Here is a 57,671-nt window from a genome sequence, read left to right on the forward strand (position 1 = left end):
TGGGGCCCCGGGCAACGACGGAGCCGGCGTTTAGGGCCCCCAGCACGGCACAGCGGGCCACCGGGGCCCCGGGCGGCGGCGAGGTAGTAAAAGACATAGGTGAAAAGCGGGACGCCGCGCTAGCGCAGGGTGGCCCCTTCGCCGGCCCCGCGCTCCGAAGCGTCGATTTTGCGCAGCGTGTAAATGGCCCGCACCGAGTCGATGCCCGGCAGGCCGTTGGTTTGGAAATCGATGCGGTAGCCCTGGCCCGGGGCCGCCACGAAGTGGCGGTACTCCTCGGCCGGCTCGCGCACCACGTACAGCTCGCCGGGGGCGGGCACCTTCAGGCGGGCGTAGGTGCTGCGGCCGTCGCCGGCCGGGCGCCGCTCGGGGCCCGCCAGCAGGCTGGGGCCCGAGAGGCGCACCTTCTGGCCATCGGCGCCGGGCAGCGCCGGGTTGCCGAGGCCATCCACAAAGATGCCGCGGCGCTGGGCCAGCTCCTCCAGCGTGAGGGTGCGCAGCAGCGGCAGCTGTTGCTTGTCCATCACCAGTTGCTGGGTGGCCTGCCCGGTGCCCGGGGCCCTATAAAACACCAGCACCGGCTCGGCCAGCCGCACGCGGCTCACGAAGACCTGCGGCTCGCCCGGGGCAGGGCGGCCGGCCCGGGCGCGGCCCCCCGTTTGGGCCGCGCTGGCAGCAGGGAGTGCGAGCACGCCCAAAGCGAAGAGTAGCAACGATTTCATGCAGCAAGGAACTGACGCGGTGAGCCGCCAAAGGTAGGCACCGCCCCGCATTACCGAAACCCGCGGCCCGCTCCCCGCCCCCGGGGCCCCGGGGGCCGCCCGTCACGAGCGTTTGCACCGCCGGGGCCCCGGGGCGAATATTTTGAGGTTAACAAATCGTGAACTGCTGATAGGATAAAACCAATAAAGCGTACTTTTGCGCATTTTTTGCTGATTAATTGGTAATTTTGCGGCCCCAAAAACGCTGCTTGCCTACTATTCTTCTACACCAGTTCTCCATTTTTTTACCAATTTCTGTTTCCATGAAACAACCCTACCTAGCAAAACTGTGGGTTTTGCTTTTATTTGCGCTGCTGGGCTTTAGTGCTGAGGCCCAGGCACAAACCGGCTCGGTGAGCGGGCGCGTGCTCGATGAAAAGAATACCGGAATTCCCGGCGCTACCGTGTTGGTGGCAGGCACTTCGCTGGGGGTTTCCAGCGACGTGGACGGCAATTTCCGCATTGCCAACATTCCGGCTGGGCCGCAAACGATTGTACTCACCTTCGTGGGTTACAACGAAGTGCGCCGCCCCGTGACTATCGTAGCCGGCCAGAATGTAGCCGTTAGCGCGGCCCTCACCGTGAACGCCACCGAGCTGGGCGAGGCCGTGGTAATTGGCTACGGTACCCAGCGCAAGCAGGACGTGACCGGCGCCATCACAACGGTGAACGCCAAGGACTTCGTGCAAGGCCAGGTCACCAACCCCGAGCAATTGATCCAGGGCAAAGTGGCCGGCGTGCAAATCACGACCGACGGCGGGGCCCCGGGCGCCGGCACCACCATCCGCATCCGCGGGGGCTCGTCGCTGAACGCCAACAACAACCCGCTCATCGTGATTGACGGCGTGCCGGTGGACACCCCCTCGGGCACGGGCAACTACAACGTGGCCGGCGTGTCGAACCCGCTGAGCTTGATCAACCCCAACGACATCGAAACCTACACGGTGCTGAAGGACGCCTCGGCTACGGCCATCTACGGCTCGCGGGCGTCGAACGGCGTAATCCTCATCACCACCAAAAAAGGCAGCACGGGCGACAAACTGACCGTCAACTTGGTGTCGAACACGTCGCTGGCGGCCCGCTACAATTCGGTGCCGGTGCTGACGGCCGACGAGTTCCGGGCCACGGTGCAAGCCGTAGCGCCCCAGCAAGTGGGCCTGCTCGGCACGGGCAACACCGACTGGCAGAAGCAGGTGTTCCGCACCGCCATGAGCTACGACAACAACGTGAGCCTGACCGGCGCTGTGGGCAAGCTGCCCTTCCGCGCCTCCATCGGCAACCTGGAGCAGCAAGGCATCCTCATCACCAACCGCCTCATCCGCAACTCGGGCTCGCTGAGCCTAAACCCCGTGCTGCTCGACAACCACTTGCGCATCAACGCCAACGTGAAGGGCACCTGGGTGGACAACAACTTCGCCGACGCCGGCGCCATCGGCTCGGCCCTGGCCTTCGACCCCACGCAGAACGTGTTCAGCGACAACGCGGCCTACGCCAACTACTTCCAGTACCTGCAAGGCAACGGCACGCCCCAGCAGAACGTGCCCACCAACCCGGTGGCCACCCTCCAGCTCCAGCGCAACCGCAGCACCGTGAAGCGCAGCATCGGCAACGTGCAGCTCGACTACAAGCTGCACTTCCTGCCCGACCTGCACGCCAACGTGAACCTGGGCTACGACGTGACCCGCACCACCGGCACCAACCTGGTCGATGCCCGCTCGGCCGGCGCGTACTTCAACAACCCGCTCGACCCCGCCAACACCACGGCTCGCGGCGGCTCGTACAACTACTACTCGCAGCAGCGCAACAACAAGCTGCTCGAAGCCTACCTGAACTACACCAAGCAGCTCAGCGAAACCAGCCGCCTGGAGCTGCTGGCCGGCTACTCGTACCAGGACTTCGTGACCACGGCCCCGGCCTACGCCAACTACCTGGGCGACGCCACCACGGTGCGCACACTGGCCCCCAACAACCCCTTCCGCACCCAGTACACCATCCTCTCGTACTACGGCCGGGCCAACCTGACGCTCAACAACCGCTACATCTTCACCGGTACGCTGCGTAACGACGCCTCGTCGCGCTTCTCGCCCGACAACCGCAATGCCTTGTTCCCGGCCGCCTCGTTCGCCTGGCGCATCAAGGAAGAGAACTTCCTGAAGGACAACAAGGCCTTCTCGGACCTGAAATTCCGCGTGGGCTACGGCATCACCGGCCAGCAAGACGTGGTGGCCGCCGCCGGCAGCGACTACCCCTACATCCAGCGCTTCCAGCTGAACGTGCCCACCGCCCAGTACCCCCTCGGCGGCGTGTACTACACCCCCTACTCGCCCCTGGGCTACAACAGCAACCTGAAGTGGGAGCAAACCAGCACCTATAACGCCGGCCTGGACTTTGGCTTCTTCGACAACCGCCTCACGCTGAGCGCCGACGCGTACTACCGCAAAACCACCGACCTGCTGGCCGTCATCCCCATCCCGGCCCTGGTGAACTTCACCAACCGCCTAGTGTCGAACGTGGGCTCGCTGGAGAACAAAGGCATCGAGCTGAACCTGAACGGCATCGCCATCCAGAGCGAGAAGCTGAACTGGAGCGTGAACGCCAACGCCACCTACAACGTGAACCGCATCCTCTCGCTGGGGCCCCAGGCCGCCGACTTCCAGGGCATTGAGAACACGACCATTGCCGGCGGCACGGGCACCAACATCGGCAACTACCGCGTGGGCTCGCCCTCGTCGGCCTTCTACGTGTACCAGCAAGTGTACAGCGCCAACGGCAAGCCCGTGGACGGCGTGTACGTGGACACCAACGGCGACGGCAAAATCGACTCCAACGACCGCCGCATCTTCCAGCAGTCGGCCCCGAAAGTGCTGCTCGGCTTCGGCTCGAACCTGAGCTACGACCGCCTGAGCCTGGCCTTCTCGCTGCGCGCCAACCTGGGCAACTACGTGTACAACAACGTGGCCTCGAACCTGGGCAACTACCAGGGCCTCGTGGGCTCGACGAACTTCGTGTCGAACGTGGTGCGCGATGCCAACAACACCGGATTCCTCAACTCCAACCAGGAGCGCTACTCCTCGGATTACTACATCCAGAACGCTTCTTTCCTGCGTATGGACAACGTCACCCTCGGCTACAACGCCGGCAAAGTGCTGGGCGGCAAAGGCAGCCTGCGCCTGAGTGCCGCCGTGCAGAACGTGTTCGTGGCTACTAAATACACCGGCCTCGACCCCGAGATTCCGAACGGCGTGGACAACAACGTGTACCCGCGCCCCCGCACCTACACGTTCGGCCTGAACCTGAGCATTTAATTTCCTCCCCTCGCACTATATGAAGAATATTATTTTTCGGAACGCGGCCGTTCTGGGGGTCACCTCGTCGCTGCTGCTCGTGGCCTCGTCGTGCAACAAAGACCTCGACCGCTCCCCCACCTACGACCTGAGCACGGACGCCGTGTACAAGGACGCGGCCGGCTACCGCACGGTGGCCGCTAAGGCCTACAGCGGCTTCGCCGTGACGGGCCCCAGCGGCCCCGACGCCTCGACCGGGGACGTGCTGGGCATCGACCAGGGCTCGTCGGACTACATCCGCCAGCTGTGGAGCGCCCAGGAACTGACGACCGACGAGGCCGTCATCCAGTGGGGTGACCCCGGCGTGCAGGACTGGCACAACATGAACTGGACGTCGAGCGGCGTGTTCATTCAGGGCCTCTACAGCCGCATTCTCTACGAAATCACGGTCTGCAACAGCTTCCTGGCCGAGGCCACCGACGACAAGCTCAGCGCCCGCGGCATCAGCGGCGCCGACCTGGCCGACATCAAGGCCTACCGGGCCGAGGTGCGCTTCCTGCGGGCCCTGGCGTACTACCACGCCATGGACCTGTACGGCAACCCGCCCTTCGCTACCGAAACCGACCCGATTGGGGGCACCACGCCGCCCCGGCAAACCACCCGCGCCGAGCTGTTTACCTACATCGAGTCGGAGCTGAAGGCCATCGACGCCGACCTGCTGGCCCCCAGCCAGAACGCCAACCAGTACGGCCGCGCCAACAAGGCCGCCGCCTGGACGCTGCTCGCCAAGCTGTACCTGAACGCCCAGGTGTACACGGGCACGGCCCGCTACGCCGACTGCCTGACCTACGCCGCCAAGGTGATTGACACCGGCGGGTACTCGCTGCAAACCACCGCCACGAACAAGGCCACGGCCTACGCACGCAACTTCCTCACCGACAACAACACGTCGCCGGAAATCATCTTCCCGATCGTGTACGACGGCAAGCGCACCCAGAGCTACGGCGGCACCACCTTCCTGACGCACGCGGCCGTGGCGGGCACGGCCGACGCCAACTGGAACCCCACGAAGTACGGCATCGGCGCAGGCTGGGGCGGCACCCGCACCACGCCCCGCTTGTTCCAGCAGTTCGCCGACACGGCCGCCGACACCCGGGGCCGGTTCGTGACCGGGGGCCAAACGTTGGAGGTGGCTTCGCAAACCAACTTTTACAACGGCTACGTGCCCATCAAGTTCAAGAACGTGAACTCGGCCGGGGCCGCCGGCACCGACGCCACGTTTGTGGACACCGACTACCCGATGTTCCGCCTGGCCGACGTGTACCTGATGTACGCCGAAGCCGCCGTGCGCTCCAACACCAATGTATCGCAGGCCCTCACCTACGTGAACCTGATCCGCAGCCGCGCCTACCGCAACACGACGGCCGGCAACATCACCGCCAGCGCCCTCACCACGGACTTCATCCTGAATGAGCGCTCGCGCGAGTTGTACTGGGAAGGCACCCGCCGCACCGACCTCATCCGCTACGGCCGCTTCACCACCGCGGCCTACCTCTGGCCCTGGAAAGGGGGCGTGGCCGCCGGCACCAGCGTGCCCGACACCCGCAACTTGTTCCCGATTCCGTCGTCGGACATCAGCGTGAACCCCAACCTGGTGCAGAACCCCGGGTACTAACCGCTGCTTGCTTCCCCGGCCAACGCTTGGGGCCCCCGGGGCCCCGGCGGGCCGGGGAAACATTTCTTATCATTCCCACTCCCCCATGAATACTTCCATGAAAAACTGGCTTACCCAAGCAGCTGGCATCTGCACCGTGGCGGCGGTGGCCCTCACGGGCTGCAAGAAAGACGAGGTGCAGGCGACCATCACGCCCACCAACGCGCCCACCCTGGCCGCCAGCACCACCGCGGTGGTACTGGCGCAGGCCAACGCCGCGAGCACCGCCGTGACCTACACCTGGACGCCCGTGACGGGCTTCACCTGGACCAACACCGACGCGCCGTACAACCCGGCCATCACCTACCAGTTGCAGATTGACAAGAAAGGCGGTGCCTTTACGGCCCCTGCTACGATTGACGCCGGCACCAGCCCCACCAACGTGACGGTGGAAGCCCTGAATACGGCCCTCACCACGCTGGGCATCGCGCCCGGCACCGCCACCCCCGTAGACGTGCGCCTGAACGCCCGCTACGCCTCCAACACGCCCCAGGCCTCGCCAGTGGTACCGCTCACCGTGACCTCCTACAAGGCCTGCGTGGCGCCCAACTCGGATTCGTGGGGCGTGGTGGGCGACGCCGCCGATGGCTGGCCCGACGCCACGACCAACACCGACGTGCCCCTGACCTATAACTGCGACACCAAGACGTACGACATCACCCGGGCCTTCAAAGTAGGCGCCTTCAAGATCCGCCTCAACAAGGCTTGGACGGTGGACTACGGCAGCAGCTCTAGCACTGGGGGCCCCCTGGTGAAGGGCGGCGGCAACATCAGCATCGCGACGGCCGGCACTTACACGGTCAAGTTCGACATCGCCAACCTGAAATACACCATCACCAAGTAATTCCCGCTTAGTGTTGCTGCTGTAAAAAAAGGCCACTCCCCGGAGCGGCCTTTTTTTATGGTGGGGGCCCTATTTTGCAGCTTTGGCGGCCGCTTGCGTCAAATTCCTTACTTTCGCTGCCCCACTTTTTCATTTTTCGCATGATTCTTATTGCCGACGGTGGCTCCACCAAGTGCAGCTGGTGCCAGCTCGACGACGCCAACCAGCGCGTCTACTTCAACACGGAGGGCTACAACCCCGATTTCATCGACACGCCGGGCATCGTCCGCTCGCTCGACCAGAACCTGCCCGACACGCTGCCCCGCGGCGAGGTGCGCGAAATCCACTTCTACGGCGCCGGCGTATCGTCGCCGGCCAAGGCCGCCATCATCAGCAACGCCCTCAAGCAGCTCTTCCCGAACGCCCAAACGATAGAAGTGACCGAGGACCTGCTGGCCGCGGCCCGCGCCCTACTGGGCCGGGGCCCCGGCTTCGCCGCCATCCTGGGCACGGGCACCAATTCGTGCTTGTACGACGGCAAGAAGATCACCTACAACGTGGACTCGCTGGGCTACTTCCTAGGCGACGAAGGGTCAGGCTCGTTCATCGGCAAGCGCCTGCTGCGCGACTACCTGCGCGGCCTGCTGCCCGACGGCTTGCAGGACGCCTTCCGCGAAACCTACCAGCTGGGCGAGCGCAACGACATCCTCGACCGCCTCTACAACCAGCCGCTGCCCAACCGCTTCCTGGCCAGCTTCGCCAAGTTCACCTACGACCACAACAACGTGAGCTACTGCCGCGAAATCGTGCGCCAAGGCTTCGAGGCGTTCTTCCAGAACATCGTGCTGCACTACCCGCGCTACCAGGACTACTCGTTCAACTGCATCGGCTCGGTGGGCTACAACTTCCGCGATGCCCTCACGCAAGTGGCCAACAGCCACGGCATGCAGGTGGGCAAAATCATTCGCTCCCCCATCGACGACTTGGTGGAGTACCACGTCACCAAAGACTAACCGTTTGGGGCCCCGGGGCCCTCCGCACAAAAAAAGGCGACCCGCAGGGGTCGCCTTTTTTTGTGCGGGCTGTACCACCAAGCTGTGCTTGGTCTTGCCCCAGGGGCCCCAGGGCAGCATAGGCAAGACCAAGCACAGCTTGGTGGTACAGCCATTTAGTGCTGCACCAGCAGGCGGGCAGTTTGCTGCTGGCCGCCGGCTTGCAGGCGCACCAGGTACACGCCGTTGGCGAGGTTGGCGGTGGGCACGGCCAGGTCGTGGGAACCCGCGGCCTGACGGCCGGCGGTGGGCACGGTGGCCACCAGGGCCCCCAGCACGTTGCTGATGGTGACGCTCACGCTGGCGGCGGCGGGCAGTTCGTAGTGCAGCGTGGCCGCACCGGCGGCGGGGCTCGGGAAGGCGGCCAGGCGGAACGCGGCCGTGGTTTGCGGCCGGGTGGCCAGCACGGTGCCGGTACTGGAATTAACGGGCTTCGAGGTGTAGACGGCGTACTCGCCGGGCTGGAGCGTGAGGGGCGCGTTCACGTCCGTCACGGCGCGGGTGGCGCCGGTGAGGTAGTTGTACCAGGTGCCGGCGCTCTGGAAGGCGGGCACCACGGTTTGGGTCACCACGTCGAAGTTGCCCACCACGGTCACGCTCAGGTTGGCGTCGGAGAGGTGCACGAGCTTCGTGGCGCCGGTCATCTGCTGGTCGTAAGCGGTGGGGTTGGCGAACACGGGCTGGGTTTTCTTGAGCGCAATCAGGCTGCGGTACACGTTGAACAGGGCCCGGCGTTCGGGCACGTTCTCGTAGTCCCAGCGGATGGGCTTGTTGGCCGTGCGGCAGCCGTCGGATACAGTGCCGTCGGGGCAGCGGTTGATGGTGAAGTCGTAGCCCACTTCGCCAAACTGCCACACCAGTTTGGGCCCCGGCACGGTGAAGAAGAACGCCGCCGCCTCGCCGTTGCGGGCCATGGAGGTGGCAAAATCCTTGGTGCTGTACGTGCCCGAAGCGTTGCCGTAGGCCGCGTTTTTGAAGGCCAGGCGCTCCTCGTCGTGGCTCTCCATGTAGGTAATCAGGTTGGGGTTGTTGAAGCCGCGGGTTTTGTAGTAGCCGCGGCTCAGGTCGGAGGTGGCCACGTAGCCCATGGTGGCCTCGTTGTAGTTGTAGTTCATGTTGCCCCAAATCATGAAACCGTAGTCGGTCAGCGCTTTGGCTTCGCTGTCCACCGGAAAATGCTCCAGGATAGGGTACAGGGTGGGGTCGGTGGCTACCAGCGTTTGGTAGTAGTCCTTCCAGATGTCGATGCGCGACTGGTCGTAGTCGGCGTAGGTGGCCTCGGTGGTAGCCTTGTTGGTGAAGCCCCCGGCCAGGTCGAACCGGTAGCCGTCGATGTGGTACTCCTGGAGCCAGAACTGCATCACCTTCTTGCTGAAGTACTTGGTGTAGGGGCTCTCGTGGTTCAGGTCGTTGTACACGCTATAAGGGTGCGGGGCCCCCACGTTGAACCAGGGGTTGTTAGCAGCGGGGTTGTCGCCGTTGGCGTAGAGCTGGAACATGGGGCTCTGGCCGGTGGAGTGGTTCAGCACCATGTCGAGCACCACGGCAATGCCGCGGCGGTGGCACTCGTCAATGAATTGCTTGAGGGCCGTTTTGGTGCCGTAGTACTTGTCGGGCGCGAAGTAGAAATCGGGGCTGTAGCCCCAGTTCTCGTTGTCGTCGAACTCGTTGACGGGCATCAGCTCGATGGCGTTCACGCCCAGGCGCTGCAGGTAGCCCAGCGTGTCGCGCAAGGTTTGGTAATTGTGGGCCCCCACGAAGTCGCGCACCAGCAGCTCATACGTCACCATATTGGTGCGGGCCGGGCGCTGGAAGTTGGTGGTTTGCCAGGCGTAGGCCGCCTGGTTGCTTTGCAGCACCGACACGATACCCGTGGTTTTGCCGGTCGGGTACGCCTTCAAATTGGGGTACGTGGCGGCCGGGATGCCCCCGTCGGAGTTTGGGTCCAGAATCTTCTCGCAGTACGGGTCGGCCACGCGCAGCTGGCCATCCACCAGAAACTGGTAGGCGTACTCCTGGCCCGCCGTGAGGCCGTCAATCTGCACCCACCAGCGACCGGTGGCGGCCACCGTGGCGGGCGTGGTACTCAGGTTATCGGCCGTTTGGTTCATGAAGCCCGCCGTGGTCGGCTGCCAGTTATTGAACTCCCCCACCACGTACACAAACTGCTTGCCCGGCGCGCTCAGGCTCAGGATGGCCGACGTGCCGCCGTTGATGTAGGTAATGCCGTCGGGCCGGGCCCCGGCGGGCAGCGCGGCGGTGGCCGGGGCGGCCGGGCGCACCACCAGTGTCTGGGTATCCTCCACGGTTTGGCCGCCGGCGGTGGCCGTCAGGCGCAGCACGTTATTCCCCGTTTGGGTGATGGTCACAGTAGTGCTCAAGGCCGTGGCGTTGGCCTGCTGGGCCACCTGCGTGCCGTTGAGGTAAAGCGTGAGCGTGGCGGCGGCCGAGGCCGTGCCGGCCACGGCCACCTGCTGGTTCAGGGCCACAAACTGCGGGTTGCCGGCGGTGGCGGGCACCGGCTGCGTGATGCGCACGGCCAGGGCGGCCACCTGCGCGTCCACAAAAATGTCGGCCCCGCCGGGGCCCCGGCCCACCTTCGCGCCGTCGCCGCTGCGGAACACCATGCCCAGCTTCAGGAGTTGGTCGGTGGCGGCGAGGCCGTAGAACGCCCGCGGCGTAAAGGTGATGGTGTACTTGTCGTTGCCGAGCGCCGTCATCAGCGCGGCCGGGTCGGGCTGGTTGAAATTGACCCGGGGGCCCCCTTTCCAGTCGCCCTGGTTGGCGCTCTTGTCGGTCACGGCCCCGGTCCAGATGTACACCGGCCCGCCCGAGCCCGCCAGGCCGGCGTTGCCTTGGGCAGCGTCGAAGGTTAGGGTAATGGGCGTATCGGCGGTGAAAAACGTGGGCTGCACCGTGACGACCTGCGCCTGCGCGGCCAGCGCCGCGAGGCTCAGCAGCAGGCCCGCAAAGAGTCGAAGTATTTTCATGGGGGTTGAATTAAGAAAGTCGAAGGCGATTATTTCGCTATTGGCAACGATTGCATAGGTAGGCAAAGATAGGGCACACACAGAACGATGAGGTGAATTTTTTGCCTTTTGCGGGGGCGTGGCCGGGCTTTTTGGCGTGGTGGGGGCCCCGGGTTTTGGCGCTCGGCGGCAGTTTGTCCGTATAGCCGTTGGGGCCCCAGCCGGCCGGGCGCAACCCGTTCGGCCCCCGGGCCTCGTATTTTTACCGATTCACCCCTTTGCGGGGCGCACCCGACCTTTCCCCGGGGCCGCTGCCCGCACCCAATTTCTGCCCCGAATACCATGAACGTAGGAGATAGAGTACGCCTGCTTACCGGCACCGAAGAAGGCATCGTGACCCGCCTGCTCGACAGCGAGCTGGTGGAAGTGGCCATCGACAACGATTTCACCATCCCCGTGCTGCGCCGCGAAGTGGTGGTGGTGGCCGCCGACGAAAGCAAGAGCTTCAACCGCGCCGCCCCCACCTACGGCCCCGGCCAGCAGCCCGGCCGCAACGCCAACGCCAGCAAGAAAGACCGCAGCAGCATTCCCAAGCCCACGGCGGCCAACGCCGCCAAGGCCACCCCCACGCTGGCCGAGGCCCTGGCCGCCGTGGCCAGTAGCGGCCCCGCCGCGGCCAAGGCCCCCGGCGGCAAGGTGCCATCGGCCGGCGCGGCCCCGGCCGCCAAGGGCCTGTTCCTGGCCCTGGTCAACCAGTCGCCTGAGCTGCTGGGCGTCACGCTCATCAACAACACCGAGGCCGACGTGCTGTACACCTACGGCGAGGAAACCCCGGCCCGCCCCTACCGGGCCCTGGCCGCCGGCCAGCTGGGCCCCAAGGCCAGCACCCGGCCCCTGGCGTTCCTGCACCTGAAGGACTTTGAAACCTGGCCCGCCGCCGTAGTGCAGCTCCTGCCCCACCGCCACAACGGCGACGCGGCCTATGAGCTGATCAACAAGCGTCAGGGCTTCAAAGCCAGCACGTTCTACGCCAGCCGCCGCCCGGCCCCGGTCATCGGCGCCGATGCCTACCTGTTCCAGCTCGACGAGCGAGCCGCCGCGGCCATCGCCCCCGAAAAGCTGGCCCAGGAAACCCCCGCCGCTTCCGAAGCCGCTAAGGCCCCGGCTGGCATCGACGCGGCGGCCCTGCGCGCCCAGCTCACCGGCGACGCGCCCGCCAAGCCGGCCGCCGTAGTAGCCGCCGCGGCCCCCAAGCCCGCCGCGCCCGTGGTGGCCCCGCCCCACGAATTCGACCTGCACTTCGAGGCCCTGCGCCCCGACAACACCGAGGAGCTGAGCAACACGGCCATCCTACGCATTCAGCTCGACGCCTTTGAAGACGCGCTGGTGAGGGCCCTGGCCACCAACATGCACGAAATCGTGTTCATCCACGGCATGGGCAACGGCACGCTGCGCAAGGAAATCCACCGCCAGCTAAGCCGCAACAAGGACATCAAGTTCTTCGAGGACTCGCGCAAAGAGAAGTTCGGCTACGGCGCCACGCTGGTGCGGCTGAAGTAAAGAAGCCCACTTTATTAGTAGAGCGGTTGCGGCTAGCCCCGTCGGGGCGGCCCGGCGGTAGGTAAAAGCCCCAACCATTTAGCAAAGCCCCAGGGGGATGGCCCAATCGCTAGGGCCCCCCCCCTGGGGCTTTGTTCATTTTTGTTATCAAAATATCTACCGACGGGCCGTCCCGCTAGGGTTAGCCGCAACAAGCTGGGGCGGGGGCCCTACCTTTGCCCGCAAGCAGTGCGCCACTCCACCGCGGCGGGGCAACCCGGCGAGGAAAGTCCGGGCAACGCAGGGCACCCTGCTTCCTAACGGGAAGGACCGGCCAATCGGGCCGGGACAGCCAGTGCCACAGAAAATAACCGCCTACGCGAGTGGGTAAGGGTGAAAAGGTGCGGTAAGAGCGCACCAGCGGGCGGGTAACCGACCCGGCTGGGTAAACCTCAGGGGTTGAAAGACCAAATAAGCGGACACGCGCGCTGGCTTCGGCCGGCGGGCAACGGGCGGCCCGCTCGGGTCCGCGGGTAGGTCGATGGAGCCTTTCCGCGAGGACTGGCCTAGATAAATGGTGGAGACGGGGCCCCCGGGCCCCGGACAGAACCCGGCTTACCGGCGCATTGCCTAGTTTTGGCGGCCGCTCCTGCTTTGGCAGGGGCGGCCGTTTTTTTATTTAAGACACTCTTAAGACCCAGCACGTACGCAAAATCCGTACATACCCGTTCTGGTTGCTTTCCCTTCCCCCGCTCCCCGCCTGCTCATGCCCCGCATCCTCATCATCGACGACGAAAAAGCCATCCGCAACACGCTGAAGGAGATTCTGGAGTTTGAAAACTACACCGTGGACCAGGCCGAGGACGGCCCCGCCGGGCTCGACCTGCTCATCCAGCACAAGTACGACCTGGTGCTCTGCGACATCAAGATGCCCAAAATGGACGGCCTGGAGGTGCTCAGCCGCGCCCAGGGCCTGTCGCCCGACACGGCCTTCATCATGGTATCGGCCCACGGCAACATCGAAACCGCCGTGGAAGCCACCAAAAAAGGCGCCTACGACTTCCTGCCCAAGCCGCCCGACCTCAACCGCCTGCTCATCACGGTACGCAACGCCCTGGACCGCACCAAGCTGGTGACGGAAACCAAGACCCTGAAAAAGAAGCTCTCCGTCACCAAAGGCTCGGCCATGATTGGCTCGTCGGCGGCGCTGGGGGCCGTTCGCAAGGCCATCGAAAAAGTGGCCCCCACCGACGCCCGCGTGCTCATCACGGGCCCCAACGGGGCGGGCAAGGAGATGGTGGCCCGCCAACTGCACGAGCTAAGCTCCCGCGCCCAGGGCCCCCTGGTGGAAGTGAACTGCGCCGCCATCCCGTCCGAGCTCATTGAGAGCGAGCTGTTTGGCCACGAAAAAGGCTCGTTCACCTCGGCCGTGAAGCAGCGCATCGGCAAGTTTGAGCAGGCCGACGGCGGCACGCTGTTTCTGGACGAAATTGGCGACATGAGCCTCTCGGCCCAGGCCAAGGTGCTACGCGCGCTGCAGGAAAGCAAAATCACCCGCGTAGGCGGCGAAAAAGAGATTTCGGTGAACGTGCGCGTGCTGGCCGCCACCAACAAAGACCTGATGCAGGAAATCGCCGACAAGAATTTCCGCGAAGACCTCTACCACCGCCTCTCCGTCATTCTCATCCAGGTGCCGGCCCTGAACGACCGCCGCGACGACATCCCCGACCTCATCCAGAAATTCCTGGCCGACATCGCCGCCGACTACGGCAACAAGCCCAAAAAAATCGACGCCGGGGCCCTAAAATACCTGCAAGCGCTGGACTGGCGCGGCAACATCCGCGAGCTGCGCAACGTGGTCGAGCGCCTCGTCATCATGAGCGACGACACCGTGACGGAAGCCGACGCCAAGGCCTTCGCTGGCAAGTAGCCCCCTTGGGGGCCCCACCGCTCCTAATCTCTTTACCCAAACTGCCCCGGCCCACCCGCCGGGGCTTTTTGCTGACCGCGGGCGGCGCTGGCGTGGGGCCCCGGGCGCTTGGTTTTTGCCACAAAATATTTTGGCATTGGCGCATTTTGGGGCCCCTGGGCCAACCTGAACCATAAAAACCCGGTTACAATAGCAGGCGGATGCTGTTCTCGTCCGTTTCACCTCACCATATTCCCTCCAAACCCCATGGGTATTACCCTCGAACTAGCCCAAGCCGCCGTCCAGGCCGCCCACCAGAAATCGCTCGAACTGGGCGTTAAGATGAACATTGCCGTGGTTGATGCCGGGGCCAACCTCGTGGCCTTCGCCCGCATGGACGATGCCTGGCTCGGCTCGCTCGACATCTCCATCAAGAAGGCCAAGACGGCCCGCTTCTTCGACATGCCCACCGGCGACTTGGGCAAGATTTCGCAGCCCGGCGGTCCGTTGTTCAACATCGAGCACTCCAATACCGGCCTCATCACCTTCCCCGGCGGCATCCCCATCGCCGATAGCACGGGCCGCATCGTGGGCGCCATCGGCGTATCCGGCGACTCGGTGGAGAACGACCACATCGTGGCCGAAGCCGGCCGCGTGGCCGTGGCCAACCGCTAGCCGCAGGGCCCCCGCGCCCAGCACTTTTTCCCACCCAACCCCCAGCAACATGGCCAGCAACAGAGGCGTCGTTTATTTGGGCCCCGGCAAAGTCGAGGTGCAAAGCATTGATTTTCCAGAGCTAAAAAATCCCAAGGGTCGTAAAATAACCCACGGCGTTATTCTCAAAGTAGTATCCACCAACATTTGCGGCTCCGACCAGCACATGGTGCGTGGCCGCACCACGGCCCCCGCGGGCCTGGTGCTGGGCCACGAAATCACGGGCGAAGTGGTGGAAGCCGGCGAGGACGTAGAATTCCTGAAAAAGGGCGACCTCGTGTCGGTGCCCTTCAACGTGGCCTGCGGCCGCTGCCGCACCTGCAAGGAGCAGCAAACAGGCATCTGCCTGACCGTGAACGAGGGCCGCGCCGGTGGCGCCTACGGCTACGTGGACATGGGCGGCTGGGTAGGCGGCCAAGCCGAGTACGTGATGGTGCCCTACGCCGATTTTAACCTGCTGAAATTCCCGAACAAGGACCAGGCGATGGAGAAAATCCGCGACTTGACCATGCTGAGCGACATTTTCCCCACCGGTTTCCACGGCGCCGTAAAGGCCGGCGTGGGCCCCGGCACCACGGTGTACGTGGCCGGCGCGGGCCCGGTGGGCCTGGCGGCCGCCGCCTCGGCGCAGCTGCTGGGTGCGGCCGTGGTAATTGTGGGCGACATGAACAAGGCGCGCCTGGCGCACGCCCGCTCCTTTGGCTGCGAAACGGTGGACCTGAACGAGGACGCCAACCTGGCCGACCAGATTGCCAACATCCTGGGCGTGCCCGAGGTGGACTGCGCCATCGACTGCGTGGGCTTTGAGGCCAGCGGCCACGGCACCCAGGCCAAAACCGAGGTGCCCGCCGCCGTGCTCAACTCGCTCATGGAAATTGCCCGTGCGGGCGGCTCCATCGGCATCCCCGGCCTGTACGTCACCGCCGACCCCGGCGCGGAGGACAAAGCCGCCAAAACCGGCAACCTGAGCATCCGCTTCGGCCTGGGCTGGGCCAAGAGCCACTCCTTCCACACCGGCCAAACGCCCGTAATGAGCTACAACCGCCAGCTCATGCAGGCCATTCTGTACGACAAGGTGCAGATTGCCAAGGCTGTGAACGTGGAAATCATCAGCCTCGACGAGGCCCCCAAGGGCTACGCCGAGTTCGACAGCGGCGTGGCGAAGAAGTTCGTCATCAACCCGCACAACCTGATTCCGGACGTGAAAAAGGCCAAAGCCGCCAAGGAACCGGTGGCCGCCTAGCAGCGCCTGAAACCAATGCAGCAGCCGGTCTACCCAAGGGGTAGGCCGGCTGTTTTCGTTTGAGCTTTTCCGGTGGGTTTGGGGCCCCTGGCTTTCTCCTATAAGTAAAAAAGCGGAACATTACGCGCGAATTTTATTCTGGGGCCACACTACTGGCCTGGGGCCCTAACGCGCTATTCTACAATTTCAAATTACCCCGTTCGTCCCAAGCTACCGGGGCTGCGGCTGGATTTGCGAAAGCGCAGGTGGCCATTGCCTTGCAACGCTCACCGTGCCAAAGCGCTCTACCAACCAGCCCCAATGGTGGGGTTCGCTTTCGAATCTTTATGCGTTTTCTGGCCCAATTCTGTCTAATTGGTCTTTTTTGCGGCGTCGCCCTCAGCGGAGCCGCCCAGTCGGGCCCCGGCGTGCGCGTGGTGGATGCCCGCACCCACCAGCCCGTGCCCTACGCTTCGGTGGGGGTGCCCGGCCGGCCCCTGGGCACCGTGGCCGATGCGCAGGGCAGCTTCCAGCCGGCCCAAATGGGCGCGGCGCCTGCCGATACGCTAGTGGTGTCGTGCGTGGGCTACCAGTCGCGCCGCCTACCCCTGGCCGCGCTGCGCCAGCTGCCCGAGGTGCTGCTGGCCCCGCAGGCGCAGGCGCTGAGCGAAGTGGTGGTGAAAGCCGCCACCTGGAAGCGCCGCCGCGTGGGCCGCGAGGCCACTGGCGGCGGCGTTGTCTGCAATTTTCACACGCGAGCCGATACCCTCCCCTCGGCCAGGCTGGGCCGCGAAGGCGGGGCTATTCTGCGCGTGCACCCCCACAGCTTTATCGAAGACGCGCATGTGTTCATCAGCCAGTCGCGGTTTCAGGGCGTGCGGTTTCGGCTCAATGTGCGGACTGTGGATGCCGATAATCACCCGGCCGCCAGCCTGCTCACGCAGGATGTGCAGTTCGCCGTACCCGACTCGGCGCGGGGCTGGCAGCACATCGATTTGCGCCCCTACAACGTGAACGTGGGTGCCGAAACGCGGGTGGCCGTAACGCTGGAATGGCTGGCCGGCCAGCCCACGCCGGGCAAGCCTACTACCTGGCGCGGCTGGCCCAGCGTTCTGGTTCCGGCCGCCTTCTCAGCTACTCACCGCCTGGTGTTCCGGCACAAGTCAGAAGACGCCTGGCAGGTGCAGCCGATGAGTCTGAGCTTATATATCACCACCGCCAGCCCCGACTGAAATGTAGGGCCCCGGGCTACCGGCGTACCCTCGCCGCGCCCAACGGCCCCACCCGCGACGCAGGCAAACCGGCCGGGCGTGGGGCCCTATTGGCGGGGCAGCGGGCGTATTTGCGCAAGCTGCTGCAGGCCCCTTTTGCATTGCACCAATGCCGTACACGCACTTCAACCGCAAGCATAGCTTAGAAACCTTTCGGGGAGATGATTTTCTCGACCGGGTGGTAAGTGAACGTGCACTGGTTGGCTTTTTGAGCAACGCGAAATGGGTGAAACTGCTTCACACCTTGGTAGCACACCACAGCCTTATTAAAGAGTGTCAAGTCAAGCTGATATGGGAGGAGGAGCCTACCGGCCGTTTGCTCCGCATAGATGCGGATACGGAGTACCGGTTCGATTACTACGACCAGGCAATGGAGGCCATGATTAGCGGTAAGCCGCGCGGCTGGCATGCGTACCGGGAAATTGAGTGGCTGGAATTCCCGCGCTACCTCACGGAGCAACCGGGAGAGCAAGACCTTGACGCTATCCAGTCGGCGCTTGCCACCGTTGGCCAAATTCCGCTCGTTCTGACCAATAATTCGTTACGGCTTGAAGCCTATCGCAGCGTCGCTACGTGAGCCGCTTGCACTGGCGTATTTGCCTGGGCCCAACGCCCCGGCCGGCCCCGCCGTACCTTTGTTGCCTAAAAGACGCGCCGTTTTCAGGGCCCCTACCAGCCCGGAGTTGCGCCTTATCCTCGCCTCACATCCTCTCCCATGCATCCCGCTCCCACCGCGCCCTACAAGCCCAAAAACCACGTTCGCATCGTCACGGCCGCCGCGCTATTTGACGGGCACGACGCCGCCATCAACATCATGCGCCGCATCATCCAGAGCAGCGGCGCCGAGGTGATTCACCTGGGCCACAACCGCTCGGTGCAGGAAATCGTGGACTGCGCCATTCAGGAAGATGCCCAGGCCATTGCCATCACCAGCTACCAGGGCGGGCACAACGAGTACTTCAAGTACATGCACGACCTGTTGAAGGAGCGCGGCGCGGGCCACATCAAGCTCTTCGGCGGCGGCGGCGGCGTGATTCTGCCCACCGAGATTGCCGACCTCATGGACTACGGCATCACCCGCATCTACTCGCCCGACGATGGCCGCGCCATGGGCCTGCAGGGCATGATTAACAACCTGCTGGAACAGGCCGACTTCCCCACCGGCCAAAACCTAAACGGCGAGGCCAGCCACGTGCAGGAAAAAGATGCCCGCAGCATCGGCCGCCTGATTTCGGCGGCCGAAAACTTCCCCGAGGAATTTGAAAAAGTGCGCGCCTCACTAGCCGATAGCGCAGGTGCTGGCGAGAAGCCAACGGCTGACAGCTCTCAGCTAACAGCCAAAAAAGCCCCCATCCTGGGCATCACGGGCACGGGCGGCGCGGGCAAATCGAGCCTCGTGGATGAGCTGGTGCGGCGCTTTCTGATGGACTTCCCCGACAAGACCATCGCCATCATTTCCGTGGACCCCAGCAAGCGCAAAACCGGCGGCGCGCTGCTCGGCGACCGGATTCGGATGAACGCCATCAACTCGCCGCGGGTGTACATGCGCAGCCTGGCCACGCGCCAGAGCAACCTGGCCCTGAGCAAGTACGTGCAGGATGCGGTGGATGTGGTGAAGGCCGCCAACTACGACCTTATCATTCTGGAAACCAGTGGTATCGGCCAGAGCGATACCGAGATTATCGAGCACTCCGACGCCAGCCTCTACGTGATGACGCCCGAGTACGGCGCAGCCACGCAGCTGGAAAAAATCGACATGCTCGATTTTGCCGACGTCATTGCCCTCAACAAGTTTGACAAGCGCGGGGCCCTCGATGCGCTGCGCGACGTGCGCAAGCAGTACCAGCGCAACCACAACCGCTGGGACTCGCCCACCGACACGATGCCCGTTTTTGGCACCATCGCCTCGCAGTTCAACGACCCCGGCATGAACCGGCTGTACCGGGCAGTGCTCCAGATGCTGGAAACCAAGACCGGCGCCACCTTCAACTCGCACCTGGAAACCAGCACCTCGGACTCGGAGAAGATTTACATCATCCCGCCGAACCGCACGCGCTACCTCTCCGAAATCGCCGAAAGCAACCGCGCCTACGACCAGCGCGTGCGCGAGCAGGCCCACATTGCGGAGGTGGCCGGCGCATTTGCTAAGCTCGAAGAGCACTACGGGGCCGATAAAAACAGCCCGGCCGGCACCATCGAGGAGTTCAACAAGAACAAGCAAACCCAGCTGCGCCGGCTCGATGCCGACAGCCAGGCCATCCTGGAAAATTGGGAATCTACCCTGCAAAACTACCGCAACCCCGAGTACGTGTATTCGGTGCGGGGCAAGGAGATTCGGGTAAAGACGCACACCAAGTCACTGTCGGGCAATATGATACCGAAGGTATCGGTGCCGCGCTACACCGGCTGGGGCGACCGCCTGCGCTGGGCCATGCAGGAGAATTTCCCCGGCGAGTTTCCCTACACGGCGGGCGTGTTCCCGTTCAAGCGCGAGGGCGAAGACCCGACCCGCATGTTTGCCGGCGAAGGGGGCCCCGAGCGCACCAACCGGCGCTTCCACTACGTGAGCATGGGCCTGCCCGCCAAGCGCCTGAGCACGGCCTTCGACTCGGTGACACTCTACGGCGAGGACCCCGACCACCGGCCCGACATATATGGCAAAATCGGCAACGCGGGCGTGAGCATTGCCTGCCTTGACGATGCCAAGAAACTGTATTCGGGCTTCGATTTGAGCGCCCCGACCACCTCGGTTTCGATGACCATCAACGGCCCGGCGGCTACGCTGGCGGCGTTTTTCATGAACGCGGCCATCGACCAGAACTGCGAGAAGTACATCGCCGAAAACGGCCTGACGGAGGAAGTAGAGGCCAAAATTGACGGTATTTACGCGGCGCTGGGTCAGCCCCGCCCCCGCTACCAGGGCGAGCTGCCGGCCGGCAACGACGGCCTGGGCTTGCGCCTGCTCGGCGTAACCGGCGACCAGGTCCTACCCCCCGACGTGTACGCCACCATCAAGGCCAAGACCCTGACGCAGGTGCGCGGCACCGTGCAAGCCGACATTCTCAAGGAAGACCAGGCCCAGAACACCTGCATTTTCAGCACCGAATTTGCCCTACGCCTGATGGGCGACGTGCAGGAGTATTTCATCACCGAGAAGGTGCGTAACTTCTACTCCGTCAGCATCTCGGGCTACCACATTGCCGAGGCGGGGGCCAATCCGATTACCCAGCTGGCCCTCACGCTCAGCAACGGCTTCACGTTTGTGGAATACTACGTGAGCCGCGGCATGAGCGTCAACGACTTCGCGCCCAACCTGAGCTTCTTCTTCTCCAACGGCATCGACCCCGAATACGCTGTCATTGGGCGAGTAGCGCGCCGCATTTGGGCCAAAGCCATGAAGCTGAAGTACGGCGCCGACGCCCGCAGCCAGATGCTGAAGTACCACATCCAGACCTCGGGCCGCAGCCTGCACGCCCAGGAAATCGACTTCAACGACATCCGCACCACGTTGCAGGCCCTGTACGCCATCTACGACAACTGCAACTCCTTGCATACCAACGCCTACGACGAGGCCATCACCACGCCTACCGAGGAATCGGTGCGCCGGGCCATGGCCATTCAGCTCATCATCAACCGCGAGCTGGGCCTGGCCAAGAACGAAAACCCGCTACAAGGCTCCTTCATCATCGAGGAGCTGACCGACTTGGTGGAAGAGGCGGTGCTGCTCGAATTTGACCGCATCACGGAGCGCGGCGGCGTGCTCGGGGCCATGGAAACCATGTACCAGCGCGGCAAAATCCAGGAGGAAAGCATGCACTACGAGATGCTGAAGCACACCGGTGAGTACCCCATCATCGGGGTGAACACCTTCCTCTCGTCCACGGGCTCGCCCACGGTGGTGCCGGCCGAAGTCATCCGCGCCACGGAGGAGGAAAAGCAGTACCAAATCGACATGCTCACCCTGCTGCACCAGCGCAACGCCGACCAGGCCCCGGCGCGCCTCAAGCAGCTCCAGCAAATCGCCGTGGCCAACGGCAACCTCTTCGCCGAGCTGATGGAAACGGTGAAATACTGCTCGCTGGGCCAGATTACGAACGCGCTGTTTGAGGTCGGCGGGCAGTACCGGCGGAATATGTAGGAAGAACGATTATTTTCAATTAAAGAGGTAGTGCTATTTTTCCCGAGCACTACCTCTTTCTTTTTACCGGCTAAACCAACATATGCAACAAATTTCAATTGAGTCATTCACCCCTTATGACTCACTATTCCCTGGGCAGAAATTCTTAGACAAAGAAGTTTTGATATTAGTCAAAACTTTAAGGACTGCTGGACACGATGTCACTTTATTACCCAAGGATATTAAGTATCAGTATATATTTAAAAAAGGAGAAACAAGTTTTCTCGCTGACCCCGCAAATTTATTGTTAATTGGTATTCCGATAACAATAGCGACAACACTTATTGCTAATTGGATACAAAAGCTATTAGATAAGAATCAGCTTAAGAAAGCAGAGCCAAATACTATTATCATAAATAATACTACTACTAACCAAACTGTAAATTATTTAAACCACCCCGTTGCAGATAGTGCCGTTAAGGAATTAAAAGCAGATTCTCACTCGCTTTCTAGTGCCCTTGCTGACTGCCTTAGGACACAAAGCCCCTATCCCGAATTACCATTTCCAATCTTATTGGAACACCAGCCTCAAATAGTTGGATGGTGCACTTTAAAAATTGATGATACGGGCTTACTCATTGATGAAGGTCGCATTACCGATGTAGATACTTACAAAAGAATAGCAAGTGGAGAATTAAAAGGTGGAAGTGTTACAGGTGTTGCAATCGAATCTATGTGCAGCATTTGTAAAGGTGATTATATATCATGCAATCATATAGCTGGCCAAAAATATGAGGGCATGCAGTGTACAAACCGTATAGTTAAAGCTGGCTTGATTGAAGTAAGCATTGTATCTGCTCCTATTAATTCTAAAACCCTCATCAAGCTTCTTTAAACCTGCATTACTTTGGATGTGGACAGAATATGCAAGAGCTGCATTGTTGAATTAGCAACATTTTTTTAAATCACAATCCATTTAATTAACAACTCACAGGCATGGGAATAAATACTGTATGGGAAAGCACTCTTGCTTTTCGGGACTTTCGAGATAAAACCCAAGAACTATCTAGAGTCTATTGGACTCAACAGATGAGTGCTGATAGTTTAATGAGTCAACTTAATGGCAAGAATCCCGATGACATTTCGGCTCAAGTCATTCCGTGTTCATTTAATTACACAATGCACTCGCAGAAAGTAAAAGACACTTTACTGTGGCTTCCAACCTATATGGATAGAAACCGTCTGCATCTGCTTGTCCTATACACTTCTTTCCTAGAAACTTACTTAAAACAAATCACTCTTTACCATACAGCATCAAATGGTTACACAAGTAATATAAATGATATAGCGAACCCAATAAAATTAACGTCTGTCGGCGAAGCGCTAGCAGCTCCCATTCTGCGAACATCTACCGTTCCAGACATGATTAAATATGCATCTGAATACTATGGTATCGATTTCGGGCAACAAGCTAAGGAGTGGGTTAAAATTTACAAAGTGAGATGTGCTGCTGCACATAATGGAGGCATAGCCACTCCTAATTTCTTAAAAGCTATAAGCGGGCAACCCCTTGCATTAAGACCTAAAGTATACGATAACATAGGCTTGACTTGGGATGAACTTCGCACTGCCATGAAATACGGTGATGATATTGCGGCAATGATTGATTCAAAAGCTTCTAATTATGACATCAAAATACTTGAGACGGAAGAAGTACTGAGAGAATTAAAATCTAAAAACTTGTTACCCAGCAACCACACCAAATTATGGGAGCTTCTACAGGATGACTATCGCCTATCAGCAATTAAAAAGAAAGACAGACACAATTTTATTTACAAATTTTATGGAAAAATGTTAAATAACTAGTAGTTTGATTTAATCAAACCTACCGCTATCTATTAAATAGAAAGACGCACAACACCCTGCCTCCCCCACCTAGGAAGGGCAGGGTGTTGTGCGTAACGAGGCACCGCTCCTCCGCGCCAGCCGAATGCAACTCCAAGACACTCCCAGCTTCCCCAGCGGCTCCAAGAGGCGCCAGGGGCACTGGGACGGGCGCAGGGGGCAGTCGGGGGCGGCGCTGAGGCACACTAGGTTTCGGCAGCGGCGGTGGGAGGCGCGGGGACGGTGGGCGCTATCGTATCGCTACTAGCTCCTATCGTATCGTATCGTATCTGGGGCGGCGGGCAGCGCGTACTTTTGCGGCATGGAAACGCAGGTACACACGGTGGCGGTCACGCTGGATTGGGGGTTGCTGGCGGCGGTGAGCAAGCTCGATAGGTTTGATGCGTCGTGGTCGGCCATTGAGCGGCGCGAGGGCCAGAGCCTGAAGCAACTCAAGGCGATTGCCACGGTGCGCAGCGTGGGCGCTTCGACGCGCATTGAGGGCTCACGCATGAGCGACGCGGAGGTGGACGTGCTGCTGCGCAACACCGACATTACGAAGCTGGAAGACCGGGATTCGCAGGAGGTGGTGGGCTATTTCCAGGTACTGGACTTGATTGCGGACGCCTACGCCGACATCGACCTCACCGAAAACAGCCTAAAAGGCCTGCACAGCCAATTGCTGCGTTTCAGCCGCAAGGACGAGTGGCACCGGGGCAACTACAAGCAGCACCCCAACTCCGTAGAGGCCAGCCTGCCCGACGGCACGAAGCGGCTGGTTTTTGCGACCACCGCGCCGGGCATCGCCACCGAGGATGCCATGCGGGCGCTGCTGGCCTGGTATGCGCAGGATACGGCCACGCACCCGCTGGTGAAGTGCGCCCTGTTCTGCTACGAGTTTCTGAGCATCCACCCGTTTCAGGACGGCAACGGGCGGCTTAGTCGCCTGCTGGCCACCCTGCTCCTGCTGAAACAAGGCTACGTCTGGATTCAGTACGTGAGCCTGGAGCACGAGATAGAGAGCCGCAAAACCGAGTATTACCGCGAGTTGCAGCGGTGTCAGTCGCAGCGGCCGGGTGAAAATATCTCGTCGTGGCTCACCTTCTTTTTCAGTGCTTTGGGCAACGTGCAGCAGATGCTCTTGCAAAAGCTGATGGCTACTGGCGCGGAAAGCCAGCTGCAGCCCCGCGAAAAGGCCATTCTACTATTTATTGAAAATAACCCCGGCTGCCGGTCGGGAGTTGTTGCCAAACGCCTGGCCATTCCTGCCCCGACAGTTAAAAAAATACTCGCCATTTTAGTAGAGCGGGGACTAATTGCGCGGCACGGAAGCGGTCCCGGCCTCAACTATACGCTACCCTAGATTGGCATCGTGCACCCACGCAGCCCGCACAAAAGCTACTCCAAGCTGCCTCAAGCTTCGACCGCGGCGGTGGAGAGATGGAAACGTGATGCGCAGCCTGTCACAGCAGCCTTCCAGCCGTTTTCGGGCTCTGTTAAACCAGCGCGAGTTATCCCGCGCTAGACTCATAACGTTATCTTTTCTCCCGTGCCGCCCTACCCTCCGAGCCTAGAGGGGGCAGGGCGGCACGGGTCACGAGGGCTCCACCCATGCGGGTGGGCCGAGCGCGATGCGCAGCTGCTTGAGGTAGGTGGCAGCGACGGAGGCGGATTATTGCCTATTCTTACGCTTATCTACCGCCGCACCGCTCATCCTTTTTCCCTTTGATACGCATGAAACACGCTGCCCCCTTGTTGCCGACCCTGCTACTCCTGCTGGCAGGCTGCACCGAGCCCAAAACGTTGGACACGGCCGCCACGGCCGCGGCCCCTACCCTGGCTTCGGCCGGCAGCACGGCCGCTCAGGACACAGCCCGCGTGAGCGGCAAGCCCTGCGATATTCAGCTGGCGGGCATCCACTTCACCAAGGCCGTGAACGGGGCCGATACCCTGACCAAGACCGATGCCCAGGGCCGGATGGCATTTCGGGTGGGCGCGAAGAAGGACTTTTTCTGCGACCCCAACGATAACAAGCTCTCCAACAACACGGCCCCCATGCTGCTGGCGCAAGTGGATAACACCAAGCCCTTTACGCTGGTAGCGAAGGTAACGCCCGGCTTCACGGCGAAGGGGCTCTACAATGCCGGCGTGCTGTACGTGTACGTAAACGACCGGCGTTGGCAAAAGCACTGCTTCGAGCAGGACGAGCGCGGGCGCCACCGCATCGTGTCGGTGCGCACCATCGGCACGTCCGACGACAACAACCACGACGTGGTGACGGCCCCCACGGCGTACATGAAAATCTCTTCGGACACCCGCACCATCGGCAGCTACTACTCGCTCGACAACAAAACCTGGCAGCTGGTGCGCCTCTACAAAAACGACTACCCCGCCAAGCTGTGGGCCGGGGTGAGCGCGCAGTGCCCCATCGACACGGGTACCACCAGCCGGTTTGAGAATATTAGCCTGACGCAGAACAGCGTAGCGGATTTCCGGCTGGGCAATTAGCCGGCGGTGGGGCCCGGTGCGGCGGCAGCAAATACCGGCAGCAGCGGGCAGGTGCCAAGCCGGCCGAACCACGCTTACCTAGCGGGGGCGGGCGGCGGCAGGTAGCGCAGCAGCACCGCGCCGGCGGCCCACAGCAGCACGTCTTCGCCCAGGCCCACCGTGGTGGGCGGCAAGGCAGTTTTTTCGGTGATGGCCTTGCGCAGCCGGTACCAGCCAAACGTGGCCGCGGCCGCGCCCAGGCCGCCCAGCAGGGCCCCGCGCCAGGGGCTTTGGCCAGTGGCCTGGCACCAAGTGGCGCCGGCCAGCGCGCTGCCCAAGGTGCGCAGGCCCAGGCCGCGGGGAGCGGTGCGGGGGGCCGCGCCGGGGTTTTTATCGTGCATGAACTCGCGGGTGGCGGCCAGCTCCAGGGCGACGGCCACGGCCGGCTGCTGCAACAGCCGCAGCGGCGAACCGGCCAGCGCCGGGGCCGGGTGGCGCACCAGGTAGTGGCTGAGCAGCGTGGGGGCCACGGCGCTGCGCATGCCGGCCAGGGCAGCAAAGCCGAGCACCGGCCAGTAGGTAGCCGCCGGCCGGCCGGCGGAAGAATCAGGGAAAGTGGGCATGAGGAAAGCGTTGGGAATGCCCCTCCCTAACGAAATTAACCCGGCTGGGGTGGGGCGGCGGCCCGCTTTTTTGCCGCTGGGCGGTTTGGGGGCGGCAGCGCGGGGCGGCACAACTGCGGGGCCCCGCGCCGCGTAGGCTAAGGCTCATCCCCTCCCCACTCCCTGCGTCATGGCCGATAAAACCCTGAAGGAAATTGCCACTAAAATGGCCAAGCTCGATATTGCTTTGCTCACCACGCACACTAGCCGGGGCCAGCTCAGCAGCCGGCCCATGAGCAACAACGGCGACGTGGAGTACGACGGCAACTCGTATTACTTCACCTTTGAAGAATCACGCACCGTAAAGGATATTACCGAAAACCAGCACGTTAACCTGGGCCTGAGCGGGCCGAAGGGCCTGTATATTTCCATCGTGGGCAACGCGCACCTCATCCGGCAGCGGGCCACCATGCAGCAGCATTGGGTGCCCGATTTGGAGAAGTGGTTTAAAGATGGCCTCGATACGCCGGGCGTGGTGCTGGTGCGCGTGGAAGCCAAGCGCATCAAGTACTGGCAGGGCGAGGACGAAGGCGAACTGACCGTGCAGTAGCCGCTGCTTGCGCAACACTACCCGAAACCGCCCCGGCCGCCGCGCTGGGGCGGTTTCGTTCTTAAGGAGGCGCTGGCTGTACTTTTCGCCCCTCACTTCCCCCGATCGCCTCATGAAACTGCTGCGCTTACTACTCTTGGTTGGGCTGGGGGCCTGGGCGGGGCCAGCCGGGGCCCGGGGCCCCGGGCCGGCTTTCCGGGTCATTGCATTTTTTACGGGCCGCCACGATTTGGCGCACGTCGATTTTGTGCGCGAGGCCAACCAGTGGTTTCCGCAGCAGGCGGCGCAGCACGGCTTTGCCTACGACACCACCTCGAACTGGCAAAACCTGAACGCCGCCTTTCTAGCCCGCTACCAGGTGGTGCTGTTTTTGGATACGCGGCCCGAGCAGCCGGCCCAGCGCGCCGCCTTCGAGCAGTACATGGCGCACGGCGGCGCCTGGATGGGCTTTCACTTCGCCGCGTTTGCCCTCACGCCCTCGGACTACCCGCAGAACTGGGACTGGTACCACAACCAGTTTTTGGGCACGGGCGAGTACGCGGGCAACACCTGGCGGCCCACCGCCGCCACCCTGCGCGTGCAGGACCGCCGCCACCCCGCCACGCGCGGCCTGCCCGCCACCTTCGTTTCAGCGCCCAACGAGTGGTACAAGTGGACGCGCGACCTGCGCCAGAACCCCGACATCGACGTCTTGCTGGCCATCGACCCGCGCAGCTTCCCGCTCGGCACGGGGCCCAAGCCGCACGAAATCTGGCACGAAGGCTACTACCCCGTGGCCTGGGCCAACCGGCGCTACCGCATGGTGTACCTGAACATGGGCCACAACGACATGGACTACGAGCACGGCACCAACCGCGCGCTGTCGTCCACGTTCGGCAGCCCCGTGCAAAGCCAGTTTATCTTGCGCAGCCTCCTGTGGCTGGGCAAGGGCCGCCGGCCGTAGCCCAGCTCCTCACTAGTAAGTTGTTTACCCACCGAATGTCCTTTTTTTCCTTGCCCGCCCATTGCCTGCGCAAGGCGCGCACCCGCTACGGGCTGGCCGCGGCCCTGCTACTGGCCGGCCACGCGGCCACCGCCCAAACCGCCCCGGGGGCCCCCGCCAACGCCTGGCACGGCAAGCCCTGCGCCGTGGTGCTGACCTACGACGACGCCATCGACGCCGACCTCGACAACGCCATTCCGGCCCTCGATTCGCTGAAGCTGCGGGGCACGTTTTACCTCATCGGGGCGGCGCCGGTGGTGGCCAAGCGGCTGCCCGAGTGGCGGCGGGCGGCCCAGCGCGGGCACGAGCTGGGCAACCACGCCCTGGTGCACCCCTGCGACGGCAGCCTGCCGGGCCGCGGCTTCGTGACGCCCGACAACGACCTGAGCAAGTACACCGTGGGCCGCGCCGTGGCCGAAATCCGAGCCACCAACACGCTGCTCCAGGCCATCGACGGCAAAACGGCTCGCACCTTTGCCTTCCCGTGCGGCGACCGGCAGATTGGCGGCGTGAACTTCTACGACCAACTGAAGGGCGATTTTGTGGCCGCCCGCGGCGTGGCCCCCGGCCTGCAAACGCCCGGGCAGGTGGACCTGGCCAACGTGGAGTGCTACGGCATCAACGGCCAGGACGGCAAGTACCTGGTTGATTTGGTGAAGCAGGCCCAAAAGTCGCGCACGCTGCTGGTGTTCCTCTTCCACGGGGTAGGCGGCGGCCACCCGCTGAACGTGGACCTGGCCGCGCACCGCCAACTGTTGCGCTACCTCAAGGCCCACGAGCGGGAAATCGACGTAGCCCCGCTGGTGGAGGAGGCCGAAATCATTCAGGCGTACCAGAAAAGCGGCCCGGCGCGCAAATAAGCGGGGCCCTAAAGCAAACCTAGGCCGAAAGCGTCTGTTGGGGTAACGCTACTTTTTCATTTTAGCTCCCCACCATGTCTGCTACACTCACCATTGCTGCCAATTCAACTAATCCCCTCACCGTAAACCGCCTGGGCTACGGCACCATGCGCCTGACGGGCCCCGGCGTGTGGGGCGAACCGGCCGACCGGCCTCAGGCACTGGAAATTTTGAAAACCGCCGTGGCCCACGGCGTCAACTTCATCGACACCGCCGACTACTACGGCGAGGACATCACCAACCGCTTGATTGTGGAGGCCTTGCACCCCTACCCACAGGACCTGGTGATTTGCACGAAGGTGGGCGCTACCCGCCGGCCTGACAAAAGCTGGGTGCCCTTCAACACGCCCGAGAACCTGCGCACGAGCATCGAGAACAACCTGCGCACCCTCAAGCAAGAGCAAGTGCAGCTGGTGCACCTGCGCCTGATGGGCCCCGGCGCGGTGCCGCTGGACGAGCAGCTCGGCGCTATGTTTGAGCTGCAAAAGGAAGGCAAAATCCAGCACGTGGGCCTGAGCAACGTGAGCCGCGAGGAGCTGGAAACCGGCCTCAAAATGGGCGAAATTGCCACCGTGGAGAACATGTACGGCTATGCCCAGCGCACCACCCTGCGCGACGCCCACGGCGAAACCCGCGGCGGCGAGGAGGTGCTGGCCCTGTGCGAGCAGCACGGCATTCCGCTGGTGCCGTTCTTCTCGCTGGTGCACGGCCTGCCCAATGCCGGCGACAAGCTGGCCACGTTGGCCAAGGAGCGCGGCGTGTCGGAAGCCCAGCTCAACATTGCCTGGCTGCTGCACAAGTCGCCCCTGTTGCTGCCCATCCCGGGCACGTCGTCGCTGGTGCACCTGCGCGAAAACCTGGCGGCCGCCGCCATCCAACTCAGCGCCGAGGACATGGCCTACCTGGGGTAATTGGGTGGGGCTCCGGGGCCCCTAGCCGTGCTTTTTCTGCATCCTGGGGGCCCCAAAGCGGGACGCTAGCGGCGGCTTTGCGTTACTTGCGGGCCGTAACCTCTTACTGCAACCGTATGCCGAGAAGCTATTTGCGCGCCGCCTTGGCCCTGGGATGCGCGGCCCTGCTGGCCGGCGGGGCCCCGAAGCCCCGCCCCCACGCCCCCGCCCCGGGGGCCCCCCAGCCCTACGGCGCGGTGCCCTCGGCCCGGCAGCTGGCCTGGCACGGGGTGGAAGTGTACGGCATCATGCACCTCACGCCCACCACGTTTGAGAACAAGGAATGGGGCTTCGGCGACGCTAATCCCACCACCTTCAACCCAACGGATTTTAACGCCGACCAGATCATCAAGGCCGCCAAGGCCGGGGGGCTGCGGGGCATTGTGCTGGTGGCCAAGCACCACGACGGCTTTGCGCTGTGGCCCACCAAAACCACGGAATATAACATCAGCAAAAGCCCTTTCCGCGGTGGGAAAGGAGATTTGGTGCGCGAGATTGAGCAGGCTGCCCGCCGCAACGGCTTGCAGTTTGGCGTGTATTGCTCGCCCTGGGACCGCAACAGCGCCAAGTACGGCACGGGCGAATACCTAGCTATGTACCAGGCCCAGCTCAAGGAGCTGTATGGCCAGTACGGGCCCCTGTTTATGAGCTGGCACGACGGGGCCAACGGCGGCGACGGCTACTACGGCGGGGCCCGCGAAAAACGCAGCATCGACAACGCCACGTACTACGACTGGGACCACACCTGGGGCGACATTACCCGGAAGATGCAGCCGACGGCCAACATTTTCAGCGACGTGGGCTGGGATGTGCGCTGGGTGGGCAACGAGGAAGGCCACGCCGCCGAAACCAGCTGGGCCACCTTTACCCCCATGCCCGCCGCGGGCAAAAACGTGGCCGTGCCCGGCCAGTCCAACTACCCGGAAAACCCCGTGGGCACCCGCAACGGCAAGTTTTGGATGCCCGCCGAGTGCGACGTGCCGCTGCGCAAAGGCTGGTTTTACCACCCCGCCGAGCAGCCCAAAACGCCCGCTGCCCTCTTCGACCTCTACCTGAAAAGCGTGGGCCGCGGCGCCGCCCTCGACCTCGGCCTAGCCCCCGATACCCGCGGCCAGCTGCACCCCGACGACGTGGCCGCGCTCCAAGCCTTCGGCAACATGGTGCAGCACACCTTTGCCCGCAACCTGGCCCGCAAGGCGCGCCTCACGGCCAGCAACACCCGGGGCCCCGGCTACGCCGCCAGCACCGTGCTGGACGGCAACGGCCAAACCTACTGGGCCACAGCCGACGCCGTGACGAAGGCCAGCCTGACGCTGGAACTGCCGGGGCCCCAAACGTTTGACGTCATCAGCCTGCAAGAATACATCCCGCTGGGCCAGCGCATCGAGGCGTTCAACGTGGAGGCGTGGGACGGCACGGGCTGGAAAAAAATTGGCGGCGGCACCAGCATCGGGGCCAAGCGCCTCCTCGCGCTTGACGCGCCCGTAACGGCCAGCAAAGTCCGCCTGAACCTCACCCAGTCGCCCGTGTGCCTCACCCTCAGCGAGTTCGGCCTCTACAAGCGCACGGAGTAAAGCGAGGGCCCCGGCTCAGCCAGGGGCCCTCGCCCATTGGCCTTCAGCAGAACTTACGTACTTGTAGCCCCGGCGGGGCTTTGTCGTTGGCAAGCAGTATTTTAACGCTATCGTGCCAAAGTAGCATTATTTTAGGGGCATGAAACGCAGCTTTTGGTTTGGCTTTGGCGCTTGGCTACTGGTGGGGCCCCTGCGCGCCCAGTCGCTGGCCGGCCCCTGGCAGGGCGTCGAAACCGACACCCACCGCCGGGGCGCGCGCTGGCCCACCGAGCTGCGGGTGCAGAAAAGCGCGGGCGACGGCCTCTTTGGCGTGCTTTACCAGGAGGAAGGCGGCAACCCCGGGGCCTCGGTCACGTTCCGGATGCAGGGCACGCGCACGGCCGGCGGCATGCGGCTGGCGCATGGGCGCAAGCTCAGCGAAACCGGGCGTCGGTTCCTCAGCTACTGGTGCTCCGGGGCCATCGCGTTCACCTACGACGCCGCCGAGGAAAAGCTGACCGGCCACGCCACCTACGAGCCCGTGGGCGACTGCACCACGGGCACCTACACGTTCTACCGCATCCGGCTGAAATCGGCCGCCGCGGTGCGCGCCGGGGCCCTGAGCACCGTGCGCGTGTCAGGCCGCGAGGTGCAGTGGTTTGCCGACGCCGACCTGCGGCAGCCCCTGGCCACCGGCAACACCTACCGCACCCGGCTCCGCAAGCCCACCACCTTCTACCTGAAGCAAAATTATTACCCTACCGAGCAAAGCGCCGTGGTGCCCATCACCGTGGGCATTGTGGGGGCCCCCGCGCCACCTGCGCCCGCGCCGCCAGTAGCCGAGCCGCCTGAGCCGCCAGTAGCTGCCGCCCCGCCGGCGGCGCTGCCCGATACGCTGCGCCCCGCAGCCCCCGCGGCCGTACCTGCGCCGGTGGTGCCGCCCGCGCCGGTGGTGCTGCCGCGGGTGCTGTTTCAGGTGGGCAAGGCCAAGCTGCTGCCCGCAGCCCGCCCGGCCCTCGACCAGCTGGCGGCCAGCCTGCTGGCGCAGCCAGACCGGCGCGTGCGGGTGCTGGGCCACACCGACCGCGTGGGCGAACCCACTAAAAACCAGGTACTCTCGGAGGAGCGGGCCGCCGCCGTGCAGGCCTACCTGGTGCGCGCCGGCGTAGCCGCCAGCCGCATTGCCACCGCCGGCTACGGCGACGCCCGCCCCCTCTACCCCTCACCCGACGCCCGCAACCGGCGCGTGGAAGTAGAAGAAGTACCATAGGGGCCCCGGGGCCGGGTAGTTTCGGCTACTTTTGCCGGGCCCCACAAGGGCCTTGTTGGCTTATGAAATACTGCTTGCTTCCCGCGCTGGCCCTGGGCCTGCTGGCTTTCCCGCTCCGGGCCCAACAGGCCCCGGCCGCCCCCCAGCCAGCCCCGGCGCAGGCCACCCTGCCGCGCTACACCACCGAAAACCAGCAACTGGCGCCCCCCGTGGCCGGCACGCCGCGCGTGGTGCTGATGGGCAACTCCATCACCGATGCGTGGCCCGGGGCCGACCCGGCGTTCTTCGCCGGCCGGCCCTACGAGTACGTGGGCCGCGGCGTGGGCGGGCAGGTATCGGCCGCCATGCTCGAGCGCTTCCAGCGCGACGCGCTCGACCTGCACCCCGCCGTGGTGGTCATTTTGGCCGGCATCAACGACATTGCCCAGAACGCGGGGCCCTACCAGCCCGCGGCCACCCTCGGCAACATCACGGCAATGGCCGAGCGGGCCCACGCGCAGGGCGTGCGCGTCGTGCTCAGCTCGGTGACACCCGCCGCCGAGTTTCCGTGGCGGCCCGGCCTGGGCCCGGGGCCCAAAGTGGTGGCCCTGAACGCCCAAATCAAGGCCTACGCCCGCCAGCACCACTTCGTATATCTCGATTACTACGCCGCCCTCGCCGACGGCCACCTGGGCATGAAGGACGGCTTGGCCCGCGACGGCGTGCACCCCACCCTGGCCGGCTACCGCGTGATGGAGCCCCTGCTGCAAGAAGCCGTAGCCAAGGCCCTCAAGCACAAGCAGCGCTAAGCCGCCAGGGGCCCTGGCCGGCCGGCAAACCTTCACCTGGGCGTAACACTGGGGCCTGCGGGGCAACCACCAGGACACACGCCGGGCCGTGTTTTGCGGGATAATTCACGTTGAATATTCACGCAATGCAAGCAAAGTACTACCCATTGGTTCGGGCTGTTGGAAGCGTTATCATGGGCGGGGCCCTGCTCGCGGGCTGCGCCAAGAACGACGCCGCCACGCCGGGGGCCCCGGCCTACCCCGCCTACGCCGAAGCCGCCGCCCCGCGGGTGCTGGCCACCGCCCCCAACGGCACCGTGCTCTACAACGGCGGCTTCGGCTCGGCCCTGGCCCCCGACCCCAACGACCCCGCAGTGTTTTACCTGCTCACCGACCGGGGCCCCAACGCGGCGGGCGTGGCGGCCAATTCCATCATCTTTGGCAAGGCCGATTTCACCCCGCAGATCGGTAAGTTTCGGCTGAAGGACAACCAGTTGGTGCTGGAGCAAACCATCCTGCTCAAAAACGCCGCCGGCCAGCTCCTCACCGGCCTGCCCAACCCCGCGGGCCAGGGCAGCACCGGCGAAACCGCCCTCGACGCCAGCGGCCAGCCCCTGCCCACCAGCCCCGACGGCCTCGACTCGGAGGGCCTGGTGCTGGCCGCCGACGGCACGTTTTGGGTGAGCGACGAGTACGGGCCCCACCTCGTGCACTTCGACGCGGCGGGCAAAACCATCGAGCGCATCAACCCCTTCGGCACCGGCACCGGCGGCCGCCGCCTGCCCCTGGTGCTGGCCCGCCGCCGCCCCAACCGCGGCATGGAGGGCCTCACGCTCACGCCCGACGGCAAAACGCTGGTCGGCCTCATGCAGTCGCCGCTCCACAACCCCTCGTCGGCGGCCGTGTCGGGCTCCACGGTGCTGCGCGTCGTCACGTTCGACATCGCCACCGCCGCCACCCGGCAGTACGTGTACCTGATGGAGAATGCGGGCCTGACCGGGTGCAGCGAAATTGCGGCCATCACCGGCACCACCTTTCTGGCCCTGGAGCGCGACGGCCTGTACGGCGGCAGCCCCACGGCCCCGGCCGCGTTCAAGCGGGTGTACAAGTTCGACCTGGCCGGGGCCACCGAGGTATCGGACGGGGCCGACGGCGCCGCCGGCAAGCTCTACGGGGGCCTCACGCTGGAGCAGCTCAAAACCCCGGCCGGCCTGGCCGCCGCGGGCGTCGTGCCCGTCACCAAAACCCTGGTCCTCGACCTGCTGACGGACATTTCGCCCGTGTACCCCCACGACAAGGCCGAGGGCCTGGCCCTGCTGGCCAACGGCCAACTGGCCATTTCCAACGACGACGACTTCGGGGTAATCGACAACGGGCAAAACGGCTTCGCGCCCAAAATCCTGCCCGCCACCGGCAAGGTAGACGTCAACCGCATCTACTTTGTACCCCTCAAGACCCCGCTGAAGTAGGCCGCGAATCATTTCACACAATCGTTAATGCAATACTGTATTAACAGGGTCTTTTTTTGGGAATATATACTTAGATATATTTATTCAACTGCGGATGCTAGGGCCCTAAACGCCCGGCCTCGGTGCTATTTGACCGGCAAGCCCGCTATTTCAGCGCGGCTTGCCGGATGCTGGCATTTGGTAGATACAGGAAAAACCCTTATTATTGTTTCATTATTACCTCATCGCCGCACCTGCCTGGCTACTTAGCGAGGCATGGTCAAGCAGGCGATTTTTTTTGAAACAGATGCACAATCGATTGTGAATATGGTTACCTTTCATCCCTCCTAATCACTCCTCAACTGCTCTTCTTATAAATGAAGCCAGTACAAGCCGATGGTCCTCGGCTTTGCCCGCTCCTGCGGCGTTGCAACTCCCACGGTGGGGCCCCCAGCGCACGGCGGCAGGAGGCCGCTGGCGGGCGCACCCGCGGAATGCCCGCCGTGGGATGCCGGGTGCTGCCCCCCAGCCACCAAATCCTCCCCCCCTGGGTCCTCAGCCCCCCTCCGGCTCCCACCGTTTTATAGAAAAAAAGCTGTTGTTTTGGGTCCTGCGGCGGACCCGCCGCGCCTTCTCACCCTCACGTCCCCGTTTTCATGACCCATTTCCGCCGCCTCGGGGCGGGCGGCCTCGGCAGCTTGCTGCTGCTGGCCGCCTGCAACTCGCAGCCCACCGCCCAGCAAAGCACCGCTGGGACCCCCGAAACCGCCACCGATTCTGCCCGCACCCCTTCCGCTGCCATGCCCACCTCCACCGCTTTTGGTAAAACCACCGACGGCACCGAAGCCCGTCTGTTCACCCTCACCAACGCCAAGGGCATGACGGTGACCATCAGCAACTACGGGGGCACCATCACCGGCATTCAAGTGCCGGATAAGAACGGCAAGACTGGCGACGTGGTGCTGGGCTTCGACGAGGTGAGCGGCTACCAAAGCCCCGCCTTTTTGAAGTCGAGCCCCTACTTCGGGGCCCTGATTGGGCGCTACGGCAACCGCATCAAGGGCGGCAAGTTCAGCCTGGATGGCAAGGCGTACACGCTGGCCGCCAACAACGGCCCCAACTCGCTGCACGGCGGCAAGCAGGGCTTCGACAAGAAATTCTGGACGGCCACGCCCGCCCGCTCGACCGACGGCCAGAGCCTGACGCTGAAGTACTTGAGCAAGGACGGCGAAGAAGGCTACCCCGGGGCCCTCGACGTGACGGTGGTGTACACCCTCACCGACGACAACGGCCTGCGCATCGACTACACCGCCACCACCGACAAGCCCACGGTGCTCAACCTCACCAACCACGCCTACTTCAACCTGAGCCTGGGCCAGAGCAAGGACGTGCTAGCCCACGAGGTAACGCTGCCCGCCGACCGCTACACCGTGGTGGACGCCACCCTGATTCCGACCGGCGAGTTGAAGCCGGTGAAGGGCACGCCGTTTGACTTTACCACGCCCCACGCCATCGGCGAGCGAATTGCCAAGGTGCCCGGTGGCTACGACCACAACTGGGTGCTGAATAAAACTACCGGCCAGCACAGCGCCGCCACCGTGTACGACCCCGCCTCGGGCCGCACCCTGGAGGTGACCACCGACCAGCCCGGCGTGCAGTTCTACACCGGCAACTTCCTCGACGGCACCCTGACGGGCCACAACGGCACCGTATACGGCAAGCACGGCGGCTTCTGCCTCGAAACCCAGCACTTCCCCGACTCGCCCAACCAGCCCAAGTTCCCGACCACCGAACTGAAGCCGGGCGAGACCTACCACACCGCCACCACCTACACGTTTGGGGTGCGGAAATAGGGCCCCAGAGCGGCCCAGCGGTGATGACGCGGCAATTCTACCGCGTCGGCACCGCTGGGCCCGTGCTTCCAGCTGCGCATTTATTCCTTAATCCCTTAGCACTATTCTGACCGTGCCAGAACAACCTTCCGCTGCCCCGGCCTACGTCATCGGCCTCGACTACGGCACCGATTCGGTGCGCGCCCTGCTGGTGAACGCCCGCACCGGCGCCGAAGTCGCGCAGGCCGTGCACTACTACCCGCGCTGGCAGCGCGGCGCCTACTGCAACGCCACCAAAAACCGCTTCCGCCAGCACCCGCTCGACTACATCGAGGGCCTGGAAACCACCATCAAGCAGGTGCTGGCCCACGTGGCCAACCCTGCCGAAGTGGTGGGCCTGGCCGTGGACACCACCGGCTCGACGCCGGGCCCCGTGAACGCCGACGGCGTGGCCCTGGGCCTGCTGCCCGAGTTTGCCGAGAACCCCAACGCGCTGTTTGTGCTCTGGAAAGACCACACGGCCCTGGCCGAAGCCGCCGAAATTAACTACAAGGCCCGCACCTGGGGCGGCGAGGACTACACCAAGTACGAGGGCGGCATTTACTCCTCGGAGTGGTTCTGGGCGAAAATCATGCACATCGTGCGCGAAGATGACGCCGTGGCCCAGGCCGCCCACTCCTGGATGGAGCACTGCGACTGGGTGACGCTGCTGCTGACCGGCGGCGAGCTGGCCAGCTTCAAGCGCAGCCGCTGCGCCGCCGGCCACAAGGCCATGTGGCACGCGAGCTGGGGCGGCCTGCCCCCGCAGCAGTTCCTCGATTTCCTGGAGCCGAAACTGGCCGGGCTGCACAATCGATTATTCACGGAAACGTACACCGCCGACGAAGTAGCCGGCCACCTTTCCGAAGAATGGGCCGCCCGCTTGGGCCTTACCACCAACACGGTAGTGGCCGTGGGCTCGTTCGACGCCCACGCCGGGGCCGTGGCCGGCGAGATAGAATCTTATTCCATGGTGAAGGTGATGGGCACCAGCACCTGCGACATTGTGGTGGCCCCCACCGCTGAAGTGGGCGACCACCTGGTGCAGGGCATCTGCGGGCAGGTGGACGGTTCGGTCATCCCCGGAATGCTGGGCCTGGAAGCCGGCCAATCGGCCTTCGGCGACCTGCTGGCCTGGTTTCGCAACATGCTGGAGTGGCCGCTGCAAGCCGGCCTCACGGAGTCGAAGGTGCTCAGCGCCGACCAGCTGGGGGCCCTGCGCCAGGAAATGAGCGACAACCTGCTGCGCCGCCTCACCCAGGCCGCCGCCGAGGTGGACCCCGCCGAAAGCCACGTGCTGGCCCTGGACTGGGTGAACGGCCGCCGCACGCCCGACGCCAACCAGGCCCTGAAAGGGGCCCTGACGAACCTGACGATGGGCACTTCGGCGCCCCAGATTTTTAGGGCCCTGGTGGAAGCCATTTGCTACGGCTCGAAGCAAATTGTGGAACGCTTCGAGCAGGAAGGCATTCCCATCAAGCAAGTCATCGGCATCGGCGGCGTGGCCAAGAAATCGGCCTTCGTGATGCAGACGCTGGCCGACGTGCTCGACCGGCCCATCAAAATTGCGGTGTCGGAGCAGGCGCCGGCGCTAGGCGCGGCCATGTACGCGGCCGTGGCCGCCGGCATTTACCCCGACGTGCTGAGCGCCCAAAAGGCGCTGGGCAGCGGCTTTGCCGAAACCTACACCCCCAACCCCGCCCGCGTGGCCGACTACGCCGCCCGCTACGCCCAGTACCAGGCCCTGGGCCAGTTTGTGGAAAGCACCACGGCCGGCCCCGCCGCGCCCGTGGCGGAAACCGAAACCCAAGCCGTGACCACCGCATGAGCCAGTACCAAGCCCTGAAGCAGACCTGCTACGACGCCAACATGCAACTACCGGCCCTCGGGCTGGTACTCTTCACCTTCGGCAATGCCAGCGTGGTGGACCGCGAAAACCGCGTGTTTGCCATTAAGCCCAGCGGCGTGCCCTACGCCACGCTGCGGCCGGAGGACATCGTGATTGTGGACTTCGACAATAACATTGTGGAAGGCACCAAGCGGCCATCGTCCGACACCAAAACCCACGCGGTGCTGTACAGCCACTGGGCGCACATCGGCGGCATCGTGCACACGCACAGCACCTACGCCACGGCCTGGGCCCAGGCGCAGCTCGACATTCCGGTGCTGGGCACCACCCACGCCGACCACCTCACGGCCGACGTGCCCTGCGCCCCGCCCATGGCCGACGACATGATTGCCGGCGACTACGAGCACGAAACCGGCTGGCAAATCATGAACGAGTTCACCCGCCGCGGCCTCGCGCCCGACGAAGTGGAAATGGTGCTACTGGCCAACCACGCGCCCTTCACTTGGGGCCCCACCGTGGAAAAAGCCGTGTACAACAGCGCCGTGCTGGAGGAAGTAGCCCGCATGGCTTACCTCAGCACCACGCTGCGCGCCGACGTGCCGCGCCTGAAAGACGCATTGATTAAAAAACACTACGAGCGCAAGCACGGCGTGAATTCCTACTACGGGCAGTAAACCAGTAGCGTGGACTCTGTGAGTCCGCGCGTTGAACGGCCCGCTAACCAACCCTACGCGCGGACTCGCAGAGTCCACGCTACATCTAAAATATCATGATTGACATTTCGCACTACGAAGCCTGGTTCATCACCGGCAGCCAGCACCTGTACGGTCCCGAAACCCTGGAGCAAGTGGCCCAGCACTCGCAGCAGATTGCCGCGGAGTTTGGCACCAAGCTGCCCATCAAAATCGTGTACAAGCCCGTGCTGACGGGCCCCGCCGAGATTTACAAGCTGATGCAGGAGGCCAACACCACGGAGAACTGCGTGGGCCTCATTGCCTGGATGCACACCTTCTCGCCGGCCAAAATGTGGATCAACGGCTTGAAGATTCTGCAGAAGCCACTGGCGCACCTGCACACGCAGTTCAACCGCGACATTCCGTGGGCCGACATCGACATGGATTTCATGAACACCAACCAATCGGCGCACGGCGACCGGGAGTTTGGCTTCATCGGCACGCGCATGCGCCTGAACCGCAAGGTAATAGTGGGCCACTGGCAGAGCGCCGACGTGCACGAGCGCCTCAGCATTTGGAGCCGCGTGGCCTGCGCCTGGGCCGATTGGCAGGGGGCCCACTTCGTGCGCTTCGGCGACAACATGCGCTACGTGGCCGTGACCGAGGGCGACAAGGTGGAAGCTGAAATCAAGTTCGGCTACGAGGTGAACACCTACGGCATCGGTGACTTGGTGGCCGAGGTAAATGCCGTGACCGACGAGCAGATTGCTGGCCTGGTGGCTACCTACGAGCAGGAATACGAGCTGGGCGACAACCTGAAAGAAGGCGGCGAGAAGCGCGAGAGCCTGCGCGACGCGGCCCGCATCGAGCTGGGCATGCGCAAGTTCCTAACCGACCGCAACGCCAAGGGCTTCACCGACACCTTCGAGGACCTGCACGGCATGAAGCAGCTGCCCGGCATTGCCACCCAGCGCCTGATGGCCGACGGCTACGGCTTCGGCGGCGAGGGCGACTGGAAAACCTCGGCCCTGGTGCGCGCCATGAAGGTGATGGGCGCCGGCCTGCCCGGCGGCAACTCCTTCATGGAAGACTACACCTACCATTTCGCGCCTGGCAACGAGCAGGTGTTGGGTTCGCACATGCTCGAAATCTGCCCCAGCATTGCCGCAGGCAAGGTGCGCGCTGAGATTCACCCCCTGGGCATTGGCGGCAAGGAAGACCCGGTGCGCTTGGTGTTCAACTGCCCCGCCGGCCCGGCCTTGAACGCGACCCTCGTGGACATGGGCAACCGGTTCCGCATGATTGTGAACACAGTGGAGGCCGTGGCGCCCGAGCAAGACCTGCCCAACCTGCCCGTGGCCCGCGTGCTCTGGAAGGTGCACCCCGACATGAAAACCGGCCTCGCGGCCTGGATTCTGGCCGGCGGCGCCCACCACACCGGCTACAGCCAAAACCTGACCCCGGAGTACCTGGAGGACTTCGCCGAAATGGCGGGGATTGAGTTTTTGGTCATTGACGCCGACACCAAGTTGCGCACCTTCAAAAACGAGCTGCGCTACAACGAAGTGGCTTTCCGCGGCTAATACCCAACGCGCTACGGGGCCCTGGCGCCCGCTTGGGGCCCCGTAGCGCGCTTCTTTTTCCGGGCGAAGCCGCACTTCGCAGCCGACCGTTCCGCTGGCCCAAAAGCCACCGGCTCAGCATTTTCTTGCCTTCACCTTCGCGTTGCTGGCCCGGCGTTGTCCGTCACGAGCTGACATTCTCCCCACCCGTTCATAGTCCGAATTTTATGCGCTCATCCTCCCGCTTTCCTGCCTTGGCGCCCGGCTTGGCCCTGCTCGGGGCCCTCGCCGGGGGCCCCGCCGGGGCCCAAACCGCGGCCCCCGTGGCCCTCACCGTGCAAGTAAACAAGCCCGGTGCGGCCGTCAATAAGAACATGTACGGCCTGTTTTTCGAAGACATCAACTTCGCCGCTGACGGGGGCCTCTACCCCGAGCTGGTGAAGAATAAGTCGTTCGAAACCGCCCCCGCGCTGCTGGGCTGGAAGGCGTTGCAGGGCGGTGCCAACCTGGACGCCTACGCCGTGCGGGCCGAGCAGGGCGTGAGCGCCGCCAACAAGCAGTACGTGCGCCTGACCACCCGCGCCGGGGCCCCCGGCGAGGCCGGCATCGAGAACGAAGGCTTCCGCGGCATGGGCATCAAGGCGGGCGGCGAGTACACGCTTTCCTTCTACGCCCGGCGGGGCCCCGGCAGCATCGGCGGCCTCACGGCGGTGATTATGGGCGAGAAGGGCCAAGCGCTGGCCACGGCGCCCGTCACGGGCTTCACCGACCAGTGGCAGCGCTACTCGGTGGTGCTGAAGGCCACCGGCACCCTCAATAAGGCCTTCCTGAAGCTGGTGCTCAACGGCGCCGGCACGGTGGACCTGGACGTGGTGTCGCTGTTTCCGAAGGACACCTGGCAGGGCCGGCCCAACGGCCTGCGCACCGACTTGGTGCAGCTGCTCAAGGACATGAAGCCCGGCTTCCTGCGCTTCCCCGGCGGCTGCATTGTGGAGGGGCGCACCCTCTCGGAACGCTACCAGTGGAAGGAGACCATCGGCGACGTGGCCAGCCGCCAGCCGCTGATTAACCGCTGGAACATGGAGTTCAAGCACCGCTCGACGCCCGATTACTACCAGTCGTTTGGCCTGGGTTTCTACGAGTATTTCCAGCTCTCGGAAGACATCGGGGCCGAGCCGCTGCCGATTCTCAACGTGGGCATGGCCTGCCAGTTCAACTCGGGCGAGCTGGCCCCGATGGGCACCGCCAGCGCCAAGGGCGGCCCCAACGCGGAGGGCGCGGGGGCCCCCGGCGCCGCTACTAGCGACCCGTCGCTGGACGTGTTCATCCAGGACGCGCTCGACCTGGTGGAGTTTGCCAACGGCCCGGCCAGCAGCCCCTGGGGCGCCAAGCGCGTGGCCATGGGCCACCCCGCGCCCTTCAACCTGAAGATGATCGGCATCGGCAACGAGCAGTGGGGGCCCCAGTACCTGGAGCGCTACGAGCCGTTTGCCAAGGCCTTGAAGGCCAAGTACCCCAACATTGAAATCGTGAGCAGCGCGGGCCCCTCGCCCGACGGCGAATTGTTTGACAAGGCCAGCAAGCGCCTGGGCGAGCTGAACGCCGAGTACGTGGACGAGCACTACTACGCCAAGGCCGACTGGTTCCGCCAGAACGTGGGCCGCTACGACAACTACGCCCGCAAGGGGCCCAAAATCTTCGCCGGCGAGTACGCCGCCCAGAGCGTTTCCACCGGCAGCCCCGACAACAAGAACACCTGGGACTGCGCCATTTCCGAGGCCGCCTTTATGACCGGCCTGGAGCGCAACGCCGACGTGGTGGGCATGGCCAGCTACGCCCCGCTCTTCGCCAACGTGGACGCCTGGCAGTGGACGCCCGACATGATCTGGTTCGACAACCTGAACTCGTACGGCTCGCCGAGCTACTACGTGCAGAAAATGTACGCCCTCAACAAGGGCACCCAGGTGCTACCCGTGACCATGCCCGGCGGCGCCAAAAATGGCACCGATAACCTCTTCGCCAGCGCCGTAGCCGACGACAAGGCCGGCGACGTGGTGGTGAAGCTGGTGAACTACTCCAGCAGCCCACGGGCGGTCAGCATTAACCTGGCCGGGGCCAAAAAGCTCGGCAAAACCGGCCGCGCCCAGGTGATGGCCAGCGCCGACCTGCAAACCCAGAACAGCCTGCAAGAGCCCAAAAAGCTCGCCCCGCAGGAATCGTCCTTCGCCGTGCGCGGCTCGACGGTGAGCTACACCCTGGCCCCCAATTCCTTCACGGTGCTGCGGGTGGCAGGCAAAAAATAGGGCCCCGGCGGGCAATGGCTGGTTGGGAAAAGGCGGTCATACCCATCTAGCGTCCGCGTAATCGAAGAATCTCTTCCGCTGGGTAAATCAATTACTACCGCGGAAAAGATGCTTCGCTGCGCGGACGCCAGATGAGCATGACCGTTTCGATAATACAACGTTTCAACACAACGTCTTACCAATTCCCAAGTGGCCGCGCTCCTTTCCTCTTTTACCCAAAAATTCCCATGAAGAAGCCCCTTTCCCCCTCGCTGCGCTGGAGCGGCCTGCTGGTGGCACTGCTGCTGGGCGCAACTTCTTGCAAAAAGGAGGAAACCGCCGCTTCCCCCACGCCGCCCACGCCCCCGCCCACGGTACCCACGCCCACCCCTACGGCGTTCGACATCGCCGACACCTACGCCAACGTGGCGGCGCTGGGCTCGTTGGGGCAGTGGGGGCCCTACAACGTGCACGACCCGGCCGTCATCAAGGACGACGACGGGTACTACTACATGTACAGCACCGACGTGGGCTACGGCATTTCCGATGCCGTGCTGACGCCCGGCTTGCAGGTGCGCCGCTCGAAAGACCTGGTGCAGTGGGAGTTCGTGGGCTGGGCGCTGAAGGGCCTGCCGCCGCTGGGCGTGGCCTACATCACGCAGCGCGGCGGCGTGCCCAACAAGCTGCTGTGGGCCCCCTACGTGCTGAAGGTGGGCAGCGAGTACCGCCTGTACTACTCGCTGGCGTCCAACGTGTTCAAGCTGAGCACCATCGGCCTGGCCACGGCCAGCGCGCCCACGGGGCCCTGGACGGAGAAGGGCCTGGTGGTGACCACCGATAATTCGTCGGCTGACATCACCAATGGTATCGACCCCACGGTCATCGTCGACCAGCAGGGCCAGCACCGCATATACTACGGCTCGGCCTTCGACGGCATTCACGTGGTGAAGCTCGACGCGGCCACCGGCCTGAACGCCACGCCCGGCGACCGGGGCCCCCGCATTGCCCAGCGCGGCTCCACGGGCGGCCAGATTAACGGCAACATCGAGGGCCCCGAAATCGTCTACAACAAGGAACAGGGCAAGTATTACTTGTTCATTTCCTACGACTGGCTCCAAACCAAGTACAACGTGCGCGTGGGCCGCGCCAATTCGCCGCAGGGGCCCTTCCTCGATTTCCGGGGCCGCGACCTCAACCTGGCCGAAGACCACGGGCCGATGATTTTGGCGCCCTACCAGTTTGAGGGCCACAGCGGCTGGCAGGGCACGGGCCACTGCGGCGTGTTCAGCGACGGCAACGGCCAGTACTACATGGCCCACCAGGGCCGGCCGGGCATCGACTCGTACTACATGGACCTGCACGTGCGCAAGATTTTCTGGACGCCCTCGGGCTGGCCGGTGGTGTCGCCCGAGCGCTACGCCGGCGAAGACAACAGCGCCGTGGCCCCGGCCGACCTGGCGGGCACCTGGGAGCAAATCACGCTCAACTACATCGTCATTCCGGGCTATGGCAACGAGCAGCTCACGCCCAACTTCCAGTACAGCACCGCCCTCACGCTGGCCGCCGACGGCACCTTTGGCGGCGCCACCGCCGGCACCTGGGCCTACGCCGCGCCCTGGCTGACGCTGCGCTTCGCCAACGGCACCAGCGCCCCGGTGTACGTGTAGAAAGGCCGCGACTGGGAAAATAAGAAATCCACCCTTGTCTTCACCGGCCTCGACAACAACGGGACGGCCATCTGGGGCAAGAAAAAATAGGGCCCCGGCTTACCGGAATTATTCAAAACTGCAATTTCTATCGGCGCCGGGACCCGGCGCTTACACGGCGGTGGACGGCGGCGTTCTGGCGCGGCCCACCGCCTTTTTTTTAGCGAATGAACCGACTGCGTAACCTCTTGCTCGGCGGCGCTTGCGCCCTGAGCAGCACCGCCCCCGCGCTGGCCCAACAGGCCGCCCCCAAAGCCGACTTCCACCAGTGGGCCCCCACGCCGCCCATGGGCTGGAACAGCTGGGACTGCTACGGCCCCACCGTGACCGAGGCCGAAACCAAGGCCAACGCCGACTACATGGCCAAAAACCTCAAAAGCAGCGGATGGGAGTACGTGGTGGTGGACATTCGCTGGTACGTGGGCAACGACACGGCCCACGGCTACAACGAGAAAGACCCGGCCTGGAACATTGATGCGTACGGCCGCTTCGTGCCCGCGCCCAACCGGTTTCCGTCGGCGGCCGGCGGCAAGGGCTTCAAGCCGTTGGCCGATTACCTGCACGCCAAGGGCCTAAAATTCGGCATTCACCTCATGCGCGGCGTGCCCGTCATCGCCGTGCAGCGCAAGCTGCCCATCAAGGGCACGAAGCTGACGGCGGCCGACATCTACAGCCCCGACGGGCAGGCGGCGTGGCTGCACGACATGTACACGGTGGTGCCCACCCGGCCGGGGGCCCAGGAATACTACAACTCCCTGTTTGAGCTGTACGCCGCCTGGGGCGTGGATTTCGTAAAAATCGACGACCTCTCGGAGCCCTACCACGCGGGCGAAATCGAGCTGATTCGCAAGGCCATCGACCGCACGGGCCGCAAAATCGTGTTCAGCATGTCGCCCGGCGAAACGCCCATTGCCGACGCCAAGCACGCCCAGCAGCACGCCAACCTGTGGCGCACCGTGGGCGATTTTTGGGACAGCTGGGAGCAGCTCAAGGAGCACTTCGCGGTGTGTGAGCGCTGGGCCCAATACATTATGCCCGGGGCGTGGCCCGACGCCGACATGCTGCCGCTGGGCCGCCTGGGCATCCGGGCCGAGCGTGGCGACGACCGCCAAACCCGCTTCACGAAGGACGAGCAGCGCACGCTGATGACGCTGTGGAGCATCTTCCGCTCGCCGCTGATGTTCGGCGGTGACCTGCCCAGCAGCACGCCGGCCACGCTGGCCCTGATAACCAACCCGCGCGTGCTGGCCGTGAACCGCGCCAGCGCCCACAACCGCCAGCTGTTCCGGCGCGGCGACCTAGTGGGCTGGGTGGCCGACGACCCCAAAACCGGCGACCGGTTCTTAGCCCTCTTCAACGCCCAGGACCAGGAGCTGGCGCCCGCCACCGACGCGGCGGCCAGCAGCCCGCTCATCAACCGCCAGGGGCCCCAGGCCAAGCTCGACGTGGACATTACGGGGGCCCAAAAGCTGTACTTGAACGTGCGCGACGGCGGCGACGGCACCGCCTGGGACCACGCCGACTGGCTGAACCCTACGCTGACCAACGGCGCGGGCAAAACCTTGGCCCTGAGCACGCTGCCATGGACCTCAGCCACCGCCGGCTGGGGCCAAGCCACGGCCAACAAAAGCGTCAGCGGGGGCCCCCTGCTGGTGGCCGGCCAAACCTACGCCGCCGGCGTGGGCACCCACGCCAACTCCATCATCGCCTACGATTTGCCGGCTGGCTACACGCGCTTCACGGCCACCGTGGGGCTTGACCAGGCCGCGGCGGGGCAAAACACCGGCGGCACGTTCCAGGCGCTGGTGTTCACCAAGAGCCCGTTCCGGCCCGCGCCCGCCGACTCGGTGCAGGTGCCGGTGACGCTGACCGAGTTGGGCGTGCCACGCGGCAGCCGCGTGCAGGACCTGTGGAGCGGCCGGGCCCTGGGGCCCCTGAACGGCGATTTTGCGCCTTACATTCGGCGGCACGGGGCGGGTTTCTACCGGATTTCCCGGCCCGCGGCGGGCAAGTAAGCCCGCCGGCGCCCGCCCGCTTATTCGCCCAATCGTTTAGTGATGAGAGTTTCCCGCGTTTTTCACTGGTTGCTAGTTGCCCTGCCCCTCGCCGCCCGCGCCCAGGGCGCGCCCCCGCCCATCGTCGTCGAAACTGCGCACGTGAGCCTGGTGCTGGCCGTGGGCAACAACCAGAAGCTCTACCAAACCTACCTGGGGCCCCGGCTGGCCACCGCCGCCGAGTACCAGGCCCTGCCCCAGCGCCACGAGGCCTACCCGCCCGCTGGCACAGACAACCTGTTTGAGCCCGCCCTGCGCGTGGTGCACGCCGACGGCAACCCCGGCCTGGCCCTGGCCTTCGCGGGCGTGGAAACCGCCCAAACCGGTGCCGGCGCCACCACGACCACCGTGCGCCTGCGCGACCCCAAGTACCCGGTGGAGGTGCAGCTGCACTTCGTGGCCTACCAGCGCGAAGACGTGATTAAGACCTGGACCGAGATTGTGCACCACGAGAAAAAGCCCGTGGTGCTGGCCAACTACGCCTCGGCCATGCTGCACTTCGAGGCCCCCCACTACTGGCTGACGCAGCTGCACGGCGACTGGGCCGAGGAGGGCCAGCAGCAGGAAAGCCAGCTCACCAGCGGCGTGAAGGTGCTGGACACCAAGCTCGGCACCCGCGCCGGCATGTACCAAACGCCCGCGTTCTTCCTCTCGCTCGACCGGCTGGCCACCGAAACCACCGGCGAGGTGCTGGCCGGCACCCTGGCCTGGACGGGCAACTTCCGCCTGGCCTTTGAGCTCGACAACGAGCAGGCCCTGCGCGTGTCGGCCGGCATCAACCCCTATGCCTCCGAGTACACGCTGCCGGCCGGGCAGCCGTTCGTCACGCCCGAGTTCATTTTCACCTACAGCACCCAGGGCAAGGGCCCCGCCGCCCGCAACCTGCACCGCTGGGCCCGCCAGCAGGGCGGCGTGCTCGACGGCGCCCAGCCCCGCCTCACGCTGCTCAACAACTGGGAGGCCACGTTTTTCAACTTCGACGAGCCCAAGCTCGACGCCCTGATGGGCGACGCGGCCAAGCTCGGCGTGGACCTGTTTCTGCTCGACGACGGCTGGTTTGGCAACAAGTACCCGCGCAAGGACGACGGCCAGGGCCTCGGCGACTGGCAGCCCACCACCACCAAACTGCCCCACGGCGTGGGCCACCTGGTGCAAACCGCAGCCAAGGAAGGCATCAAGTTCGGCATTTGGATTGAGCCCGAAATGGTGAACCCCAAGAGCGAGCTTTATGAGAAACACCCCGACTGGATCCTCAAGCTGCCCGGCCGCCCCGAGGACTACTACCGCAACCAGCTGGTGCTGGATTTGACCAACCCCAAGGTGCAGGATTTCGTGTACGGCGTCGTGGACGCGCAGCTCGGCCAGGGCGCGGCCTACCTCAAATGGGACTGCAACCGCATGATTACCAATGGCTATTCGCAGTACCTGGGCCGCGACCAATCGCACCTGTACGTGGACTACGTGCGGGGCCTGTACCGGGTGCTGGAGCGCGTGCGCCAGAAGTACCCGCACGTGCCCATGATGCTGTGCTCGGGCGGCGGGGCCCGGGCCGACTACGGCGGGCTGAAGTACTTCACCGAGTTTTGGCCCAGCGACGACACCGACGCCCTGGAGCGGGTGTACATCCAGTGGGGCTTCCTCAACTTCTTCCCGGCCAACACGTTGGCCAGCCACGTCACCAACTGGAACCCGCAGCAAACCCTGAAGTTCCGCACCGACGTGGCCATGATGGGTAAGCTGGGCTACGACATTGAGGTGGCCAAGATGACGCCCGCCGAGCTGCAATTCAGCCAGCAGGCCGTGAAGGACAACCGGCGCCTGGGGCCCGTCGTCGGGCAGGGCGACCTCTACAAGCTGCGCTCGCCCTACGAGGGCAACCAGGCGGCGCTGATGTACGTGGGCGAAGGCCAGCAAAAGGCGGTGCTTTTCGGCTATAACCTGCGCACCCGCTTTCACGAAACGGTGCTGCCCGTGCAGCTCCAGGGCCTGGACCCCGCCCGCCGCTACCGCCTCACCGAAATTAACCTCATGCCCGGCCAAAAGTCGGCGCTGCCCGCTAGCGGCCAGGCGTACTCCGGCGACTATTTGATGAAAGTGGGCGTTGTGGTGAGCGACCCCGAAGCCAAGGCCCTCACCAGCCACGTGCTGGAGCTTACGGCGGAATAAAAGGGGCGTTCTGCTTAAGCACACCAGCGCGCAGCAAAGCATCTTTTCCGCAGCGGTAATCCAGTTGATTAGGGCCCCCAGGCCATCGTGCTGAGCTGGCCGAAGCATCTCTTCCGCAGCAGTAAACCTGATTAGTTGCGCTAAAAAGATGCTTCGGCTGCGCGCACGCCAGATGAGCATGACGTTCTATTTTCAGCAGGACTATTCTTATTCAAGGCCAAGAATTTCACTTCCCACCCCGCCCACTATGTGCTCCCCCAAATCCTTTCTGCTCGTGCTTGGCCTGGGCGGCACCTTGTCTGCCGGGGCCCAAACCCGGCTCGACTACCCCATTCAGGCCGTGCCGTTTACGCAGGTGAAGCTGGCCGACGACTTCTGGCTACCGCGGCTGAAGACGAACACCGACGTGACCATTCCGGCCTCGTTTGCGCGCTGCGAGAGTACGAATCGGGTGAAGAACTTTGAGATGGCCGCCGCCCACCAGGGCAAGTTTGCCACCACCTATCCATTCGATGATACGGACATTTACAAGACCATCGAGGGGGCCTCGTACTCGATGAGCCTGTACCCCGACGCCAAGCTGCAAGCCTATGTGGATGAGCTAATTGCCAAGGTGGGCGCGGCCCAGGAGCCCGACGGCTACCTCTACACTGCCCGCACCATCGACCCCGCCCACCCGCAAAAATGGGCCGGCCAAGCCAGATGGGAAAAAGAGCGCGAGCTGAGCCACGAGCTCTACAACGCCGGCCACCTGTACGAGGCCGCCGCGGCCCACTACCAGGCCACGGGCCAGAAAAACCTGCTCACCATCGCCCTCAAAAACGCCGACCTGGTCTGCTCGGTGTTCGGGCCCGGCAAGCGCAGCGTGGCCCCGGGCCACGAAATCGTGGAAATGGGCCTCGTGAAGCTTTACCGCGTCACGGGCCAGGCTAAGTACCTCAGCACGGCCAAGTTCTTCCTGGAGGCCCGCGGCCACTACCCCGGCTACGACCCCAAAAGCACCGACACCTGGAAAAACGGCTCGTACTGGCAGGACGACAAGCCCGTGGTGGACCAGCGCGAGGCCGAGGGCCACGCCGTGCGCGCCGAATACTTATACTCGGCCATGGCCGACGTGGCCGCCCTTACCGGCGACAAGCAAATGCTGGCGGCCGTGGATAGCATCTGGAACAACCTGGTGGCCAAGAAGATGTACGTGCAGGGCGGTACCGGCGCCGCCGGCGACGGCGAGCGGTTTGGGGCCAACTACGAGCTGCCCAACGCCACGGCCTACAACGAAACCTGCGCCTCGGTGGCCGACGTGTTCTGGAACCAGCGCATGTTCCAGCTCCACGGCGAGAGCAAGTACGTGGACGTGCTGGAGAAGGTGCTCTACAATGGCCTGATTTCGGGTGTGGGCCTGGATGGCAAGTCGTTCTTCTACTCCAACGCCATGCAGATCCGCAACGGCCAGCGCTACCACGACACCGAGCCGGCACGCGCGGGCTGGTTTGAGTGCTCGTGCTGCCCCACCAACCTGGTGCGCCTCATGCCCGCGCTGCCCGGCTACGTGTACGCCCAGCGCGGGAGCGACCTCTACGCCAATCTGTTCATCAGCGGCACTACCAACCTGGTAATCAACAAGAAAAAGGTGCAGCTGGAGCAGCAGAACAACTACCCCTGGGCCGGCGACCTGCGCTTCGTGGTGCGGCCCGCGGGGGCCCCGGCCGCGTTCAACCTGCTGGTGCGCATCCCCGGCTGGGCTCGGGGCGCGGCCATGCCCTCCGACCTTTACACCTTCGCCGGGGGCCCCGTGGCGGCCCCGGTGCGCATCACCGTCAACGGCCAGCCGGTGGCCTACGCCATGAAAAACGGCTACGCCGTGCTGGCCCGCACCTGGCGCAAAAACGACGTGGTGGCCGTGACCCTGCCCCTGGAAACCCGCACCGTGCAGGCCAACGCCCGCGTGCTCGACGACCGCGGCAAGGTGGCTTTGCAGCGGGGGCCCCTGGTGTACTGCGCCGAGTGGGCCGACAACGACGGCCGGACCAGCAACATCATCGTGCCGGCCGGCACCGCGTTCACGCCGGTAGCCAAGCCCCAGCTGCTCAACGGCATCACCGCCCTCACGGCCACCGTGCCGGTGGTGCGCGTCGATGCGGCCGCCAACAGCGTCAGCACCGCGCCGCGCACACTCACGGCCATCCCGTACTACGCCTGGGCCAACCGCGGCAAGGGCGAAATGACCGTCTGGTTTCCCGCCCAGGTTACCGACGTAGACCTATTGAGCCAGCCGCCCGCCGCCGACAAGGCCGCAGGCAAGTAATTGCTTATTGAAGAAGCTATTTAAAGTAGTCAAAGGATAAAGCAGGCGGTCATGCTCGTCTGGCGTCCGCGCATTAAAGTGCAATGGGGCCCCGCTGCGTTTTGTATCCCACAAGCTGCGGTTTGTATAGCCGGGGCCTCGGGCCGCGCGCGGACCTTTGCGGGGCCCCGGCGGTAGCTGCCGGGGCCCTAACCTAACCTTTGCACCGCACTTTATGTCCCTCACCAACTACCGCACCCTGGGCCGCTCCGGCCTAGTGGTCAGCCCACTCGCCCTGGGCACCATGACGTTTGGCACCCAGCGCTGGGGCTCGGCCGACGATGTATCACAAGCCATTTTTGATGCCTACGTTGACGGCGGCGGCAATTTTATTGACACCGCCGACGTGTACGCCGGTGGGCGCAGCGAGGAGCTGCTGGGCGGCTACGTGGCCGCCCGCGGCCTGCGCGACCGGCTAGTGCTGGCCACCAAGTTCGGCTTCAACGGCCAGGCCGGCAACCCCCACGGCGGCGGCAACGGCCGCAAAAACATCTATAGGGCCCTGGAAGGCAGCCTGCGCCGGCTGAAAACCGACTACGTGGATATGTACTACCTGCACGCCTGGGACGCGGTGACGCCCGCCGACGAGGTGCTCCAAACCCTGGGCGACCTGGTACGGGCCGGCAAAATCCGCTACTTCGGCCTCTCCGACATGCCCGCCTGGTACGCCACCCAGCTGGCCACGCTGGCCGCCACCCACGCCGTGCCGGGCCCCGTGGCCATGCAGCTCGAGTACTCGCTCGTGGAGCGCACCATCGAGCGCGAGTACGTGCCCGCCGCCCGCGCCCTGGGCCTGGGCATTGTGCCGTGGAGCCCGCTGGCGGCCGGTTTCCTGGCCGGCAAGTACCAGCGCGAGGGCGCCGGGGCCACCGGCGAGGGCCGCCTCACCGGTCCCAACCCGTTCGGCAACAGCAAGTTTACGGAGCGCAACTGGGCTGTACTCGACGCGCTGCGGGCGGTGGCGACGCAGGCCGGCCAGCCGCTGGCGCAGGTGGCGCTGGCCTGGGCCGCGGCGCAGCCGGGCGTCAGCTCGCTTATCATCGGAGCCAGCAAAACGGCGCAGCTGGCCGACAACGTGGCCGCGCTCGACGTGCGCCTCACGCCCGCGCAGCTGGGGGCCCTGGCCGAGGCCAGCGCGCCCGAGCCCACCTTCCCCTACCCCATTTTCGGGCCGGCCGTGAACCGCGGCATCTTCGGCGGCCACACCGTGGAGGGCTGGCAGTAGGGCCCCGGCGCGGCGTTTTGTATACCACAAACCGCGGTTTGTGTAGCCGGGGCCCCGGGGCTCGCCCGGACCTTTGTATGGTAGAGCAGCAAGCTTTATCCTACCTTCCAACCATCACATTATGAGCACCATCAAACAAGTAGCCTTGGGTAGCCAGGGCCTCACCGTATCCGTCGAAGGCCTGGGCTGCATGGGCATGACGGGCGGCGTGAACGGCATGAGCGTGTACGGCGCCGCCGACGAAGCCGAGAGCCTCGCTACCCTGGATAGGGCCCTGGAGCTGGGCGTGACCATGCTCGACACGGCCGACCTCTACGGCCCGATGCACAACGAGCGCCTTGTGGGCCGCGCCATCGCCGGCCGGCGCGACCGGTTCACCGTCGCCACCAAGTTCGGCTTCGAAGTGGACGACGCCGAAAACTGGACCGGCGGCTACAACGGCCGGCCCGAGTATGTGCGCAAGTCCATCGAACGCTCGCTGCGCAACCTGGGCACCGACTACATCGACCTCTACTACCTGCACCGCGTGGACCCCGCCACCCCCGTCGAGGACACGGTGGGCGCCATGAGCCGCCTCGTGGAAGAGGGCAAAGTGCGCTACCTGGGCCTGAGCGAAGTATCGGCCGACGTGCTGCGCCGCGCCCACGCCGTGCACCCCCTTTCGGCCCTCGAAACCGAGTATTCGCTCTTCGACCGCAAAGTGGAAGAGGAAGGAATTTTGCAGGCCACCCGCGACTTGGGCATCGGCTTCGTGGCGTATTCGCCGCTGGGCCGGGGCTTTCTGTCGGGCGACATCAAGACGCCCGACGACTTCGAAGCCAGCGACTCGCGCCGCTTCTTCCCCCGCTACCAGGGCGAAAACTTCTACAAAAACCTGGAGCTGGTGGAGAAGCTCAAAACCCTGGCCGCCACCAAGGGCGTGACGGCCGCGCAGCTGGCCCTGGCCTGGGTGCTGGCCCAGGACGTGGTGGTGATTCCAGGCACCAAGCGCCGCAAGTACTTGGAGGCCAACGTCGATGCGGCCAGCATCGTCCTCACCCCGGCCGAGCTGGGGGCCCTCGACGCCATCATGCCGGTGGGCAGCGCGGCCGGTGCGGCGTACCCAGCTGGGTTTTAGGGCCCTGGGCAGCAAATAGCCCCGGCCGGCCCTTGGAGCCCCGGCCGGGGCTTACTTGCCGTTGCACCAGCACAACCAAACCAGCACCGATGCACGACTACGTGGGCTACTGCGCAGTGAATGTGGAAGACAAGTCGCTGAACTTGAGCTTCCCGCTGGCGGTGCTGTACCCCAGCAGTACCCCGGGCCGGCCGGAGCGCCTGGGGCCCTACGAGCTGAACGTCGCGCTAGGGGCCCCGCCCAAAGCTGGCGCGTGGCCACTGGTGCTGCTCTCGCACGGCGGCGGCAGCACCCCGCTGGTGTACCGCACGCTGGCCCACGCCCTGGCCCGCCGCGGGTTCGTGGTGGGCCTGCCGGAGCACCCCTTCAACCACCTCGGCAACAACGCCTGGGAGTACACCGCCCAAAACCTGGTGGCCCGCCCCCACCACCTCCGGCTGGCCGCCGATGCGCTGCTCCACCACCCGCCGTTTGCGGCCGTGCTCAAGCCCAACGCCGTGGCACTCATTGGCCACTCGATGGGCGGCTACGCAGCCCTCGCCGCGGCGGGCGGCGCGCCCATGACGGGGCCGCGGGAGTCGCCGGCTGGGGCCCCCGAGCCCGTGGCCACCGTGGCCGACGGGCGCGTGCGGGCCCTGGTGCTGCTGGCCCCGGCCACGGCGTGGTTCAGCCACCCGGGGGCCCTGCGCCGGGTGCACGCGCCCATTCTGCTGCTCACGGCCGAGCACGACGCCCACACGCCCCCCGTCTACGCGCAGCTGGTGCGCGACGGGGTGCCCAACCCAGCCCGGCTCACGCACCGGGTGGTGGCCAACGCCGGCCATTTCTCCTTCCTAAGTCCATTCCCGGCGGCGCGAATCAGCCCAGATTTTCCGCCGTCGCAAGACCCGCCAGGTTTTGACCGGGCCCGCTTTCACGACGCGCTGCCGGCGGAAATAGCCGCTTTTCTGGCGCTGCACGTTTAACCCTAACTTTGCTCTATGAAACACGCAGCCAAAGACTTCCGCGTGCTGGCCTCGGTGTCGGACTTCACCCAGCACTTTGGGTTTCCGAGCCCGGCGCACCCGCTGTTCACCGTCATCGACCTGGCCCAGCACCGCGGGGCCCCGGCGCCGCCCCTGGCGGGCCCGGCGTTTCGGCAGCTCTACATCATTGCGCTGAAGAAAAACCTGAAGGGCACCATCCAGTACGGCCACCGCGACTACGATTTCAGCGAGGGCGTGCTGGCATTTTACGCGCCCGGGCAAATGTGCGAGAACAACGAGACGGTGGACACGTCAGAGCTCAGCGGCTGGATGCTGGTCTTCCACCCCGACCTGCTGCACAAGTACCCGCTGGCCCAGAAAATCGCCGGCTACGGCTTTTTTTCCTACCAGGTGCACGAGGCCCTACACCTCTCGGCCCGCGAGGAAGCCATGGTCGACGGCGTGCTGCACAGCATCCGGCTCGAATACAACCAGCCCACCGACGGCTTCAGCCAGGACGTGCTGGTGTCGCAGCTCGACGTGCTGCTCAACTACGCCAACCGCTTCTACCACCGGCAGTTCCTCACGCGCCGGCCCGCCGCGCACGACCTGCTCAGCAGCTTCGAGGCGCTGCTGGCCGCCTACTTTGCCCAGGGCGGCGAGCAGCCGCTGCCCACCGTGCAGCACTTCGCCGACGCGCTGCACGTGTCGCCAGCCTACCTCAGCGACCTGCTGCGCTCCCTCACCGGCCAGAACACGCAGCAGCACATCCACCACGCCCTCATCGAGCGGGCCAAGCAGCTGCTGCTCAGCACCTCACTCACTGTCAACGAAACCGCTTTCCGTCTCGGCTTCGAGTACCCGCAGTACTTCAGCCGCCTGTTTAAAAGCAAAACCGGCCGCACCCCCGCAGCCTTCCGCCTCTCGGCCAATTAGCTCATAAACAGCAGGCTTGCAGTTGCTTGTGTGCCTAAGCCAAAACAAGGTCGTCATGCTTCGCTGCGCGCTGCATGACGACCTTGTTTTGCTAGCGGCGTGACGCGAACGCGCCCGGGGCCCTAAAAGCGAGTAGCCTACTTGGCGGGCTGCACGCCCTCGGTCGTCATTTGCACGCGCTTGATGGTGCCGTCGGGGTTGTAGTTGAGGTAATCGATGCACACCGAGCGGCGGAAGCTGCCGCCGTGCTCGTTCATCCCGCCGTTGTGGTAAATGAAGTACGACTTGCCCTTGAAGTCGATGATGGCCTGGTGGTTGGTGTTGCTGTTGCCGGCCAGCTCGTTCAAGATGCCCTTGTACTGCCAGGGGCCCTCTACGCTGCGGCTCATGGCGTAGGCAATCTTTTCGGGGAATTCGGTGGCGTAGCTCAGGTAGTACCAGCCGTTGTGCTGGTGCACCCAGGGCGCCTCCGTGAAGCGCGGCAGCCCGGTCACGTTCATGATGGGCCCGTCCAGTTCGGTCATGTTGGCCTTGAGCTTGGCGTAGTGGCAGTTGGTGTTGCCCCAAAACAGGTAGGCCTGGCCCTTGGCGTCAACAATCACCGTGGGGTCGATGTCGTCCCAAGTGATTTTGCTTTCCGTCATGTCGTTGGTAATCAGCGCCGAGCCGCGGGCATCCTTAAAGGGCCCCGCCGGGTTGTCGGCCACCGCCACCCCGATGGCCTTGCCGCGCACGGTGCCGTGCTCCACGGCCGCGTACCAGTAAAACTTGCCGTTGCGGGCAATCACCTGCGAGGCCCAAGCGTCGTCCTTAGCCCAGGCAAAGTCGCTGACCTTCAGCGGCACCGGGTGCTCGGTCCAGTGCACCATGTCGGTGGAGGAGAAGCACAGCCACTCGTGCATCACGTAGCGCTCCTGGTCGTTGGGGGCCTCGTCGTGGCCGGTGTAGAGGTACACCGTGCCGCCCTGCACCATGGCGGCGGGGTCGGCGGTGTACTTGGTTTTGATGACGGGGTTGCCGGCGGCGGCCGGCGCCGCGGCGGGGCCCTGGGCCCGCGCCGGGGCCCCCAGCAGCAGGCCCAGGCCCGCCGTGGCCGCCAGCGCAAATTTGCTTAACGCGTTGCTATGCATGAAACTATGAAGGAAAAGTGTGCGAATTATTTAGCGGCCGGGGCCACCGTGGGCCAGCCCTCGGGGCCCCAGGCCAGGGGTTCGATGCGCAGCTTGGGGCGGCCGTTGTCGTGGCCGTCGTAGCCGTGGAACACCAGGTAATCGGCGTTGTCGAAGCTTACCACCGCGTTGTGGCCCACCCCGAACCAGTTGGCGTCGCCCTGCAGCACGAGGGTGCCGCCGCCCTGCTCCATGGGCGTGCCGGCGCGGTCGAGGTAGGGGCCCGTCACGGCCTTGGCGCGGCCCACCACCATTTTGTAGGTGCTTTGGGGGCCCCGGCAGCAGTAATCAAACGAAGCAAAGAGGTAGTAGTAGCCGCCATGCCGGAACACGAACGGCCCTTCGATGGCCCCGTCGCCGGGCAGCGAGTCGGCCAGGGCGGCGGTGCGGGGGCGGCGGGCCAGCGTGCGCCACTGCGCGGGCACGGCCGGGCCGCCCAGGTCGGGGCGCAGTTGCACCAGCTTAATGCCGTTCCAAAACGAGCCGAAGCTCAGCCACGGCGTGCCCTGGTCGTCGCGCACCAGGTTGGGGTCGATGGCGTTCCACATATCGCGCCCGGGCACCGAAGCCACCACCTCGCCGTGGTCCACCCACTTGAAGTCGGGCGATTTTGGGTCGAGCGTTTTGTTGGTGGCCAACCCGATGGCCGAGCGGTTTTTGCCGAACGTGGAGATGGAATAAAACAGGCTGTACTGCCCGTTGGCCAGCGAGATATCGGGGGCCCAAATGTGCCCCTTGAAGCCCGGTACGGCCCGCACTGCCCAGGCCGGCGGCGCGGCGAACACGGGCGCCTCGGCGGTCCAGTGCTGCCGGTCTTTCGACGACCACACCGTGATGCCGTTGCCCGTGCCAAACAGGTAGTACGTGCCGTTCTGCCGCGTCAGCACCGGGTCGTGGATGGGGATGGCCGGCGGGGCACCCTGG

41 protein-coding genes, 1 other RNA gene and 1 pseudogene (2 of these 43 cut by a window edge) are annotated in these 57,671 nt (G+C 64.3%); 37 read left to right on the forward strand and 6 right to left on the reverse strand.

The window, feature by feature from the left end; all coding sequences use genetic code 11:
• Nucleotides 1-97 carry the 5' portion of an alpha/beta hydrolase gene (locus EAH73_RS16410; RefSeq protein ID WP_140468482.1) on the reverse strand. Its footprint begins 788 nt before the window's first position, so 97 of the gene's 885 nt are visible here — the first part of the coding sequence; the start codon lies at nt 95-97; its stop codon lies beyond the left edge, outside the window.
• 22 nt (nt 98-119) lie between these two features.
• Nucleotides 120-722, reverse strand: a complete 603-nt coding sequence (locus tag EAH73_RS16415; RefSeq protein ID WP_140468484.1) for a hypothetical protein — start codon at nt 720-722, stop codon at nt 120-122.
• 302 nt (nt 723-1,024) lie between these two features.
• On the opposite strand from EAH73_RS16415, the gene EAH73_RS16420 reads away from it, so the two are divergent.
• The 4 genes from EAH73_RS16420 to EAH73_RS16435 all read left to right on the forward strand — a co-directional run bounded on the left by EAH73_RS16420 (nt 1,025) and on the right by EAH73_RS16435 (nt 7,595).
• Nucleotides 1,025-4,066: a SusC/RagA family TonB-linked outer membrane protein gene (locus tag EAH73_RS16420; protein WP_140468486.1), complete on the forward strand. Its 3,042-nt coding sequence runs from the start codon at nt 1,025-1,027 to the stop codon at nt 4,064-4,066.
• 19 nt (nt 4,067-4,085) lie between these two features.
• Nucleotides 4,086-5,720: a RagB/SusD family nutrient uptake outer membrane protein gene (locus tag EAH73_RS16425; protein ID WP_140468488.1), complete on the forward strand. Its 1,635-nt coding sequence runs from the start codon at nt 4,086-4,088 to the stop codon at nt 5,718-5,720.
• Nucleotides 5,721-5,805: 85 nt separating this feature from the next.
• Nucleotides 5,806-6,603 (forward strand): SusE domain-containing protein, encoded by a 798-nt coding sequence (locus tag EAH73_RS16430; RefSeq protein ID WP_140468490.1) that lies wholly within the window; start codon nt 5,806-5,808, stop codon nt 6,601-6,603.
• Between the two features lie 140 nt (nt 6,604-6,743).
• Nucleotides 6,744-7,595, forward strand: a complete 852-nt coding sequence (locus tag EAH73_RS16435; RefSeq protein WP_140468492.1) for an N-acetylglucosamine kinase — start codon at nt 6,744-6,746, stop codon at nt 7,593-7,595.
• A 155-nt stretch (nt 7,596-7,750) separates the two neighbouring features.
• Here EAH73_RS16435 and EAH73_RS16440 read toward each other — a convergent pair whose 3' ends face one another.
• Complete coding sequence (locus EAH73_RS16440; protein ID WP_240047298.1) at nt 7,751-10,624, reverse strand: alpha-amylase family glycosyl hydrolase; 2,874 nt, start codon at nt 10,622-10,624, stop codon at nt 7,751-7,753.
• Between the two features lie 321 nt (nt 10,625-10,945).
• Here EAH73_RS16440 and EAH73_RS16445 point away from each other — a divergent pair, with 321 nt between their 5' ends.
• The 12 genes from EAH73_RS16445 to EAH73_RS16500 all read left to right on the forward strand — a co-directional run bounded on the left by EAH73_RS16445 (nt 10,946) and on the right by EAH73_RS16500 (nt 25,767).
• Entirely contained in the window at nt 10,946-12,163 is a 1,218-nt protein-coding gene (locus EAH73_RS16445) for a Smr/MutS family protein (RefSeq protein ID WP_140468494.1), read from the forward strand.
• Between the two features lie 225 nt (nt 12,164-12,388).
• Nucleotides 12,389-12,776: RNase P RNA component class A (gene rnpB, locus EAH73_RS16450), an RNA gene on the forward strand.
• Nucleotides 12,777-12,908: 132 nt separating this feature from the next.
• Nucleotides 12,909-14,072 (forward strand): sigma-54-dependent transcriptional regulator, encoded by a 1,164-nt coding sequence (locus EAH73_RS16455; protein WP_140468496.1) that lies wholly within the window; start codon nt 12,909-12,911, stop codon nt 14,070-14,072.
• A 246-nt stretch (nt 14,073-14,318) separates the two neighbouring features.
• Nucleotides 14,319-14,726, forward strand: coding sequence for a GlcG/HbpS family heme-binding protein (locus tag EAH73_RS16460; protein ID WP_140468498.1), 408 nt, complete (start codon nt 14,319-14,321; stop codon nt 14,724-14,726).
• A gap of 49 nt (nt 14,727-14,775) precedes the next feature.
• Nucleotides 14,776-16,008: a formaldehyde dehydrogenase, glutathione-independent gene (fdhA, locus tag EAH73_RS16465; RefSeq protein WP_140468500.1), complete on the forward strand. Its 1,233-nt coding sequence runs from the start codon at nt 14,776-14,778 to the stop codon at nt 16,006-16,008.
• 326 nt (nt 16,009-16,334) lie between these two features.
• Nucleotides 16,335-17,219: a carboxypeptidase-like regulatory domain-containing protein gene (locus EAH73_RS16470; RefSeq protein WP_140468502.1), complete on the forward strand. Its 885-nt coding sequence runs from the start codon at nt 16,335-16,337 to the stop codon at nt 17,217-17,219.
• Between the two features lie 148 nt (nt 17,220-17,367).
• Complete coding sequence (locus EAH73_RS16475) at nt 17,368-17,835, forward strand: hypothetical protein (protein ID WP_140468504.1); 468 nt, start codon at nt 17,368-17,370, stop codon at nt 17,833-17,835.
• A gap of 138 nt (nt 17,836-17,973) precedes the next feature.
• Nucleotides 17,974-21,396 (forward strand): methylmalonyl-CoA mutase family protein, encoded by a 3,423-nt coding sequence (locus EAH73_RS16480; RefSeq protein WP_140468506.1) that lies wholly within the window; start codon nt 17,974-17,976, stop codon nt 21,394-21,396.
• A gap of 82 nt (nt 21,397-21,478) precedes the next feature.
• Entirely contained in the window at nt 21,479-22,270 is a 792-nt protein-coding gene (locus EAH73_RS16485) for a hypothetical protein (protein WP_140468508.1), read from the forward strand.
• Between the two features lie 101 nt (nt 22,271-22,371).
• On the forward strand, nt 22,372-23,241 hold the full coding sequence (locus EAH73_RS16490) for a hypothetical protein (protein ID WP_140468510.1): 870 nt from the start codon (nt 22,372-22,374) through the stop codon (nt 23,239-23,241).
• Nucleotides 23,242-23,581: 340 nt separating this feature from the next.
• Nucleotides 23,582-24,622 (forward strand): Fic family protein, encoded by a 1,041-nt coding sequence (locus EAH73_RS16495; RefSeq protein ID WP_140468512.1) that lies wholly within the window; start codon nt 23,582-23,584, stop codon nt 24,620-24,622.
• A 371-nt stretch (nt 24,623-24,993) separates the two neighbouring features.
• Nucleotides 24,994-25,767 (forward strand): DUF1349 domain-containing protein, encoded by a 774-nt coding sequence (locus EAH73_RS16500; RefSeq protein WP_140468514.1) that lies wholly within the window; start codon nt 24,994-24,996, stop codon nt 25,765-25,767.
• A gap of 74 nt (nt 25,768-25,841) precedes the next feature.
• Here EAH73_RS16500 and EAH73_RS16505 read toward each other — a convergent pair whose 3' ends face one another.
• Nucleotides 25,842-26,369 carry a hypothetical protein gene (locus EAH73_RS16505; protein WP_140468516.1) on the reverse strand — a complete coding sequence of 176 codons (528 nt, stop codon included), beginning with the start codon at nt 26,367-26,369 and terminating at the stop codon, nt 25,842-25,844.
• A gap of 169 nt (nt 26,370-26,538) precedes the next feature.
• On the opposite strand from EAH73_RS16505, the gene EAH73_RS16510 reads away from it, so the two are divergent.
• The 21 genes and pseudogenes from EAH73_RS16510 to EAH73_RS16610 all read left to right on the forward strand — a co-directional run bounded on the left by EAH73_RS16510 (nt 26,539) and on the right by EAH73_RS16610 (nt 55,578).
• Nucleotides 26,539-26,958, forward strand: a complete 420-nt coding sequence (locus EAH73_RS16510; protein ID WP_140468518.1) for a pyridoxamine 5'-phosphate oxidase family protein — start codon at nt 26,539-26,541, stop codon at nt 26,956-26,958.
• A gap of 112 nt (nt 26,959-27,070) precedes the next feature.
• A complete protein-coding gene (locus EAH73_RS16515) occupies nt 27,071-27,901 on the forward strand; it encodes a ThuA domain-containing protein (protein WP_140468520.1) in 831 nt (276 codons plus the stop codon).
• Nucleotides 27,902-27,936: 35 nt separating this feature from the next.
• The gene (locus EAH73_RS16520) at nt 27,937-28,800 is read left to right on the forward strand and encodes a polysaccharide deacetylase family protein (RefSeq protein WP_140468522.1); all 864 of its coding nucleotides are present in this window, start codon (nt 27,937-27,939) and stop codon (nt 28,798-28,800) included.
• A gap of 74 nt (nt 28,801-28,874) precedes the next feature.
• Nucleotides 28,875-29,750, forward strand: a complete 876-nt coding sequence (locus tag EAH73_RS16525; RefSeq protein WP_140468524.1) for an aldo/keto reductase — start codon at nt 28,875-28,877, stop codon at nt 29,748-29,750.
• Between the two features lie 116 nt (nt 29,751-29,866).
• A complete protein-coding gene (locus tag EAH73_RS16530) occupies nt 29,867-31,363 on the forward strand; it encodes an alpha-L-fucosidase (protein WP_140468526.1) in 1,497 nt (498 codons plus the stop codon).
• A 139-nt stretch (nt 31,364-31,502) separates the two neighbouring features.
• Nucleotides 31,503-32,612, forward strand: coding sequence for an OmpA family protein (locus EAH73_RS16535; protein WP_140468528.1), 1,110 nt, complete (start codon nt 31,503-31,505; stop codon nt 32,610-32,612).
• 62 nt (nt 32,613-32,674) lie between these two features.
• Nucleotides 32,675-33,400, forward strand: a complete 726-nt coding sequence (locus EAH73_RS16540; RefSeq protein WP_140468529.1) for a GDSL-type esterase/lipase family protein — start codon at nt 32,675-32,677, stop codon at nt 33,398-33,400.
• A gap of 146 nt (nt 33,401-33,546) precedes the next feature.
• A complete protein-coding gene (locus EAH73_RS16545) occupies nt 33,547-34,848 on the forward strand; it encodes an esterase-like activity of phytase family protein (protein ID WP_240047299.1) in 1,302 nt (433 codons plus the stop codon).
• A 635-nt stretch (nt 34,849-35,483) separates the two neighbouring features.
• On the forward strand, nt 35,484-36,680 hold the full coding sequence (locus EAH73_RS16550; protein WP_140468531.1) for an aldose epimerase family protein: 1,197 nt from the start codon (nt 35,484-35,486) through the stop codon (nt 36,678-36,680).
• 112 nt (nt 36,681-36,792) lie between these two features.
• Nucleotides 36,793-38,526, forward strand: coding sequence for a ribulokinase (locus EAH73_RS16555; RefSeq protein ID WP_140468533.1), 1,734 nt, complete (start codon nt 36,793-36,795; stop codon nt 38,524-38,526).
• Complete coding sequence (locus EAH73_RS16560; protein ID WP_140468535.1) at nt 38,523-39,221, forward strand: L-ribulose-5-phosphate 4-epimerase; 699 nt, start codon at nt 38,523-38,525, stop codon at nt 39,219-39,221. The genes EAH73_RS16555 and EAH73_RS16560 overlap by 4 nt, the downstream gene beginning before the upstream one ends.
• A gap of 95 nt (nt 39,222-39,316) precedes the next feature.
• Nucleotides 39,317-40,804 (forward strand): L-arabinose isomerase, encoded by a 1,488-nt coding sequence (araA, locus tag EAH73_RS16565; RefSeq protein WP_140468537.1) that lies wholly within the window; start codon nt 39,317-39,319, stop codon nt 40,802-40,804.
• A 206-nt stretch (nt 40,805-41,010) separates the two neighbouring features.
• Entirely contained in the window at nt 41,011-43,086 is a 2,076-nt protein-coding gene (locus EAH73_RS16570) for an alpha-L-arabinofuranosidase C-terminal domain-containing protein (RefSeq protein ID WP_140468539.1), read from the forward strand.
• Nucleotides 43,087-43,313: 227 nt separating this feature from the next.
• Nucleotides 43,314-44,822 (forward strand): annotated as a pseudogene (locus EAH73_RS16575) (arabinan endo-1,5-alpha-L-arabinosidase).
• 116 nt (nt 44,823-44,938) lie between these two features.
• Complete coding sequence (locus EAH73_RS16580) at nt 44,939-46,786, forward strand: NPCBM/NEW2 domain-containing protein (protein WP_140468543.1); 1,848 nt, start codon at nt 44,939-44,941, stop codon at nt 46,784-46,786.
• A 69-nt stretch (nt 46,787-46,855) separates the two neighbouring features.
• Nucleotides 46,856-48,991 carry an alpha-galactosidase gene (locus EAH73_RS16585; protein WP_240047300.1) on the forward strand — a complete coding sequence of 712 codons (2,136 nt, stop codon included), beginning with the start codon at nt 46,856-46,858 and terminating at the stop codon, nt 48,989-48,991.
• Between the two features lie 247 nt (nt 48,992-49,238).
• Nucleotides 49,239-51,296: a glycoside hydrolase family 127 protein gene (locus tag EAH73_RS16590; protein ID WP_140468547.1), complete on the forward strand. Its 2,058-nt coding sequence runs from the start codon at nt 49,239-49,241 to the stop codon at nt 51,294-51,296.
• Nucleotides 51,297-51,510: 214 nt separating this feature from the next.
• On the forward strand, nt 51,511-52,560 hold the full coding sequence (locus tag EAH73_RS16595) for an aldo/keto reductase (RefSeq protein ID WP_140468549.1): 1,050 nt from the start codon (nt 51,511-51,513) through the stop codon (nt 52,558-52,560).
• A 121-nt stretch (nt 52,561-52,681) separates the two neighbouring features.
• Nucleotides 52,682-53,677 (forward strand): aldo/keto reductase, encoded by a 996-nt coding sequence (locus EAH73_RS16600; protein ID WP_140468551.1) that lies wholly within the window; start codon nt 52,682-52,684, stop codon nt 53,675-53,677.
• Nucleotides 53,678-53,766: 89 nt separating this feature from the next.
• Nucleotides 53,767-54,642, forward strand: coding sequence for an alpha/beta hydrolase family protein (locus tag EAH73_RS16605; protein WP_140468553.1), 876 nt, complete (start codon nt 53,767-53,769; stop codon nt 54,640-54,642).
• A gap of 15 nt (nt 54,643-54,657) precedes the next feature.
• The gene (locus EAH73_RS16610; protein ID WP_140468555.1) at nt 54,658-55,578 is read left to right on the forward strand and encodes a helix-turn-helix domain-containing protein; all 921 of its coding nucleotides are present in this window, start codon (nt 54,658-54,660) and stop codon (nt 55,576-55,578) included.
• Nucleotides 55,579-55,715: 137 nt separating this feature from the next.
• Here EAH73_RS16610 and EAH73_RS16615 read toward each other — a convergent pair whose 3' ends face one another.
• Both EAH73_RS16615 and EAH73_RS16620 read right to left on the reverse strand, forming a co-directional pair.
• Nucleotides 55,716-56,708 carry a glycoside hydrolase family 43 protein gene (locus EAH73_RS16615; protein WP_140468557.1) on the reverse strand — a complete coding sequence of 331 codons (993 nt, stop codon included), beginning with the start codon at nt 56,706-56,708 and terminating at the stop codon, nt 55,716-55,718.
• A gap of 26 nt (nt 56,709-56,734) precedes the next feature.
• On the reverse strand, nt 56,735-57,671 hold the 3' portion of the coding sequence (locus EAH73_RS16620) for an arabinan endo-1,5-alpha-L-arabinosidase (protein WP_140468558.1). It continues 56 nt past the right edge of the window; only the last 937 of its 993 coding nucleotides appear in the window; its start codon lies off the right edge, out of view; it ends in the stop codon at nt 56,735-56,737.

The organism is Hymenobacter nivis, from assembly GCF_006439025.1.
GTDB classification, from domain to species: Bacteria; Bacteroidota; Bacteroidia; order Cytophagales; family Hymenobacteraceae; genus Hymenobacter; species Hymenobacter nivis_A.

Excerpts from the sequence above, each read along its gene's own strand:
- EAH73_RS16415 (WP_140468484.1), bottom strand. The coding sequence starts at position 722 with ATGAAATCGTTGCTACTCTTCGCTTTGGGCGTGCTCGCACTCCCTGCT.
- EAH73_RS16420 (WP_140468486.1), top strand. The coding sequence starts at position 1,025 with ATGAAACAACCCTACCTAGCAAAACTGTGGGTTTTGCTTTTATTTGCG.
- EAH73_RS16425 (WP_140468488.1), top strand. The coding sequence starts at position 4,086 with ATGAAGAATATTATTTTTCGGAACGCGGCCGTTCTGGGGGTCACCTCG.
- EAH73_RS16430 (WP_140468490.1), top strand. The coding sequence starts at position 5,806 with ATGAATACTTCCATGAAAAACTGGCTTACCCAAGCAGCTGGCATCTGC.
- EAH73_RS16435 (WP_140468492.1), top strand. The coding sequence starts at position 6,744 with ATGATTCTTATTGCCGACGGTGGCTCCACCAAGTGCAGCTGGTGCCAG.
- EAH73_RS16440 (WP_240047298.1), bottom strand. The coding sequence starts at position 10,624 with ATGAAAATACTTCGACTCTTTGCGGGCCTGCTGCTGAGCCTCGCGGCG.
- EAH73_RS16445 (WP_140468494.1), top strand. The coding sequence starts at position 10,946 with ATGAACGTAGGAGATAGAGTACGCCTGCTTACCGGCACCGAAGAAGGC.
- EAH73_RS16455 (WP_140468496.1), top strand. The coding sequence starts at position 12,909 with ATGCCCCGCATCCTCATCATCGACGACGAAAAAGCCATCCGCAACACG.
- EAH73_RS16460 (WP_140468498.1), top strand. The coding sequence starts at position 14,319 with ATGGGTATTACCCTCGAACTAGCCCAAGCCGCCGTCCAGGCCGCCCAC.
- fdhA (WP_140468500.1), top strand. The coding sequence starts at position 14,776 with ATGGCCAGCAACAGAGGCGTCGTTTATTTGGGCCCCGGCAAAGTCGAG.
- EAH73_RS16470 (WP_140468502.1), top strand. The coding sequence starts at position 16,335 with ATGCGTTTTCTGGCCCAATTCTGTCTAATTGGTCTTTTTTGCGGCGTC.
- EAH73_RS16475 (WP_140468504.1), top strand. The coding sequence starts at position 17,368 with ATGCCGTACACGCACTTCAACCGCAAGCATAGCTTAGAAACCTTTCGG.
- EAH73_RS16480 (WP_140468506.1), top strand. The coding sequence starts at position 17,974 with ATGCATCCCGCTCCCACCGCGCCCTACAAGCCCAAAAACCACGTTCGC.
- EAH73_RS16485 (WP_140468508.1), top strand. The coding sequence starts at position 21,479 with ATGCAACAAATTTCAATTGAGTCATTCACCCCTTATGACTCACTATTC.
- EAH73_RS16490 (WP_140468510.1), top strand. The coding sequence starts at position 22,372 with ATGGGAATAAATACTGTATGGGAAAGCACTCTTGCTTTTCGGGACTTT.
- EAH73_RS16495 (WP_140468512.1), top strand. The coding sequence starts at position 23,582 with ATGGAAACGCAGGTACACACGGTGGCGGTCACGCTGGATTGGGGGTTG.
- EAH73_RS16500 (WP_140468514.1), top strand. The coding sequence starts at position 24,994 with ATGAAACACGCTGCCCCCTTGTTGCCGACCCTGCTACTCCTGCTGGCA.
- EAH73_RS16505 (WP_140468516.1), bottom strand. The coding sequence starts at position 26,369 with ATGCCCACTTTCCCTGATTCTTCCGCCGGCCGGCCGGCGGCTACCTAC.
- EAH73_RS16510 (WP_140468518.1), top strand. The coding sequence starts at position 26,539 with ATGGCCGATAAAACCCTGAAGGAAATTGCCACTAAAATGGCCAAGCTC.
- EAH73_RS16515 (WP_140468520.1), top strand. The coding sequence starts at position 27,071 with ATGAAACTGCTGCGCTTACTACTCTTGGTTGGGCTGGGGGCCTGGGCG.
- EAH73_RS16520 (WP_140468522.1), top strand. The coding sequence starts at position 27,937 with ATGTCCTTTTTTTCCTTGCCCGCCCATTGCCTGCGCAAGGCGCGCACC.
- EAH73_RS16525 (WP_140468524.1), top strand. The coding sequence starts at position 28,875 with ATGTCTGCTACACTCACCATTGCTGCCAATTCAACTAATCCCCTCACC.
- EAH73_RS16530 (WP_140468526.1), top strand. The coding sequence starts at position 29,867 with ATGCCGAGAAGCTATTTGCGCGCCGCCTTGGCCCTGGGATGCGCGGCC.
- EAH73_RS16535 (WP_140468528.1), top strand. The coding sequence starts at position 31,503 with ATGAAACGCAGCTTTTGGTTTGGCTTTGGCGCTTGGCTACTGGTGGGG.
- EAH73_RS16540 (WP_140468529.1), top strand. The coding sequence starts at position 32,675 with ATGAAATACTGCTTGCTTCCCGCGCTGGCCCTGGGCCTGCTGGCTTTC.
- EAH73_RS16550 (WP_140468531.1), top strand. The coding sequence starts at position 35,484 with ATGACCCATTTCCGCCGCCTCGGGGCGGGCGGCCTCGGCAGCTTGCTG.
- EAH73_RS16560 (WP_140468535.1), top strand. The coding sequence starts at position 38,523 with ATGAGCCAGTACCAAGCCCTGAAGCAGACCTGCTACGACGCCAACATG.
- araA (WP_140468537.1), top strand. The coding sequence starts at position 39,317 with ATGATTGACATTTCGCACTACGAAGCCTGGTTCATCACCGGCAGCCAG.
- EAH73_RS16570 (WP_140468539.1), top strand. The coding sequence starts at position 41,011 with ATGCGCTCATCCTCCCGCTTTCCTGCCTTGGCGCCCGGCTTGGCCCTG.
- EAH73_RS16580 (WP_140468543.1), top strand. The coding sequence starts at position 44,939 with ATGAACCGACTGCGTAACCTCTTGCTCGGCGGCGCTTGCGCCCTGAGC.
- EAH73_RS16590 (WP_140468547.1), top strand. The coding sequence starts at position 49,239 with ATGTGCTCCCCCAAATCCTTTCTGCTCGTGCTTGGCCTGGGCGGCACC.
- EAH73_RS16595 (WP_140468549.1), top strand. The coding sequence starts at position 51,511 with ATGTCCCTCACCAACTACCGCACCCTGGGCCGCTCCGGCCTAGTGGTC.
- EAH73_RS16600 (WP_140468551.1), top strand. The coding sequence starts at position 52,682 with ATGAGCACCATCAAACAAGTAGCCTTGGGTAGCCAGGGCCTCACCGTA.
- EAH73_RS16605 (WP_140468553.1), top strand. The coding sequence starts at position 53,767 with ATGCACGACTACGTGGGCTACTGCGCAGTGAATGTGGAAGACAAGTCG.
- EAH73_RS16610 (WP_140468555.1), top strand. The coding sequence starts at position 54,658 with ATGAAACACGCAGCCAAAGACTTCCGCGTGCTGGCCTCGGTGTCGGAC.
- EAH73_RS16615 (WP_140468557.1), bottom strand. The coding sequence starts at position 56,708 with ATGCATAGCAACGCGTTAAGCAAATTTGCGCTGGCGGCCACGGCGGGC.